57 protein-coding genes, 4 tRNA genes and 2 riboswitches (2 of these 63 running past the window's edge) are annotated in these 57,671 nt (G+C 44.2%); of the genes, 5 read left to right on the plus strand and 56 right to left on the minus strand.

Annotated elements, in window-relative coordinates; translation table 11 throughout:
- The 6 genes from pxpB (SALPA_RS12180) to pxpB (SALPA_RS12205) all read right to left on the minus strand — a co-directional run.
- Positions 1-450, minus strand: partial view of a 5-oxoprolinase subunit PxpB gene (pxpB, locus tag SALPA_RS12180; RefSeq protein WP_145094194.1) — the 5' portion only. The gene continues 297 nt to the left of window position 1, outside the view; the window shows 450 of its 747 coding nt (coding positions 1-450); the start codon lies at positions 448-450; its stop codon lies beyond the left edge, outside the window.
- A 182-nt stretch (positions 451-632) separates the two neighbouring features.
- Positions 633-1,157 carry a 2-oxoacid:acceptor oxidoreductase family protein gene (locus tag SALPA_RS12185; protein ID WP_145094198.1) on the minus strand — a complete coding sequence of 175 codons (525 nt, stop codon included), beginning with the start codon at positions 1,155-1,157 and terminating at the stop codon, positions 633-635.
- A gap of 1 nt (position 1,158) precedes the next feature.
- Positions 1,159-1,977: a 2-oxoacid:ferredoxin oxidoreductase subunit beta gene (locus SALPA_RS12190; protein ID WP_145094201.1), complete on the minus strand. Its 819-nt coding sequence runs from the start codon at positions 1,975-1,977 to the stop codon at positions 1,159-1,161.
- A 14-nt stretch (positions 1,978-1,991) separates the two neighbouring features.
- Positions 1,992-3,122 (minus strand): 2-oxoacid:acceptor oxidoreductase subunit alpha, encoded by a 1,131-nt coding sequence (locus SALPA_RS12195; RefSeq protein ID WP_145094203.1) that lies wholly within the window; start codon positions 3,120-3,122, stop codon positions 1,992-1,994.
- A 19-nt stretch (positions 3,123-3,141) separates the two neighbouring features.
- Positions 3,142-3,327 (minus strand): 4Fe-4S binding protein, encoded by a 186-nt coding sequence (locus tag SALPA_RS12200; protein WP_145094206.1) that lies wholly within the window; start codon positions 3,325-3,327, stop codon positions 3,142-3,144.
- Positions 3,328-3,472: 145 nt separating this feature from the next.
- Positions 3,473-4,213 (minus strand): 5-oxoprolinase subunit PxpB, encoded by a 741-nt coding sequence (pxpB, locus tag SALPA_RS12205; RefSeq protein WP_145094210.1) that lies wholly within the window; start codon positions 4,211-4,213, stop codon positions 3,473-3,475.
- A gap of 227 nt (positions 4,214-4,440) precedes the next feature.
- Here pxpB (SALPA_RS12205) and SALPA_RS12215 point away from each other — a divergent pair, with 227 nt between their 5' ends.
- On the plus strand, positions 4,441-5,337 hold the full coding sequence (locus tag SALPA_RS12215) for a LysR family transcriptional regulator (protein WP_145094213.1): 897 nt from the start codon (positions 4,441-4,443) through the stop codon (positions 5,335-5,337).
- A gap of 244 nt (positions 5,338-5,581) precedes the next feature.
- Here the strand turns inward: SALPA_RS12215 and SALPA_RS12220 are convergent, their stop codons facing one another.
- The 12 genes from SALPA_RS12220 to SALPA_RS12275 all read right to left on the minus strand — a co-directional run bounded on the left by SALPA_RS12220 (position 5,582) and on the right by SALPA_RS12275 (position 14,430).
- Positions 5,582-6,334, minus strand: coding sequence for a DUF364 domain-containing protein (locus SALPA_RS12220; protein ID WP_145094217.1), 753 nt, complete (start codon positions 6,332-6,334; stop codon positions 5,582-5,584).
- Positions 6,335-6,399: 65 nt separating this feature from the next.
- Positions 6,400-7,425, minus strand: coding sequence for an ATP-binding cassette domain-containing protein (locus tag SALPA_RS12225; protein WP_145094220.1), 1,026 nt, complete (start codon positions 7,423-7,425; stop codon positions 6,400-6,402).
- 4 nt (positions 7,426-7,429) lie between these two features.
- On the minus strand, positions 7,430-8,116 hold the full coding sequence (locus SALPA_RS12230; RefSeq protein WP_145094224.1) for a GTP-binding protein: 687 nt from the start codon (positions 8,114-8,116) through the stop codon (positions 7,430-7,432).
- A gap of 526 nt (positions 8,117-8,642) precedes the next feature.
- Positions 8,643-8,984, minus strand: coding sequence for a hypothetical protein (locus SALPA_RS12235; protein WP_145094227.1), 342 nt, complete (start codon positions 8,982-8,984; stop codon positions 8,643-8,645).
- Between the two features lie 1,031 nt (positions 8,985-10,015).
- A complete protein-coding gene (locus SALPA_RS12240) occupies positions 10,016-10,318 on the minus strand; it encodes a hypothetical protein (RefSeq protein ID WP_370516703.1) in 303 nt (100 codons plus the stop codon).
- A 203-nt stretch (positions 10,319-10,521) separates the two neighbouring features.
- Positions 10,522-10,827 carry a hypothetical protein gene (locus SALPA_RS12245; RefSeq protein WP_145094234.1) on the minus strand — a complete coding sequence of 102 codons (306 nt, stop codon included), beginning with the start codon at positions 10,825-10,827 and terminating at the stop codon, positions 10,522-10,524.
- A gap of 35 nt (positions 10,828-10,862) precedes the next feature.
- Complete coding sequence (locus tag SALPA_RS12250; RefSeq protein ID WP_145094237.1) at positions 10,863-11,471, minus strand: porin family protein; 609 nt, start codon at positions 11,469-11,471, stop codon at positions 10,863-10,865.
- A 120-nt stretch (positions 11,472-11,591) separates the two neighbouring features.
- On the minus strand, positions 11,592-11,762 hold the full coding sequence (locus SALPA_RS12255) for a hypothetical protein (protein WP_255451178.1): 171 nt from the start codon (positions 11,760-11,762) through the stop codon (positions 11,592-11,594).
- 69 nt (positions 11,763-11,831) lie between these two features.
- On the minus strand, positions 11,832-12,686 hold the full coding sequence (locus tag SALPA_RS12260) for a CAP domain-containing protein (protein WP_145094243.1): 855 nt from the start codon (positions 12,684-12,686) through the stop codon (positions 11,832-11,834).
- A gap of 241 nt (positions 12,687-12,927) precedes the next feature.
- Positions 12,928-13,002: transfer RNA gene (locus tag SALPA_RS12265), tRNA-Gly, on the minus strand.
- A gap of 356 nt (positions 13,003-13,358) precedes the next feature.
- Positions 13,359-13,550 carry a hypothetical protein gene (locus tag SALPA_RS12270; RefSeq protein WP_145094246.1) on the minus strand — a complete coding sequence of 64 codons (192 nt, stop codon included), beginning with the start codon at positions 13,548-13,550 and terminating at the stop codon, positions 13,359-13,361.
- Between the two features lie 229 nt (positions 13,551-13,779).
- Complete coding sequence (locus tag SALPA_RS12275) at positions 13,780-14,430, minus strand: phosphoribosyltransferase (protein WP_145094249.1); 651 nt, start codon at positions 14,428-14,430, stop codon at positions 13,780-13,782.
- Between the two features lie 211 nt (positions 14,431-14,641).
- Between SALPA_RS12275 and SALPA_RS12280 the strand changes: the two genes are divergently transcribed.
- From SALPA_RS12280 to SALPA_RS12290, 3 genes are read left to right on the plus strand one after another with little or no spacing between them, the layout of a single operon-like run.
- Positions 14,642-16,342, plus strand: coding sequence for a histidine kinase (locus SALPA_RS12280; RefSeq protein WP_186451053.1), 1,701 nt, complete (start codon positions 14,642-14,644; stop codon positions 16,340-16,342).
- Positions 16,339-17,067 carry a LytTR family DNA-binding domain-containing protein gene (locus SALPA_RS12285; RefSeq protein WP_145094255.1) on the plus strand — a complete coding sequence of 243 codons (729 nt, stop codon included), beginning with the start codon at positions 16,339-16,341 and terminating at the stop codon, positions 17,065-17,067. Before SALPA_RS12280 ends, SALPA_RS12285 begins: the two co-directional genes overlap by 4 nt.
- Before the next feature lie 24 nt (positions 17,068-17,091).
- Entirely contained in the window at positions 17,092-17,787 is a 696-nt protein-coding gene (locus SALPA_RS12290; protein WP_145094258.1) for a cache domain-containing protein, read from the plus strand.
- 33 nt (positions 17,788-17,820) lie between these two features.
- Here the strand turns inward: SALPA_RS12290 and SALPA_RS12295 are convergent, their stop codons facing one another.
- From SALPA_RS12295 to selA, 37 genes are all read right to left on the minus strand, one after another.
- Positions 17,821-19,071 (minus strand): OFA family MFS transporter, encoded by a 1,251-nt coding sequence (locus SALPA_RS12295; RefSeq protein ID WP_145094261.1) that lies wholly within the window; start codon positions 19,069-19,071, stop codon positions 17,821-17,823.
- A 326-nt stretch (positions 19,072-19,397) separates the two neighbouring features.
- Positions 19,398-19,473, minus strand: a tRNA-Val gene (locus SALPA_RS12300).
- A gap of 83 nt (positions 19,474-19,556) precedes the next feature.
- Positions 19,557-19,631: transfer RNA gene (locus SALPA_RS12305), tRNA-Glu, on the minus strand.
- Between the two features lie 164 nt (positions 19,632-19,795).
- Positions 19,796-19,871 (minus strand) — tRNA-Lys (locus SALPA_RS12310).
- 155 nt (positions 19,872-20,026) lie between these two features.
- Positions 20,027-21,310, minus strand: coding sequence for an adenylosuccinate synthase (locus SALPA_RS12315; RefSeq protein WP_145094264.1), 1,284 nt, complete (start codon positions 21,308-21,310; stop codon positions 20,027-20,029).
- A gap of 387 nt (positions 21,311-21,697) precedes the next feature.
- Entirely contained in the window at positions 21,698-23,416 is a 1,719-nt protein-coding gene (gene ptsP, locus SALPA_RS12320) for a phosphoenolpyruvate--protein phosphotransferase (RefSeq protein WP_145094267.1), read from the minus strand.
- 3 nt (positions 23,417-23,419) lie between these two features.
- Positions 23,420-23,653, minus strand: a complete 234-nt coding sequence (locus SALPA_RS12325) for an HPr family phosphocarrier protein (protein WP_145094268.1) — start codon at positions 23,651-23,653, stop codon at positions 23,420-23,422.
- Between the two features lie 279 nt (positions 23,654-23,932).
- Positions 23,933-24,559: a sigma-70 family RNA polymerase sigma factor gene (locus SALPA_RS12330; protein ID WP_145094271.1), complete on the minus strand. Its 627-nt coding sequence runs from the start codon at positions 24,557-24,559 to the stop codon at positions 23,933-23,935.
- Positions 24,560-24,816: 257 nt separating this feature from the next.
- Positions 24,817-24,902: riboswitch (cyclic di-GMP riboswitch) on the minus strand.
- A 356-nt stretch (positions 24,903-25,258) separates the two neighbouring features.
- The gene (gene dnaB, locus SALPA_RS12335; protein ID WP_145094274.1) at positions 25,259-26,593 is read right to left on the minus strand and encodes a replicative DNA helicase; all 1,335 of its coding nucleotides are present in this window, start codon (positions 26,591-26,593) and stop codon (positions 25,259-25,261) included.
- Positions 26,594-26,691: 98 nt separating this feature from the next.
- A complete protein-coding gene (gene lonC, locus SALPA_RS12340; RefSeq protein ID WP_145094276.1) occupies positions 26,692-28,635 on the minus strand; it encodes a Lon family ATP-dependent protease in 1,944 nt (647 codons plus the stop codon).
- Between the two features lie 25 nt (positions 28,636-28,660).
- Positions 28,661-29,107 (minus strand): 50S ribosomal protein L9, encoded by a 447-nt coding sequence (gene rplI / locus SALPA_RS12345; RefSeq protein WP_094606650.1) that lies wholly within the window; start codon positions 29,105-29,107, stop codon positions 28,661-28,663.
- Positions 29,067-31,073 carry a DHH family phosphoesterase gene (locus SALPA_RS12350; protein ID WP_145094279.1) on the minus strand — a complete coding sequence of 669 codons (2,007 nt, stop codon included), beginning with the start codon at positions 31,071-31,073 and terminating at the stop codon, positions 29,067-29,069. The genes rplI and SALPA_RS12350 overlap by 41 nt, the downstream gene beginning before the upstream one ends.
- Before the next feature lie 15 nt (positions 31,074-31,088).
- Positions 31,089-32,048, minus strand: a complete 960-nt coding sequence (locus tag SALPA_RS12355) for a YybS family protein (protein WP_145094282.1) — start codon at positions 32,046-32,048, stop codon at positions 31,089-31,091.
- Positions 32,049-32,051: 3 nt separating this feature from the next.
- Positions 32,052-32,360, minus strand: coding sequence for a MazG-like family protein (locus SALPA_RS12360; protein WP_145094285.1), 309 nt, complete (start codon positions 32,358-32,360; stop codon positions 32,052-32,054).
- 197 nt (positions 32,361-32,557) lie between these two features.
- A complete protein-coding gene (locus SALPA_RS12365; RefSeq protein ID WP_186451054.1) occupies positions 32,558-34,045 on the minus strand; it encodes a PAS domain-containing sensor histidine kinase in 1,488 nt (495 codons plus the stop codon).
- A 227-nt stretch (positions 34,046-34,272) separates the two neighbouring features.
- A complete protein-coding gene (gene rpsR, locus SALPA_RS12370) occupies positions 34,273-34,503 on the minus strand; it encodes a 30S ribosomal protein S18 (RefSeq protein WP_145101928.1) in 231 nt (76 codons plus the stop codon).
- A gap of 21 nt (positions 34,504-34,524) precedes the next feature.
- On the minus strand, positions 34,525-34,920 hold the full coding sequence (locus SALPA_RS12375) for a single-stranded DNA-binding protein (RefSeq protein WP_094606645.1): 396 nt from the start codon (positions 34,918-34,920) through the stop codon (positions 34,525-34,527).
- 27 nt (positions 34,921-34,947) lie between these two features.
- Positions 34,948-35,232 carry a 30S ribosomal protein S6 gene (rpsF, locus tag SALPA_RS12380; RefSeq protein WP_145094289.1) on the minus strand — a complete coding sequence of 95 codons (285 nt, stop codon included), beginning with the start codon at positions 35,230-35,232 and terminating at the stop codon, positions 34,948-34,950.
- Positions 35,233-35,376: 144 nt separating this feature from the next.
- Positions 35,377-36,603 (minus strand): MFS transporter, encoded by a 1,227-nt coding sequence (locus SALPA_RS12385; RefSeq protein WP_145094292.1) that lies wholly within the window; start codon positions 36,601-36,603, stop codon positions 35,377-35,379.
- A gap of 111 nt (positions 36,604-36,714) precedes the next feature.
- The gene (ychF, locus tag SALPA_RS12390; RefSeq protein ID WP_145094295.1) at positions 36,715-37,821 is read right to left on the minus strand and encodes a redox-regulated ATPase YchF; all 1,107 of its coding nucleotides are present in this window, start codon (positions 37,819-37,821) and stop codon (positions 36,715-36,717) included.
- Between the two features lie 98 nt (positions 37,822-37,919).
- Complete coding sequence (locus SALPA_RS12395; protein ID WP_145094298.1) at positions 37,920-38,123, minus strand: DUF951 domain-containing protein; 204 nt, start codon at positions 38,121-38,123, stop codon at positions 37,920-37,922.
- Between the two features lies 1 nt (position 38,124).
- The gene (locus SALPA_RS12400; protein ID WP_145094301.1) at positions 38,125-38,976 is read right to left on the minus strand and encodes a mechanosensitive ion channel family protein; all 852 of its coding nucleotides are present in this window, start codon (positions 38,974-38,976) and stop codon (positions 38,125-38,127) included.
- Positions 38,954-39,259 (minus strand): DUF3343 domain-containing protein, encoded by a 306-nt coding sequence (locus tag SALPA_RS12405; RefSeq protein WP_145094304.1) that lies wholly within the window; start codon positions 39,257-39,259, stop codon positions 38,954-38,956. Before SALPA_RS12405 ends, SALPA_RS12400 begins: the two co-directional genes overlap by 23 nt.
- 12 nt (positions 39,260-39,271) lie before the next feature.
- Complete coding sequence (yedF, locus tag SALPA_RS12410; protein ID WP_145094307.1) at positions 39,272-39,871, minus strand: sulfurtransferase-like selenium metabolism protein YedF; 600 nt, start codon at positions 39,869-39,871, stop codon at positions 39,272-39,274.
- Positions 39,861-40,889 carry a selenide, water dikinase SelD gene (gene selD, locus SALPA_RS12415; protein WP_145094309.1) on the minus strand — a complete coding sequence of 343 codons (1,029 nt, stop codon included), beginning with the start codon at positions 40,887-40,889 and terminating at the stop codon, positions 39,861-39,863. The genes yedF and selD overlap by 11 nt, the downstream gene beginning before the upstream one ends.
- Before the next feature lie 103 nt (positions 40,890-40,992).
- Positions 40,993-41,919, minus strand: coding sequence for a cation diffusion facilitator family transporter (locus SALPA_RS12420; RefSeq protein WP_145094313.1), 927 nt, complete (start codon positions 41,917-41,919; stop codon positions 40,993-40,995).
- 47 nt (positions 41,920-41,966) lie between these two features.
- A riboswitch (NiCo riboswitch) is annotated at positions 41,967-42,047 on the minus strand.
- 51 nt (positions 42,048-42,098) lie between these two features.
- A complete protein-coding gene (locus SALPA_RS12425) occupies positions 42,099-42,743 on the minus strand; it encodes a CBS and ACT domain-containing protein (protein WP_145094316.1) in 645 nt (214 codons plus the stop codon).
- A 54-nt stretch (positions 42,744-42,797) separates the two neighbouring features.
- Positions 42,798-43,502, minus strand: a complete 705-nt coding sequence (locus SALPA_RS12430; RefSeq protein WP_145101930.1) for an ABC transporter ATP-binding protein — start codon at positions 43,500-43,502, stop codon at positions 42,798-42,800.
- 9 nt (positions 43,503-43,511) lie between these two features.
- A complete protein-coding gene (locus tag SALPA_RS12435; protein ID WP_094606635.1) occupies positions 43,512-44,276 on the minus strand; it encodes an ABC transporter ATP-binding protein in 765 nt (254 codons plus the stop codon).
- A complete protein-coding gene (locus SALPA_RS12440) occupies positions 44,254-45,222 on the minus strand; it encodes a branched-chain amino acid ABC transporter permease (protein WP_186451056.1) in 969 nt (322 codons plus the stop codon). The genes SALPA_RS12435 and SALPA_RS12440 overlap by 23 nt, the downstream gene beginning before the upstream one ends.
- 10 nt (positions 45,223-45,232) lie before the next feature.
- Positions 45,233-46,129 carry a branched-chain amino acid ABC transporter permease gene (locus tag SALPA_RS12445; RefSeq protein WP_145094319.1) on the minus strand — a complete coding sequence of 299 codons (897 nt, stop codon included), beginning with the start codon at positions 46,127-46,129 and terminating at the stop codon, positions 45,233-45,235.
- Between the two features lie 111 nt (positions 46,130-46,240).
- Positions 46,241-47,419, minus strand: a complete 1,179-nt coding sequence (locus SALPA_RS12450; RefSeq protein ID WP_145094322.1) for an ABC transporter substrate-binding protein — start codon at positions 47,417-47,419, stop codon at positions 46,241-46,243.
- A 341-nt stretch (positions 47,420-47,760) separates the two neighbouring features.
- Positions 47,761-50,070 (minus strand): FAD-dependent oxidoreductase, encoded by a 2,310-nt coding sequence (locus SALPA_RS12455; RefSeq protein WP_145094325.1) that lies wholly within the window; start codon positions 50,068-50,070, stop codon positions 47,761-47,763.
- A gap of 12 nt (positions 50,071-50,082) precedes the next feature.
- Positions 50,083-51,720: a glutamate synthase-related protein gene (locus SALPA_RS12460; protein ID WP_145094328.1), complete on the minus strand. Its 1,638-nt coding sequence runs from the start codon at positions 51,718-51,720 to the stop codon at positions 50,083-50,085.
- On the minus strand, positions 51,708-52,814 hold the full coding sequence (locus SALPA_RS12465; protein ID WP_145094329.1) for a glutamate synthase: 1,107 nt from the start codon (positions 52,812-52,814) through the stop codon (positions 51,708-51,710). Before SALPA_RS12465 ends, SALPA_RS12460 begins: the two co-directional genes overlap by 13 nt.
- 487 nt (positions 52,815-53,301) lie before the next feature.
- Positions 53,302-55,182, minus strand: coding sequence for a selenocysteine-specific translation elongation factor (selB, locus tag SALPA_RS12470; RefSeq protein WP_145094332.1), 1,881 nt, complete (start codon positions 55,180-55,182; stop codon positions 53,302-53,304).
- A gap of 24 nt (positions 55,183-55,206) precedes the next feature.
- Entirely contained in the window at positions 55,207-56,586 is a 1,380-nt protein-coding gene (selA, locus tag SALPA_RS12475) for an L-seryl-tRNA(Sec) selenium transferase (protein WP_255451183.1), read from the minus strand.
- Positions 56,587-56,754: 168 nt separating this feature from the next.
- Between selA and yyaC the strand changes: the two genes are divergently transcribed.
- Entirely contained in the window at positions 56,755-57,393 is a 639-nt protein-coding gene (gene yyaC / locus SALPA_RS12480; RefSeq protein ID WP_145094335.1) for a spore protease YyaC, read from the plus strand.
- Positions 57,394-57,475: 82 nt separating this feature from the next.
- On the opposite strand, the gene SALPA_RS12485 is transcribed toward yyaC, so the two are convergent.
- A protein-coding gene (locus SALPA_RS12485; protein WP_145094337.1) for a polymer-forming cytoskeletal protein crosses the window boundary here: on the minus strand, positions 57,476-57,671 show its 3' portion. It continues 182 nt past the right edge of the window; only the last 196 of its 378 coding nucleotides appear in the window; its start codon lies beyond the right edge, outside the window; the stop codon is at positions 57,476-57,478.

A 57,671-nucleotide genomic window follows, 5' to 3' on the forward strand; every position in this document is an offset into this window, starting at 1 on the left:
CATGCCCCCAAGATAAGGAAATCCTGGTGTAAATCCAAGCATGTATACCAGATAGGGATTGGATGAATGGATATCCACAACTTCATTAACAGAAATTCCGTTGTACTCTGCTACAAACTCTAAGTCAGGGGCAAACTCACCCTGATAACAAACGGGAATATGGACGATAGTAGCGGTTTCCTTTTCCTCCCCCGATTGCAGCGCCTGGTTCTCAGATAGCAGCAATTCCTCAATTTTTGTAATCAATTCTGCTCGCGTCATGCTAAGCGGATCAAAATAAACAAGCAATGACCGATATGTTGGCACAATTTCAAAAATTGCCTTGTTGGCTTTGGCTATTAATCCTTTTGCCAGCTTATGAACCTTACTGTTGATTGTTTGGTTAACGTCCTTACCAAATTCAACAACCAACCCTTGCTCACCCGCATGGAATACCTCTATGCCATTCATCGTTCCACCAACTTCCTAGTATATATTGCGGCCCCAATTTGGATATTGTATTATACTACACAGCCATATCAGGAAACGCACAAGGATACTTATACAACCCTGTGCGTTTTCCATCATACAGCTTAAAACAACGTACAATAGTTATCAGGGAAAACCGTCTTTTTACTGCCCTGAACATGCTACTACTTTATAGATGCAATACCTAACTCTAATGCTTGTTTATTAGTCTGTTCTGTTCCTTTTGGTACGCGGGCCAGTACAGCTTGCTCCAATGCTTTTAGGCTTACAGCCTTGGTAAGCTTAGCTACGATTCCTAACGCAATAATATTGGCAAACAAATCGCGCCCAAGCTTTTCTTTGGCCATCTGTGTAATTGGTATCGAATACACCTTTTTAAATTGAGCAGGTACTTCTTTTACCAATGTACTGTCAACAACGAGAATGCTATCTTGGCTAAGATCGACACTATATTTAGCAAGCGCTTCCTGCGTCATAGCCAACAAAAAATCAGGGTTTTCCACTTTGGGATAATAAATCGTTTTATCACTGATAATAACTTCTGATTTACTTGAGCCGCCACGGGCCTCCGGCCCGTAAGACTGAGACTGCACCGCTTCCTTACCGTCGCCAATAGCTGCTTCCGCCAAAATAATACCGGCCAAAATCAGCCCCTGTCCGCCAGAACCACTTAACCGAAATTCCATCATATTACTTACCACTCCCCATTGCCCGCTGAATTACCTTCTGGTACTTAGTCACATATTCCTGACCTTCGCCCTGGTACAATACGCCAATTGGGAATTTTCCCTCAAGCTGGGTCTGATCCATCTTTGCCATTGCCTCTACCATAACAGCATGATCTCGCTGCCACTTCATCATTTTGGCCGGACCGCCCATCTTGTTTTGCCGTCCAAAAGAGATTGGGCACGCAGAAACTGCTTCAACAACAGCAAATCCCTGATGACTGATTGCCTTAGCAATGAGGTCAGTAAGCAGGATGGCATGGTATGTCGTTGCTCTGGCAATAAAAGTAGCTCCGGCTCCTTTGGCCAATTCATACATATCAAATGGCCTGTCAACATTGCCATAGGGAGCAGTGGTCGCCATACTCATATGTGGTGTCAACGGTGAGAACTGACCGCCTGTCATCCCATAAATGTTGTTATTATAAACAACAACAGTAAGATTGATATTACGGCGAGCAGCGTGAATGAAATGGTTGCCGCCAATGGCAGTAGCATCGCCATCTCCTGTAAGCACGATTACGTTGTGCTCAGGTTTAGTCAGTTTAACGCCGGTTGCAAAAGGAATGGCCCGTCCATGCGCAGTATGTACAGTATCAAAGTTTAGATATCCCGATGCACGGGACGAACAACCAATGCCAGATATAATTGCCGTCTTATCCTGATCAAGCTGCAGTTTATCAATGGCTCTGGCAACACAGGCCGTAACAATACCATTCCCACAACCGGGACACCAAATATGCGGCAATTTCGGTCGAAAATATTTCGCTAACAACTTTTCCATGATCTTCTTCCTCCTTAGCGGATTGCTTGGATAGCCGCAAGCATTTCGCTTGGCGTAATCGGCTCGTTATTCCATTTTGCCAGAGAAACAACTTGTGTTTTGCCGTTTACAATCTGGCGTACCTCATTAATATATTGACCATGATTCATTTCAGCTACGATGATGGCCTTGACTTTATCAGCCAAACGCAAAATTTGCTTTTCTGGCGCCGGCCAGATCGTAATCGGACGGAATAACCCTGCCCTAACTCCCTGCTTCCGGGCACTTTCGATTGCGGCATAAGCACTGCGCGCAGTGCCGCCAAAAGCAACTACGGCTATTTCAGCATCATCAAGATTGAATTCTTCGTATTTCACTATGTCGTCAATATTTTTCGTGATTTTTGAATGAAGCCGGTCAATAACCTCGTCAGTAACAGCGTTACTGCCTGTTGGAAAACCAGTGTAATCATGAACCAGACCGGTTGTGTGAAAACGGTAACCATCACCATAAGCCGGCATCGGCGGCACACCATCTTCATCTGGTTTATACGGTAAAAATTCACCAGGTGGAAGTGTTGGTTTCTTGCGATTAATAATCATTTGCTGGTTACTGTCCGGCATTACGAATTTCTCCCGCATATGACCAATTATCTCGTCTAATAGGAGAACAACAGGAGTGCGATATTTTTCAGCAAGATTAAAGGCATCGATTGTAAGCGTAAACGTTTCAGGTACACTTGACGGACTAAGCGCGATTACCCCTCTGTCACCATGCGATCCCCAGCGAGCCTGCATAACATCGCCCTGAGCAGGAGACGTTGGTTGACCTGTGCTTGGACCGGTGCGTTGAACATTTACAATGACACATGGCACTTCTGCTATGGATGCATAACCGATAAGTTCCTGTTTAAGCGAGAAGCCTGGACCACTAGTTGCAGTCAAAGACTTGGTTCCAGCGATAGAACCACCGATAACGGCAGCAATACCGGCAATCTCATCTTCCATTTGAATAAAGGTCCCACCGACCTGTGGAAGTTTTTTGGCAAGCAACTCAGCTATTTCCGTCGAAGGGGTAATGGGGTAGCCGGCAAAAAAACGTGCTCCCGCGATTATAGCCCCTTCGGCACAAGCTTGGTTGCCCTGCATTAATACTGCTTTAGGCATTGGATTGATCCCTCCAAAATTACTTTTTTCTAACAAAGATGGCATAGTCCGGACAGCGCAATTCACATTGGCCACAACTAACGCAATTCTCTTCACAAGTGATATTCACTTTACCTAGTTCATTTAATTCGAGAACCTGTTTTGGACAAAACTCTATACAAATGCCACAGCCTTTACAATGGGAAGTAATCGTTTTTAATTTCATTTATCCTCACCTCCTCTTTGTAATAAAATCAGAGTATTCATTTTTTAGATATGCAATACAATATTATGTATACAATATAATGTATTACGCGTCTGCAAAAACAAAAGCCTGCGATCACAATACTACTCCTACTAGTTCTTTATTCTCAGAATGTCGTGATCTCAGGACTATAGGAACCTGCTTCCACCTTGCTGAATATTTCGAAAAATTCGTCTACAGATATTGAATTGAATTGCAAGTAATCGCCTGCGGCAAACAAAAATGGATTAGGGTTTTCCGGATAGAATGCCCTTACCGGTGTGCGCCCGATCAACCGCCATTCACCAGAACTTTCAACCGTATAAAACCCGGTTTGTCTGCCAGCTATTCCCACTGAACCAGTTGGAATTTTACTTCTTACTCTTTTTAACCGCGGAACCACCAGTTTGTCATCCAGCCCCCCTAAATAAGGAAATCCTGGAGTAAATCCCAACATGTATACCAAGTACGTTCTTGAGGTATGAATGTTAATGACTTCTTCAAGCGATAATTTGGTCCGGCGAACTACATAATCAATATCCGGGCCAAAGACGCCTCCGTAACATACGGGAACATGAATCACCCTGCGTGTAATCTCTTGTATTTCTCCATTGCCTAGTTGGGTTAAAAATTGTCTAATACCGGAAATCAACTCATCACGAGTAATCTGTAATGGATCAAAGTAAACGATAACTGACCGATATGTTGGTACAACTTCTACGATTCCCTCTATTTCCCGACTGTTAAGAATCTCTACTAATTGCTGAACAAGTCTGTTAATTTCAACCGTGATCTCACCGCCAAAATCAATAACCATTCCTTGTTCACCTGCAACCAATATTTTTGCATTCTTAACATAATCGTCCATTAGTTATACCCCTTTGGTAAGAGAATTTCTAAATTTCCACTATCGGAACTTTGATAACATTCAGAATTTTAACCGCAATCAATGCCATTGAATTAATTTAAGTGCAGCTTTCCGGTATTTGAATTACGCTAGACATCTTTCGACATTTATAATATCATTAATAAAAATAGTTGTACAATTGAAAGATTAAATACGCCTATTCAATTTTATTGAAGGTCGTGATTGCAATGGAAATTCGTCAGTTGAAAACCTTTATTAATATCGTAAAATTAGGAAACTTCTCTCACGCCGCCCAATTTTCAGGCTATACGCAATCAACAGTAACCACTCATATTCAGTTACTTGAAAAAGAATTAAACACGCTTTTATTTGAACGATTTGGCCAACAAATTACACTTACCGATGATGGTCAACATCTATATGACTACGCAGAAAAAATCATTAAACTTGAAGCGGATGCAAAAAATGCTTTGAATAAATCCAATATCCCATGTGGACCGCTAATTATCGGCATACCTGAATCGTTATGTGTATTTAGAATGACTTCTTTGCTAAAAGAATATAGTTTTCTTTATCCAGATGTCGAATTAAAGATAAAATATGGCACTAGTAATGATTTTCGTATTTTATTGCGAAAAAAAGTAATGGACCTTGCCTTATTTCTTGAGCCTTCAATAACCGATCCTGACTTGACAAATACGCCTCTTTGGCCGGAACCAATTGTCTTTGTAACTTTTCCTAATCATGAGCTTACTAAACTTCCTGAGCTGCATCCCAAAATGTTAAATGATCAAACCCTGGTATTGGTTGAATCTGATAGCAATTATCGAATTCTTTTAGAAAAAACACTACAAAAAGAAAGTGTGCACCTAAAAACAGTTCTGGAGGTAGGACAAATTCAAGCAATCAAACAACTTATTATGCAAAACTTTGGCCTAACTTTATTGCCACTTATTTCAGTAGAAAAAGAGCTTGACGCAGGCGAACTGGTTTTATTGCCCTGGAAAGGACCTGACATTAACGTCACTGCCTTTTTAGTTCATCATAAAGACAGATGGGTCAATCACCCTATGAAAGCTTTCATTAAGCTGCTTCAGGAGCGGCTCATAAATAACCGTGCATAAAATTCCCAGGCAGGCTATTCTTGATATATCATAAGCCACGGCAAATTTGCATAAATATGGGGCTTGGCTAATCGCCAAGCCCCATATTTTTTAACAAATTTACAACAACTAACAGCAATGCACTTATAAATACCACTTTATCTTAGTACGCGAGTCAAGACTCCCGCCTCTACAGGCGGCGTTAATTCAGATGGAGTAGACTCTCCACCTGAATCCCCAATGTTTCAGCTATGCTGAAACGAGTTCACTTCGGTTTCATAGTTACTTTTTGTCCTGTTTTGTATATTTTCCTTCGTTCTAATCCTGATATAATACGCGCCGCACCAGCATTGTCCTTAACCACAAAGCTTGATAAGTCATTAACACCGAAAGAAAACAACTCTGGTGCTAAAGGAGTAAAAGGTCCAACAATTATGACATAAGCATTTTTGGCTAGTTCCAACATGCGTGGTAATGTTTTATAAACCAGGCTGGTACAACTGAGAATAACAAAATTACTTTCCGGCAAGATATATTCAGCAGCCGCTTCAGGATAATCGCCTTCCATCGGGTCACGTTCAATAATTGCAAGCTCGCATACCGGTTGGAGCAGTTGCTCAACATAAGGAAAATGGCCGAAAACGGCAACTTTTTTATTTTTTATCACATTTTGATAGGCAATAAAGGGATCACTAAGGCGGTCCTCACTATGCAGACTTTTAGAAAGGGCAATTCCGTTGCCGCTCGCCGTTGCCGGCGAATTATACCAGGCGTTTATCGCCGCCATACCAACAGAGGCTTCAACAAAATTCCAGGACTTAATGCATTCTGCCAGTCTTTTCAGCGGCATATTGAGTGATTTCTTCATCGTTTCAGGCAGGCTATCTCCCGGCACAATTTGGCTAAAGCCACATCCATTGCCGCTTCGTATGAGCACAGCATACGTGCCGCAAATAAACTCATCAACAAGGCACTCCTCCGGTATTCCTTCAATTAAGGCATCATATAATTTCCACATTTTTTCAATCCTTCTCCTTATCCCATATTAAGAAATTTTGATTCCTTATATCCGGCACCCAACCGCTATAAGACAAACTTCAGAGGATAAACTCTTTCACCATGCCTCAGCTGCTGTCGAATTCCCAGCATGATAGTATCCAGTTTTTCAATATCCTTCAGACTTTCTATTTCTTCGTCCGAGGTTTCCATGATTTTATGGATGCCACCGTTCTTTATTACAATACGCTTATCAGCACTCAAAGCAAGCAGTGGATCATGAGTAGAAATCAATACAATTTTTTCATTTTCCGTCAGCAAGCTAATTGCCTGTTTTCTGTCAATGCCAGCGTTTTCAATTTCATCAATCAGGACAATGGGCGAAGAACTCATATGGGCCGCATCGGCAATCATCAATGCACGGGATTGCCCGCCCGAGAGCTGTGTCACTTTTGTATCCATGGTGAATTTTTCACCAGCCAGTTCATTGGCACAGACAAAACATTGTTGTATCACCTGTTCGGCATTCCCGCAAAGGCGACTTTTCGCATGCATTGCCAGAAATTCTGCGACATTCAGATCCATAACGAAATTCATATTTTGCGATAACTGCGCCACCATTTTATTGCCCATATCAAATCGTTCTTCATCGCTCAGCGGGTGATCATTAATCAATATTTGGCGTCTGGTCGGTGTATCGCATTGAGCTAAACACTCAATGTCACCCAATAGACGGCTTTTCCCTGAACCCGTAGGACCTACAATACTAATAACCTCACCGACCGCCATCGTAAGCGTCACGTTCTCCGCTTCCCCTTGTTTATTTCTGCCGCCTATGATTGTAATATTTTGTACTTTCTCCCGCTCTTCCCGGTGATTTACCAGCGTTGCCATGAATTTTACTAATTCTTCAGTTAGGCTGAATACATCAAGTCCGAACTCCTCCAGTTGCTCTGTCAATATTTTTTCTAGCGCCTGGGATACCGTGAGATTTTTCTGCAGATCCTGCAAATTATAATTTATAAAAAAATCCTGCACAACCGGATAGTTCTTGATGATTTCGGCAATCGTCTTATCTTTGATGATCTCTCTGATTTTTACATTTTGCGCCATATTCTCACCTGAATTCCATCTTTTTCAGCATTCCCATTTGGTAAGTTTCACCAATCCGCGTTTCTCCTGTACAGTAGGCGCATACTGAAGCAGGCATTGAGAAACGCAAACGGCGATTTCTCACCGTAGTGATATCTGCAGCATTTTTAACATGTTTGCTCAGCATGAACGCCCCTTGACCGGTAATTCCGTTTACAAACAGAATACTGGCGCTGGGGTTGACTTGCCGGACATTGAACATAAACACTTCCCGTTCAGCCTGCGAGACGATATCCCCCTTGGTAATCAAAACAATATCCGCCAGTTTCAGCATGGGGCCAATTTTACGGGGAGTATTAATTCCAGAAAGATTATCAATAACACAAATAGCAAGAACTCCCTGAATATGTGGAGAACAGCGATTGCATAGACCGGCACTTTCGCTAATCAGTATATCCAGGCCGGCACCATACCCCCACTCAACAGCATCTTCAATATTGCTGACAAAAAAATGATCCGGACAGAATTTTCCGGAAAATCCCACTTGAACTTTTACGCCATATTCTTTATAACGAAGTTGATCAAAAGAAGTCAGGCAGTCAAATTTTATAACACCGACCTCTTGGTTACTTTCTCTAAGACAATCAATCAGTCTGAGAATTACTGAAGTTTTACCAGAAGAAGGCGCCCCTGATACCGTAATAAGTTTCATATCTCTCCCCCCCAAAAACTCAATTACCTGACTGGCACACCATTCCCAGCAGGATTAACACCATGTTATCAATATATATACTTACGTCAAGAAGAATATGAATCAAGGGAATAGCTCAACAATGCTTCATGCTTCCATCGGGAACATCGAATCACTATCTACGCGAAACATAGCTTTTCCCTAATTCCCTCCAACAAAAATCCCCGCCCGGTAGTTGCCAGAACACTTAGTAGTTTACTGCACTCAAGGATTTTCTTTCTTAAAAAACATAATACTATTAAACATAATATAAATCAATATATATAATGTTTTAAATTTGTTCCTGTTCGTTTATGATTACTAAACTAGATTTGCTGTATGATTCTGTTCCATGTCATTACCTGACATTTTCTTTTTTTCCTTTGAAGCCATCGTTTCCATCCTTACTCAGCAACTTGATACTAGTCGCGAGAAATAGGGACACAAACTTTGGTTTCACTGTCTTTTTTCCCGACATTGATGATTTGCACATCAACACCGATGTATCTTAGGTCCATCCCTTTTCTGGGTGTTGATAAGAAGGTAAAGAAACGATTCTGAAAAACTGCCCAACTCGATCATATTTTTGATTGCACCACCATGCATAGCTCATACCGATACGCTTCAGATAATAGATAGCCCTCATCATCTTCTTGCAATAGGAGATGAACATAATTCCCATCAAACAATATCCATAAATGACACACCATCTACTTTCTTTAACCCAATTCATTATTTCTAAAAAACGGCAGTAGTCTTCATCGTCAAAAAATATATCCTGGCGATTTATCCCTCGCATCATGATATGATAGAGTCCGCTGGCACTCTTTTTTCTTGCATATCCTACCATGTTTCTCCTACTTTGCTTCCTTTTATCATTTGCAATAGGAAGCAAAAAGAATGTCCCTTCGCTTCCTACATTATGTAACCATAATCCCGCAAATTAAAAGCCGCCCACCCGAAGGTAGACGGCTACAGCACAACAAATATAAGCGGACCGCACTTTAAATTAGTTGTAAGTTTTACCACGAGCAAACTATGTTAGCAAACCGTGCTGCAGTCATCATTGAAGCAAAAAAACAGTAAAATTATTATAATGATAATTATGAAACTGCTACTACCACGACCTCCACAGCCACCAAAACCAAGACCCATAAATAAACCTCCTTTACTCCTTTATAAAGATATACTATAATTTATGTTCTATCGACTGGCTTTGCGACTGAGTAAAATAAAAAATCCCCGGTTTCCCGAGAACTACACAATCTATGAATAAAATGCAAGTTCTGGGAAAAGCGCGAGTTCAGAAGCTGGAACTATTATATGTAAACCACTCGCCGTCTGCCACAAAACAAAAAGTCATCCCCAACCAAGCGACTGAGAGTGGGCTAAATTATGAGGCAAAACATAAAAGTACTCAGCAATATACCAATTACTGAGTACTTTTACAATAGCAGAGGAATATGAAAAAAATTATGTCCAATAGTAAACATGGCCTTCTATGAACATGTTTAGAATTATATATTCCAATCTTTAGAATTACTTTAGAAAAGGCTGGAAGATGATAATAGCCGCCCATCTGGACGAACCCGGCAAAACCAAAAAAGCCCACCCCCAACCGCCAGGCTGAGATTGGGCAAATTAACAAAACCGCCCCATCCCTAAGGATAGAGCGGTTAACCAGGCGGTTTAAACTTGGTCAATTTTTTCGATTTTCTCAGCTATACGTTTTAGTGACTTAGAGATGCTGTACAGTATAATCCGCCACCTACTACAACTACATGAAGTACATTAAAAAAACCGCCATCCCGTAAGGGAAATAACCGTGCATATGAATAGCATCCTCTGCTTAAGACTTAAACATAATTTACTTTATGCTTCTTAATCATTTGACGCGCTACCAATCACGATCCCCAGCAGAAGAGCGCCAATTTCACGTAATTCACGGTCATGCCGGTCCCTTTCACGCTCTTGCCGCTCACGCCATGCCCGACGACCTTCATTCGGGTGCCGCTTCATTTCTCTTTCATGCCGCTCATTTTCTTGCCGCATCCGCTCGTCATGCTGCCGCCGCCGATCATTGTCACGGTTGTCATGGCCATCATGACGGTCAAGCTGTACTATTTGTTGTGAAATACTGTTGTGTAAAGGTCCCGATGCTGCGGCAGCTACCGATGAGAACATACCAACTTGCATTAGGCCGAGCATTGAGTATATGATTACCTTTTTGGCTACAATTTTCATAGGAACACTTCCTTTTGTCTTTTTGTTTTGATTCCGAATCCATAATTTAATAATAAGCTCCATATTTTAGAATTTGTTTAGAATTTATTGGATAGAAATAAAAAAAACGCCCACCTGGACGAAACCCTGGTAGGCGGCAATAATTAAAATGAATATCTTATTCCTGCTTTTCCATGGTCATACTTAAAGTCATAACCAGCAACAACACCTAAATACTTACCATCCTTAGTAATCCTCCAGCTAACATCGGCAGTAACCTCATCCAGTTTGAATTTACCCTGGACAGCCTCGCTCCAATCCGGATACACATTAACACCACGAATAACCTTTTTATAGGCGAACACATTGTACTGATTTAAAGTGACCCTCTGCACACCGATTGCACACCAAGATACCCACCCAACCCCATCAATTTTATCACACCCCTTGCAGGAATAACCTGTAAACACAAAAAAGCCGCTCAATTAAGAACGGCTTTTTGATTCTAAAATTTATAGATTAGTCCAGCACCAATACCTTTTAGTGTTACATAATCCTCGTCGTGATAGCGGTAGTTAACATTTAACAATACGTTTTTGCTTAGCGTTTGGTTAACACCAATCTGCCAATCATCTGCATAACTGTCATGTAAATAGGTAGCATATGCGGTAGTTTTATCTCCTAGCGGAGTAGAAGCCCCTATGCCATAGATAAATTTGTTTGTTGATTCACTTGCAGATCCATAGCCTGCCACAGATGCGCTTGTGTCATAGTTGCGGTTTCCAGCAATTAAACGAACGTTATTATCAATCTTGTACTGTACAGTAAAATCAGTAAATCTGGTATCAATACTAACTTTTGTGCCGGAAATATTTTTAGTCCTGTCTCCCTTCATGGTTTCAATACCAACAATCACCTTGTCAGTTAAGGCAGTTTCAGCGTAAAATCCATTCGCGTTTGAATTTCCGATATCATAAGAGTCAATATCAACTTTAGGATTCCAGTACAAATAGCCCGCCGCCGATTCTCCTTTTTGTAAATCTGTCATTGGTGCTGCCATAGCAATACTGGATACGGCAAAGCACATAACAAGAGTAAGTATGAGTTTCTTCATGGTAAAACCTCCTAATTTTTTAATACATGTACCATTATATCGCTAATGCCTGTCGAATATTGTCAGTATTGAGACATTGACTTTCACACGAATATGCCCCCGGCCAGCGCCGAGGTTTTTTTATTCCTCAATATACCACTTACCATCAAGATCATTATGGAACAAATTAACTTCCTTATTCCGTATCCGGCACTTATACCTCATGCCATGACCGCCGCCGATCAGCGACAGAACCATACGAACGTCCAGCACTTTATCGATCTCGAATTTGCGGCCGTCTGGCCAGTGCATGATTAATGGTTTGCTACTGCCGGATAGGAAAAAACCGCACCCCGAAGGATGCGGCAAATCAAATTAGGTTTACTTGATAAAATCTTGAACCACATACACAGTACCTGCACTGTCGAAAGCAACACCAATGCCTACAGTGGTATAAGTTGAATTTAATATATTGGCGCGATGTCCTGAGCTATTCATTAAAGAAGTTTCCGCTGCCTGAACGCTTGTGTTTTCGGCAATGTTCTCGCCAGCAGCACTAAAAGAAATACCGGCCTGTTTTAAACGGTCGGAAAGAGTTTCTCCGTCCGGATTAGTATGCGAAAAAAAGTTTCGGGCTACCATATTTTGCGCATGACTTCGTGCGACGGCAGTCAACGAGGAACTCACCTGTAAGTCCGCTAAACCATTCGCCCGGCGGTCGGCGTTCAGCAATTCAACTGCTTTTTCCTCAGCAGCATTTACGTTGGTAGAGTTTGTATTACTGATCGTTCCCGTAGTTGCACTACCGGTATTTCCGGAAGTGCTGCCGCTATTGGCAGTGCCATTATTACTGTTTGAGGAATTGGCTGTATTAACAGACGTGATGATCCATTGAGAATTATCATTTTTTAATTTAAGAGTAACATTGTAAATCGTTTTTCCATGACGCACCGAGACAACTGCCTGGGTTGCCGACTTGCTGGTTAGAGCAAAGGAATCGGTTTTGACATTGAAGCCCAGCTTCTTAGCCGAAGCCTTAACTGTTTCCACCGGATCTTGCACGACTTTGTTAACTGTGCGGTTCGGAGCGTTTTGCATGAATGAAGTAGTCGATTTTTCGATGTTATTAGAGACTTGTTGCTGTTTTGCGTAAACTGATGCAGGTGTTACCATCATATACAACCCTAAGGTGGTACCAAATAATCCCAAAAACATATTACGGATTACTTTTTTCATTCAGTCGCCTCCTCTTTAAAATATCACAAGAATATGCATATGCATTTCTTGTACCTGTCTAATATATTGCTTGCACTTTTGATTTTCTTTAGAAACGATAAGGTAATATTTACATTCAAAATTACTGCCCATAAAATAATAAAACAGCCCATCCCTCGACCACTGTAATACGTTATTGCATCACAGATTGCCAACAAACGAAAAAAACCTCCAAGCAAATGCCTGGAAGGTTTGATTTTACTGGAGCGGGCAACGAGATTCGAACTCGCGACCCACGGCTTGGGAAGCCGGTACTCTACCACTGAGCTACGCCCGCATCATTATTGGAATTACAATTATCTTCAGAATACCCACTTATCTTTTGTGGTAATTTGAGCTAGTTTGGCCAGCTGTAGGTATCCCAACGCTTTGTATTATATCATAGAACTATAGGTGAATCAAGGGCTGGCAGTAATTAACTACCCATGTCCCAGGGCAATTGAACATTACCTACCCCGAATATACTATTTAGGAAAGACTCCCACCTCTTTAGGCGTATTACATTTGGAATTTGAGCACCGATAATTTCCTCCCGTGTTTTAGGCATGGCATCTAATCCAAATTTCCCTTCTCGTTATCTACAACAGAGACACCTTCTGCCATTCTTGTACCCCTTTTGTGATAAGTCTGTTTCTATTTACCAACACATCTTAATTGTCCTGTTTGCTGAGAAATTGTAGTAATATCTTTATTGCCGCATTGCTTACAAACTTCAGGTCTCTTTCCATCCTTTGTCTCTTGGATCAAGCCACATTTTGGACATTTGTACAAAGTATCAGCCATTACTATCCCTTCTTTTTTGTTTTTTTTCTGATTATTCATCAATTTTTATTTGTAATTCTCCTCCAAGAATGCTCTTGTATTCTGACTCTGGAAAAGCCGATTTAACTTTAGGATGCTTTACCCCATTTGCATCTGCGATTTCAAGACAACTGCGCTCGTCTTAAAGGAGCACAATAAGGCAAGGTCAGTGAGGATACTGACCTTGCCTTTTGGGATGCTTTGGGGATGACCCTTTTTCCTCTATAAAAAGGCTTGACATAGTCGCTTGCTCTTACAGTCGAACAATCGCATTTGGCGCAAACCGGTGGTACTCTAAAGCTTCGGCGTCTGTCATTTCTTCGAAATCTTTAAAGTAACTTCCGACTGCCTTAAAGACATCCCGCTCATCAATGCATACCACCTCGACTTGCGCTTCCCGCAGTTTACCAGTAACATCATTAGGTGCTACCGGCACAGCGACTAGTATACTGGCCGGGTTCCACTTTTGCAACCACTTAACTGCAGCGCGCATAGTATAGCCTGTAGCAATGCCATCATCAACAATTATAATATCCCGCCCTCTGACTTCATGATTTTTAATAATCAAGGATTCATAGGCCTTAACCCGCTGGTCAAATATTTCACGGGCTTTTGCCGTTAATTGGTCAAAGCTATCCTGCTTTACTCCAAGACCGCTGACATATTGATTGTCATGAATCAGACTGCCATCAGGCATAATTGCACCAATAGCTATTTCCGGGTTAAGCGGATGCCCGATTTTTTTTGCAATAAGAACCGCCATATTGGCTTGTAGTTTAGCGGCAATGGGAGCAGCCACCGCAAGGCCGCCGCGAGGAACCGCTAGTATATAAGGGCTTTTCAGGGCTAGCGTAGCTAATTTTTCTGCTAAAAGCTGACCAGCATGAGTACGATCATCAAACATAGCTCACCCTCCTTAAATTTCTACTTATATGTTTTGTGTCTGATATGATTTTAATGCAAAAAACCTTGCAGATCGCAAAGTTTTTTTATTCCAGATGAAAAGTATAACAACAAAACTAAATTTAGATAATATTTTGCAAATGCCCCATTGGAAAAAAAGGGGAAATCACCCTTTTGCCGAATACTTTTTTAGATTAACACGGAGGCAATATATGACGGTTTTTACTCTGTTAGAGATAATAAGTGCTTTATCTTTTATCGCTATGACAGCCTATCTTACAGCCCGCAGCCGCTTTATTATGCGTTGCGCGCGTTATCCGTTCCACCGGGCAAGCCAATTCTCCTTAATTGTGTTATTTGCCTTTCTATCGATAACAGGCAACTACAGCACCTTGCCCTGGGATGAGTCGCGCGTAACTACCCGCTTAATTGGTGTGATCTTAGCAGGCATTTCCGGCGGGCCTGTATCAGGGTTTGGAGTTGGTTTTATTTGTGCCAGCTACTTGGTAATGATAGAATACTCGTCCATTATACTGCCGCTTTTTATCATTGTAGCCGGATTTCTTTCCGGAATGTTACGCCTCCGATTCACCTTTCACCAGATTACGCCGCTGACTGGCGCCAGTGTGGCCCTGATTATTGAGCTTTGTCAAATAAGTCTGATTACATTGTTCCCCGATTCCACAGCTACGCTATTTTTAAACTTTGCATCAGCCGTTCTTACTATGGGTGTTAGCATTATCGGTGTATGGCTATTTTTATATATTATTAATTGGGTTGAAGCAGAACAGGATATTTATGGCGCCCGTGCTGCACAATTGTCCCTGGATATTGCCAGTCGTACGCTTCCGTTTCTCAGACTGGGCTTTAACAAACATTCAGCTACAATAACAGCAAGTATTATCTATGAATTAGCACAAGTAGATGCTGTTTCCATCACTGGCAGGTATAAACGACTAGCCTTTATCGGCCAGGGTGCCGATCACCACAAACCAAGTGAGCCAATTCTCTCTGCTGTCGTAAAAGAAACTATCACCAGCAAAACCATGAAAGTTGTTAACACTCCATCCGACCGGGGCTGTCCCGTTCCATATTGCCCGCTAAAGTCTAGCGTTGTGGTGCCGCTGTTCTCCAACGACAGGGTAATTGGAACCATTGAAATAGCCCGGGTTCACGAAAATACGGTGTCAGAACTGGACATCCACATTGCTGATGGAATTGCCAATTTACTGTCTGTTCAGATTCAACTGGCCGAAGTTGATAAGCAACGAAAAATGCGGGAAAAGGCCGAGCTAAAAGCCCTTCGCGCCCAGATCAACCCACATTTTCTCTTTAACACAATTAATATAATAATGTCCTTTTGTCGTACTGATCCAGACAAAGCCCGCAGCCTGCTGGGAAGCCTTGCAACCTTGATGCAGCGAGGCTATTCCAATCAAGACGAGCTGGTAACATTACAAAATGAGCTGGCGGCTATTATGGCCTACCTGGAAATTGCTATGTCCCGATTTGGCGACAGACTCGACATAGCCGTTAATATTGATGACGAAACATCCACTGCCCTAATTCCAGCTCTATCTTTACAGCCCTTAGTAGAAAATGCCTTAAATCATGGTCTGTTTCCTAAACTCGGGAGCTGCCTCCTGTCCATTGAAGCCTATATTGAAGAAACTACCCTGATTATTACTATTACCGACAATGGTGTAGGAATTCCCCCTGAAAAGCTAGCCAAAATCCAGGCTGGTGATTCTGACGGAGTCGGTTTAACCAATGTCCACCAACGCTTAACTAGTCTCTATGGAACCAAATACGGCCTGACAATAACCTCTAAGCCACCGTTTGGCACAGAAGTTCGACTACGCATTCCTTTCCGGCAAAGTGTATGCATTCAGAAAGAAAGTGGTGTAATATGAGAACAAAAACAGTTATTGTTGATGATGAGCAGCCTATTTGTGATGAAATTGAATACCTCCTGGGTCAGCATCAAGATATTGAAATATGCGGCAAGTTTACCAATTGTATTGATGCACTTATTTATATTCTAGAAAAGAAGCCAGCGTTAGTCTTCTTGGATGTCAGCATGCCTGGTATGTCAGGCCTCGAAATGGCCCAAAAGCTAAGCAGTATGAATAGACCACCCTATATTGTTTTTATCACAGCCTATCCGGAACATGCCGTCGCCGCCTTTGCCACACCGGCTGTTGGTTATATTACTAAGCCGGTTACAGCTGAAAAACTGGCTCAGACTTTAACCAAAGTACGACATTTGTCCTCCAGGGTCGCAACCGAGCAGATGTCGCAAATTACCAAAGTCTGCGTATTATCTGGCAGTAAAATTTTACCCATGAGCAAAAGCGATATTGTTTTTATTTATGTCAAGGATAAAGATGTTTATGTACGTACCCGCGCTAAAGAATTTTCTGCTATGCTTACTTTACAGGAATTTGATAATTTGTTAACAGAAGCCAATTTTCTGCGTATCCATCGACAATATATTATTAACGTAGATGAAATACTCGAAATCATACCCTGGTTTCACGGCTCCTATTTGCTGCGCATGAATGATGCTAATAAACAAGAAGTTCCGGTCAGCCGCAACCGGGTAAAGCAGCTTAAAATTATACTTGGTCTGAAGTAGAACTTTTCTGTAAGGAGGTTTGTTATGCAGCTTAGTCTCAAAACCAAGTTTACTGTCTTTTTCATTGGGCCAGCAATGCTGATATCTCTGGTTATTGGCATTATGACTATCCGCGACATGCATACTCAAATTGAAGCAGCGATCGCTGAAAAAGCCAAATCTGATTTGGCCACTGCCCAGGAAATTGCCGACTATATGCACCCCGGTTCCTGGCATGTGGTCAATGGTAAGTTATATAAAGGTACTTCTTTGATTAATGATAGTACTGAATTAGTAGACAGAATTGGTCGCTTAACAGATGACACAGTTACCATATTTTTAAGTAATACCCGTGTTGCTACCAATATCATGCGCGATGGCAGTCGGGCAACCGGTACTTTCGCGGCTGATTATGTTACTGAAACCGTGCTAACTGGAGGTAAAATATATATTGGCGAAGCTGAGGTTGTCGGCGTTAAATACCAAACTGGCTATGCCCCAATAAAAGACGATTCTGGTCGTATCATCGGTATGTTTTATATCGGCGTTTCCAAGAAACTGGCCGATCAACTCAAACAAAGCTTTATCGCCGTTGCCATACTGTCAGCACGTATTGCTTTGTTATTTGCACTTGCTGCTACCTGCTTTATTCCGATTGACACCTGGGCAACGGTACCAACCTCCCGTTCCTGGCCCCTAAATTCACTGGCGTCGCAACATAAAAAGATACCACACAGCTAAATGTGGTATCTTTTTTCATAGCAACAAATCTTCTTATGCCACTTTAGCATCTTCAATTTTAGCTTTGGACGGCGCAGCCAATAGAGGCAACACTAGAGCAATAGCTAAACCCACTGCCGTGATAATGAGCGCTTCACTGTAATTGCCGGAAGCCTGACGGATACGGGAAAACAACATAGGTCCCATAATACCGGCTGCTCCCCAGGCGGTTAACATCCAACCATAAATCCGGCCTACATATTTTGTGCCAAAGATGTCAGCCGCATAGGCTGGCATGGTAGAAAACCCGCCGCCATAACAGGCGTAAATGTAAGAACAAATTATGGTGAACATCATCATATCCTGCGTGCCCGACAAAAAGTAAAAGGCAATGGCCTGTGTGCTAAATAAAATGAAGAATACCGTACGACGGCCAATCTTGTCAGAAACAGATGCCCAGAACAACCGACCCAACCCATTAACTATGGCAAACAAACCCAGGATAACGCCAGCCTGCATGGCCTTTTCTCCAACACTCATAGTGCTTGGCATAAGTTCTTGCGCCATTGGTGAAGCCTGAGAAATAAGTGCAATGCCAGCCGTAATATTGAGGAATAGCATAGCCCATAAAAGATAGAAATACTTAGAACCGACAGCCTGACCCAAGGTCATGCCGTCAGATGCTTTTTTGCCGATCGGCGGCATCCAACCTGCCGGTACATAGTCAATTGGTGGTTCCACCATTAGCTGAGCAGCTCCGGTAACAGCAACTAAGAAAATACCGCCAAAAATGTAAAACGTCATGGCAGTACCCATGCTGGCAATCATCCCGGGTGAAAGCATAGTAAGCATAAGTGAACCCAGACCAAAACCCATAACAGCTAACCCAGTAATAAGGCCCCGTTTATCCGGAAACCATTTAACCAGGGTAGCAATTGGCGTAATATAACCAAAGCCGAGGCCTAGACCACAAACCAGACCATAACCAATATAAATTACTGTGAGCGACCCAATTTGGTCACCATAACCTGTAATAAGAGTGCCTAAACCAAAAAGAATGCCCCCGATAGTAGCAACAATACGTGCCCCTTTAGTATCCAAAATATAACCGCCTGCAGCACTAGATATGGCCAAAAAGCCAATCGCAATGGTAAAGGTCAAGGTAACCTCTGAATTGCTCCAGTTATGCGCTGCCATTAACGGCTTGGTAAACACACTCCAGCCGTATACCGTCCCCAGGCAAATCTGCATAACGATTCCCGCCAAGGCAATCAGCCAGCGGTTAGGGTAGTTTGTTCCCTTCATGAAAAACACTCCTCCCTTATTATATAGATCACGCATCAAGGCATAGAGGCAGAAATGCACTTGTTTAACTATTCAGATAAATTAACCAATACACTCTCCTGGCGCTAAAGGAGCACAGTTCCGCCTACCCGCAACATGAACTTATTACTATTATATATAGCAATTTCACCCACCTTCCACAAACAATTACTGAACTGTACAATATCGCTGCTGAAGAGTTGTTTTTGGATACTGGCCGATGATTATATTACTTAATATTCTGCTAATTTTAGGAAAAAGAAAAGGAAGAGTCTTTGAAATGCAATCCAGAGACTCTTCCTTTTCTTTGGTGGGCGATGACAGGATCGAACTGCCGACATCCTGCTTGTAAGGCAGGCGCTCTCCCAGCTGAGCTAATCGCCCGTACGTATTCGATATTCGATGTTAGACTTTCGATTTTCGAATTGAATTATCGAATGTCGTATGTCGAATATCGCACGTCGATATGGTGACCCGTGGGGGAATCGAACCCCCGTTATCGCCGTGAAAGGGCGGTGTCTTAACCGCTTGACCAACGGGCCAGTAAAATTAAATAGTACCTATGAACTGGATAAGAAGCAATCGATTCTTACCACGAAAGTTATTATATCGTAATTACGTACGTTTGGCAACACCCTTTTCGATAATTTGAAAAAAACTATAATAAAAAGGCATCCTAAACAATGTCTAAGATGCCAAAATTCACTGGTGATCCACCCGCGACTCGAACGCGGGACACCCTGATTAAAAGTCAGGTGCTCTACCAACTGAGCTAGTGGATCATCTTCACAAGATCAGATTATACAATATGGATATAGGCTTGTCAATACTGTTTTACTGAAAACGTTTACTTTAGCAAGCGTTACGGCAAAGCCTACCGCCTGCTAAAAGATTACCCAAAAACACCCCGCCGCGACGGGATGTTTTTGGTGTCCATTTAAAACATATCATCAAGAATCATTGTTTGCTCACGTCCAGGACCAACTGAAACGATACCAATCTTAATACCACTGACTTCACTCAGCCGTTCAATATAACGCCGCGCATTGGCCGGCAGCGCATCATAACTTCTCACAGAGCAGGTAGGCTCTTGCCAACCTGGTAGTTCCTCATAAATCGGTTCAACCTGAGCTAAGACCTTGAGACTGGCAGGAAACTCGTTTAAGAGCTCACCTTTATATTTGTAGCCAATACAAATCTTAAGAGTCTTCAAGCTGTCAAGGATATCCAGGCGGGTAATTGCCATATACTCAATGCCGCTGAGATAACCGGCATAACGTACTACGCAGGCATCCAGCCAGCCGCAGCGACGGGGGCGACCGGTTGTTGTACCATACTCGTGACCAATTTCTCTAATCGTTTGGCCTACTTCATCAGTAAGCTCAGTCGGGAAAGGACCTTCACCAACCCGTGTGGTATAGGCTTTAACTACGCCAATTACTTTATTGATTTGCGTTGGCCCTACACCAGCGCCAATGCAGGCGCCGCCAGCGATAGGGTGAGAGGAGGTTACATAAGGATAGGTGCCATGATCCAGATCCAATTGGGTGGCCTGTGCCCCTTCAAATAATACCTTTTTACCATTTTTAATGGCAGTATGCAGCACAGATGCCGTATCGGTCACATACGGTTTGAGTTGACGGGCATACTCTAAGTATTCCTGTTTGACTTGTTCAAAGTCAAAGCCCTCCACACCATACACAGCTTTTAAAAGATGATTTTTGGCTTCCAGGTTGAACTCCAGCTTAGAGCAGAATTCCTCTTCATCCATCAAATCAACTATCCGGATGCCTGAACGGGCGTTTTTATCCATATAACACGGACCAATGCCGCGTTTGGTTGTGCCAATTTTACGATCCCCACGGGACTCTTCTTCCACTTCGTCAAGCAGCCGGTGATAAGGCATAATGACATGAGCACGATTAGACACTTTTAATCCTGAGGTATCAATGCCTTTATCCTTCATATCTTGCAGTTCTTTAAGCATAACGGGCGGGTCAATTACGACACCGTTGCCGACTACGCAAGTCTTTCCTGAATATAATATGCCTGACGGCAATAAATGCAGTTTAAACTCAGTACCGTCAACAACTACAGTGTGACCGGCATTATTACCACCTTGATACCGAACCACAACGTCGGCTTGTTCAGCTAAGTAATCAACAATCTTGCCTTTTCCTTCGTCACCCCACTGGGTTCCAATGACAACTACAGAAGACATATCATCAATCCTTTCATACGCAACTGGATATAAACGGCTATCTGTGTCGCTATCCCTCAGACACATTAATTACTTGCGTACATTAAGTACGCGGCGCTGTAGTGTCTTCCTGTGCGCCTCGCAGCTAACCATTTCTATCCAGTTGCGGCTTTTTCGCTTATTCTATTCATTACAACCCCAAACCAGGCCATGGCATCTACATATCGGAGATAATGAGCATACTATAGTAGAAAATAACTCTATCTAGTTTTTCCCCTTTTTTCCCTTGTTTATCATAGCATTAGCAGATAATGGCTGTCAATAAAAATCGAATGATTATATCAATAATATAGATATCGTTCGGAAAAACAAGATTGACCTGCAGCCACTATCTGCAGGTCAATCTTGTTACTCTGCTTGTTGAACAAACTCAATGAGCAAACCCCGGATATCGTTCGCATCTTTTAATGTGAGTGCCTTAACCAGTACTTGCCTCATTTGCTCGTCATCAAAACGTCGGATTACTTCTTTTATTCGGGGAATAGCAGGCGCATTCATACTGAGTTTATCAAACCCCATTGCCGTTAAGAGCGGTGCCGCCAATAGATCTCCGGCCATTTCACCGCACATGCCTACCCATATTTTGTGCTCATGACCAGCTTTAACAACACTGTCAATCAGTCTGAGTACTGCCGGGTGAAAGTGACTATAGAGTGAACTAACCGCCGGATTCCCCCGATCAACAGCCAAAGTGTACTGCACCAGGTCGTTGGTACCAATACTGAAAAATTCACATTCAGTTGCCAATTCTCGTGCGATAACAGCAGCTGCCGGGGTCTCGATCATAATGCCTAATGGCACAGCAGCCCCAAAGGACTTGCCCTCTTTGGTAAGTTCAACCCGGGCCTGATTGACATACTGTCTGGCGGCAGCAATTTCCGCAGTGCTAATAATCATGGGTAGCATAATGGCTACGTTACCGTAAGCCGCCGCCCGCAGAATGGCTTTGAGCTGGGTAATAAACAGTTCCGGGCGCGTAAGGCTGATACGAATGGCCCTCAAGCCGAGAAACGGGTTTTCCTCTTTGTTGATATTTAGGTAGTGCAGCGGTTTGTCACCACCAATGTCCATCGTCCGGATAACACACAAATGCTGACCACACTGCTCGGCAACTGCTTTATAGGCGATAAATTGTTCCTCTTCATTTGGCGGAACATCACGCCCCAGGAACAAAAATTCACTGCGAAATAACCCAACCCCCTCCGCCCCCTGTTTGATCGCTGCAGTCATGTCGGCAGGAGAGCCGATATTGGCGGCTAGTTGAATTTTTGTGTTACTTTGCGTGACTGCCGCAAGAGTAGCTACTTGACTGTCCTGATATTTCCGGGCAGCCTCAGCGGCCGCTTTCTCTTGGTACTCGGCCAAATGCTCTGGCGTCGGGTTAAGAATAACTTGGCCGGTGTAGCCATCAACAATAGCAAGCATACCACTCGTAATTCGGCTTATTGCATCGCCCAGCCCGGTAATCACCGGTATTGAGCGCGACTTAGCAATAATAATAGTATGTGAAGTGGTACTTCCACGTCCCAGCACCATGCCACGTACTTGGCCCTCAGGCATACCAGCCGTCAGAGAGGGCTCTATTTCCTGTGCAGATAGCACTACAGGTTCAAAACCATATTGGATTTGTCCGGTTCCGGCTAAGAGCCGTGTTAAACGCCTACCAACATCGCGCACATCGGCAGCCCGTTCCCGCAAATAAGAATCAGCCATTGAATCAAACAGGACGGCAAATTCTTCTGCAGCTGCCAACACTGCCTGCGGCGCTGCTATACCTTGCTCGATTTTAGTAGCTATAGTAGCGGCAAGCTCCGGGTCATTAACCATAGTGTAATGGGCATCCATAATATCTGCCTGTTTCTGTTGGCCGGCCACTCGGGCAGCCTCTTTCAGCTGTACAAGATCAGCACTTGCCGTTTGGATAGCATTTGCCAGTCTGCTTGCTTCCAGCACCGGCGTACCTGCTTCATATTGTTTTAAATAATCAGTTTCATCACTTGACAATACTTTTACTGTGGCAATACCAATTCCTAGCACAACCCCAGTTCCATATAATATCTCTTCCATTGGTTAACCCTCACCAAATTTGCCTTCAACCAACGACCTTAGTGCGTCAAGACATTCGCCTTCGTCCGGTCCATCAGCAGTTAGCTCTATTTTGCTTCCCTGACCTAACCCCAGACCCATAATTGCCAGTATACTCTTGGCATCGACTGTTTTGCCGCCAAAGTGAATGGTTACCTTGCTGCTAAATCCAGCTGCCCTTTGGACAAATTGTGCGGCATTGTTAATAACCTTTTTCATTAATCAAAAGCCTCCTCGCAAATTTTACTGTCCCGTGTACAGTATCTTTTCATGGGCAATAACTGCCTGTTTGCTACTGTCCACAACCATTCACCCCGTTGCCCTACCTTATTCTAAAATTATTGTACTGCAATGCGGCGTTGTAAAGCAAACCATAAAAGATATAGTTTCTTACAGATATAGAAAGGCAGACACTTTTGACGAAAAAGTGCCTGCCCGTTTGCTACTGATTTAAACTATGTTCCTGGTACCGCATTGCCACCTAAGCAAGATTTGCCGCTACCCGAGCTTACTAAGCTGCCCGGTTTTCTTGCTATAGCTACCCCTGTCCTTTAACTTCAATGACATTTTGCTGCGAACTCTTTGGATCGCATTATCGATAACCTTTTCCTGTACGTTCAGCTTTTTAGCGATTTCGCGTTGCTTATAGCCTGCGATATATAGATCAATGACCTGCTTTTCCATGCAGGACAAACTGTGTTCCAGCTCATCCTCAATCCGTTCTACCATTTCTTCTTCAATAATAAGAACAGCTGGGTCTGTTTGCTTGGTATCAATAAATACCGCCTCCAGGCTTATACCGGGTGAATCTGGCCCCCCATGCAACGATATAGCTTCATTGAGAAAACAATGCTTTTTGCGATTATACATGGTTACAGCCGATTTAATTGTATTTTTAATAGTAAGCTCTGCTATCAACCGAAACGATTTTCCCCGTTGCTCATCAAAATGGCGCACGGCTTTATATAAGCCAATTAAGCCCCATTGATACATATCGTGATAATCCCCGCCAGGCAAGTAATAGGTTTTGAGATATCGCAAGATCACTTTATTATATTGTCTTGCGATTTTTTCAAACTCTTCATTGTTAACGCAACCATCACTATCAAAACATGACTCAAGCACTCCAGCAACTCCTTGTTCTCATTTTGTTTCTCCCATTAAAAGCTTTGCTCTTCGAACTTTGTTTCTCCCTTGTCCATTAAGCAAAATGGATGAAAACAATATTACGATCAGTTTCCTGCAGTTGCAGACATCACTTGAATTTGCAACATACTTTTTATTTTATCAGACACCTGCTCGTAATACAGTCTGAATTATGCTTAAAAATGGACAACAAAGTAGACAGACTAACGCCTGTCTCTAAAATCAACCATACGCTAGTTGGCGGCTTGGCAATCATAGGCTCTTCGCCCTTAGACCCATAGCTTTGTGTCTTTGCCTTTCGACAAATTTACCAAATATTTAACTTTATCCTATTATAGAACAATTGCTTTATCATTTACTGTCGAATTTATGTTCATTTATATATTTTTTGTTATTTTATTGTTAATTTTCTAGATTCTACTATCCCTATTGGGTTACTACTGCTCAATCACCACAGAGTCGTACATATTCATTTCACCTATGCTCTGTAGTTTATCCACAGGATAGAACGGATAAATCGCCAATGTCACAACACTTGCGGTAAACTAGGTAACGGCCAAAGAAAATATGGGGTTAACGCTTACCGGCGTTACGTTAAGAAACAAATGGTATAAAGAGCTGGAACCAATGGTAAGTGTGATGGTAAAAACATTAGACAGCCTCCTTACAGGGTATGTACTACCCAGGCAATCTAGACAAATCACTAAATTTGGTAAATTGCTTGTGAAAGAACAGTTGGACACTATCAACAGGGCCATTCCGGTGCTTAGCAATAATAACATCGGTAATGTTCTTGTTTTCGGTTTCCGGTTCATAGTAGTCTTCACGGTAAAGGAAGGCGACAATGTCAGCATCCTGCTCAAGTGAACCCGATTCCCGCAAATCACTGAGCATCGGTTTTTTTACCTGTCTGGATTCTACGCCCCGACTAAGCTGAGATAAGGCAACAACCGGCACCTTGAGCTCTCGGGCTAAGGCCTTTAGCGAACGGGATATCTCGGAAATTTCCTGTTGGCGATTTTCACTGCGTGAACTGCCGGTGCCACCTTGCATAAGCTGCAGGTAATCAATGATTATGAGCTTTAGATCATGTTCAATTTTGAGTCTGCGGGCTTTGGAACGCATCTCCATAATGGTAATGCCGGCAGTATCATCAATAAAGATCGGCGCAGCAGCCAAGCGGTCAGCAGCCCGCACCAATTTATCCCAGTCGTTATTTTCAAGTTCCCCAATCCTGAGGCGCTGGGCATCGATGGGAGCCTCAGAACAGAGCATCCGCTGTACCAGCTGCTCTTTGGACATTTCCAGACTAAAAAAGGCCACCGCTTGTTTTTCCTTAATGGCAATATTCTGGGCAATATTAAGAACAAAGGCTGTTTTACCCATACTGGGACGGGCAGCAATCAGGATAAGATCTGAAGGCTGCAAGCCAGATGTCAGCTTGTCCAGGTCTTTAAAGCCAGTCGCCAAGCCAGTAATACCGCCTTTGGAGGAGTACAGCTCAGAAACCCTGTCAAATACATCAAATATAATATTTTTTATCGACGCGAATTCCTGACCAACCTTGCGCTTGGAGACCTCCAGAATCATCTTCTCTGCCTTATCCATGATGACGGCCACTTCTTCATTGGCTTCGTAACCCATACCAGCTACATAAGTGGCAGTAGTAATAAGCTGCCTCAGCAGTGCTTTTTCTTCGACAATCCGGGCATGATACATGACATTTGCCGCTGTCGGCACACTGTTAGCTAGTGCGGAAACATAAGAAATCCCTCCGGCAACTTCCAGCTTTTCATCCCGGCGCAATATCTCGACAACGGTCACCAAATCCACTGCGTCATTTTTATTAAACAACTCCATCATGGAATTATAAATCAGTCGATGCGCCTCGCGGTAAAAATCCTCTGGTCTTATGATTTCAGATACCTTCGAAATAGCTTCGCGTTCAATCATCATAGCGCCCAGTACCGACTGCTCAGCTTCAACATTTTGGGGTGGAACGCGGTCAATCATGTAATTTCTCCTCACTTAATTAAAAAAGCCACGCTTATCCAGGCATAGTACTACATTGCTTACCTGTTTCAGCGCGACTTTTCCGATATAATAACGTTCTAGGCGCTAACAACCTCAATTTCATCAAACAAAACTGCCATGGCCTCTTCGACTGTGACAACAGGCCGAATAATAAGCCCTAAATGATCTTCCGGAATATCTGCCTTGTTTTCTTGCGGAATAATCATCGTCACAATACCGGCTTGTTTGGCACCATAGGCCTTTTCAAATACACCACCAACCGCCTTGACCCGGCCTTGAATAGAGATTTCTCCCGTAATGGCTACGTCCTGGCGGATAGGTTTACCGGTAATGGCGGAAATAATGGCCGAAACTATAGCAGTACCAGCTGATGGACCATCAATGCGGCCGCCGCCAATGATATTGACATGCAAGTCATAGCTAGCCAGGTCCTGGCCAGTAAGTTTCCTAACAACCGCAGCCGCATTAAATACCGAGTCTTTGGCCATACTACCGGCCGTATCGTTAAACCGGATACTACCTTTGCCTTTTTCTGTAGGAAATGCTACAGCCTCAATTTCCAACACAGAACCAAGATAACCACTGACTCCAAGACCAAATACCTTACCTACTTCTAATGTATCTGCTGCCTTGCGGTTTACATAAGGTGACAGGCGGCTAACCTGTACTACCCGGTAGACATCTGCTTTGGTAATACTAACAAGCTGTTGGTCTTGCCCTACCCGCATCAACGCCATACTATAGGCATCAGATAGAATATTGACAGCCTTCCGGCCTTCAATCGTATAGTCACTGATAAGTTGCGGCACTTCCGGCTCAGTAACCACAGCGAGCTTGACTGCTGCGTTGTACACAATTTCTTGAATATGCTTGGGGGTTAAAGGCTCAAAGTAGATCTCGGCACAACGTGAACGCACGGCTGGTGTAATATCACTGGCATCTCGTGTGGTAGCGCCGATAAGGATAAAGTCTGCAGGCGCACCTTCTTCAAACAGCTTTTTAATATATTTAGGAATACTACTATCTGATGGATCATAGTAAGCCGAATCAAAAAATACCCGTTTATCTTCAAGCACTTTTAACAGCTTGTTTTGCAGCATAGGATCCATTTCACCAATTTCATCAATAAACAAGATACCGCCATGGGCATCGGTAACCAGGCCTGGCTTTGGTTCAGGCACCCCGCTGTCTGCCAAATCGCGACGAGCCCCTTGGTAGATAGGATCATGAACTGAGCCTAACAATGGATTCGTGACATCGCGGGGGTCCCAGCGCAAGGTCGTGCCATCGACCTCCACGAAGGGTGCTTCTTGGGCAAAAGGTGTCCCTTTTGTCTTTTTGGCCTCTTCCAATACCAGTCGGGCCGCCGTAGTTTTGCCAACTCCGGGTGGCCCATAAAGAATAAGATGCTGAGGGTAGGGAGATGCCAGTTTGGCTCTTAGAGCCTCGACCGCCCGCTCCTGACCAATAATTTCATCAAGAGTAGTCGGACGCAACAGCTCCATAGCCGAACAGGTTAATTTGCGGGTCTCAAGCTTTTCCAATTGTGCGTATTTTTTGAGTGTCTGGGGATTTTCCACATTAGCAGGGCTTTCTTCCTTAATAACCTGGGTGCGGATTTCCTGTACATATTCTTGATGGCGCTCTTCCATTTTTTCTGCAATTTTCTTTTCGATACGGTCTTCTACCGTACGGCGGGCGCAGAGGTCTGCTAACTCGTCTTCAATTTCACTAAGTATCTCGGGAATATTCTGCAGGGCCGGCAGTTGATCAAGGGTAGGATCCTCAAATACCAGCTTTTGCAGCGCCAACACCCGCTCATCAAGGCGGGCAGAACGCATAAGGTCCAACGCACCCAGCTTTCCGGCTTTAAGCACGACTTTTTCTGCACCTAGAACACCGGTGTACAAACCGTACAGTGCGGCTACCTGGCGTTTAAGTTGATCTTCCTGATTGCTGCAACCGCTGGCAGCGCGGTCAGATTTACCGCTGCGTACTAGTTTGTTAAAAAAATCTTTCATGGTAGTACCTTTCTAATAGTAAAACTTACTCTGCTTTAAGGGTCACTTGAATCTGAGTACTAACTTCCGGATGCAGTTTAATGGGTACAGTAAAGGTTCCTAATGACTTGAGCGCATCTTTAAGCTCAATTTTGCGTTTGTCAAGCTCAAGCTTATGCTCTTTAACCAAAGCATCAGCAATATCCTTTGCCGTAACTGAGCCAAACAAGCGACCGCCTTCTCCCATCTTTACAGGAATACTGACAGTAATTTTAGTCATCTGCGCTGCCAGTAGCTTAGCCTCATCAAGTGCACGCTCTTTCTTGCGCTCCTCGGCAACCTTTTGCAAATTGGCATTATTCACGTTATTGGCAGTAGCCATAATGGCCAGTTTTTGCGGCAAAAGATAATTGCGGGCATAACCCTCTGATACTTCAATTATATCACCTTTTTTACCGAGTTTTTTCACTTCTTGCTGCAGAATTACTTTCATGTGTTGCACTCTCCTTTATATAACTATCAACAATCTCTATCAGCTTGGCTTTAGCCGTTTTAGCATCCATATTTTTCATTTTAGCACCAGCTACCGATTGATGACCACCGCCACCTAGCTGTTCCATAATGACTTGGACATTAAGATCGCCGGTAGACCTGGCACTGATACCAATGCCATCTTCGATATTAAACAAAACAAAGCTTACACGTACTCCCTCAATATTTAGCAGCATATCTGCTGTCTGAGCGGCAGTTACCTGAGCATTTCTTATATCAACCGGACAGACAGCAATCACTACCCCGTCATGTGGCATTTCGGTATTTTCAATAATAGTTGCCTGGCTCTTCATAGTCTCAAAATCAACTCGGAATAAATGCCGAACCAGCGTGGGGTCAGCCCCGGACCGTCGCAGGTAAGAAGCAGCTTCAAAGGTCCGAACTCCGGTCTGAACAGCAAAGTTTTTGGTGTCTACGACCAGACCGGCATACAGCGCCGATGCCTCCAGTCGGTTTAATTCGATTTTATCATCAAAATAACCTAACAGCTCTGTGACCAGCTCACTTGTCGAAGAAGCTGACGGTTCCAGGTAAATCAGCAGGGTATTGGCAATAATCGTCTCAGCCCGGCGGTGATGGTCAATAATAACCGTTCGCTCCGCTCTGGCTAAGACATCCGGCGCTGCCGCCAGCTCAGGGCGATGGGTATCAACAACAAACACCAGTGCTCTGGAATTAACTAAAAGCCCTGCCTGCATCGGCGATATGAATAGATCCCGGTATTCCTCATAGTCAAGCAGTAACTCCGACAATTTGTCAATAGCCATCCCTGGCTGACTAACAACAATTTTCACTTGTTTACCCATATGGCGAACCATTTTGGCTACACCTAGGGCTGCCCCCAGGCTGTCAAAGTCCTCACCCGTATGGCCCATAACCACAATACTATCCGATTGGTCAATAAGTTCCCTAATGGCCTGCGCTACAATTCTGGCTTTAACTCTAGTATTTTTTTCAACCGCCTTGGCTTTGCCCCCAAAGAACTGGACTTTCCCGCTAATATTGACAGCTGCCTGATCCCCGCCACGGCTTAAGGCCAAATCCAACCCAGCCTGCGCCCGCTGGCCCAGTTCTGCCATTGAGTTTTCCCCGGTTGCTGCGCCAATACTTAAGGTCACAGGGATTTTGTTGCCTGCCTGTATGCCGCGAATTCTGTCTAAAATCTCAAACTTATCACCAGTCATTAGGCGGTCAAGTGCATAGCGGGTTACAACAGCGATATACGTATCTTCCGTATACTTTTTCAGATGACCATCCAGCTCTGTCATCCACTCTGCCAGCATCCGGTTAACCTCGCCTAGGATAGCCGTACGCTGACTTTCTGTCAGCCCAGTTAATGCATCACTATAATTATCAATCTGAATATAGGCTAAGACTGTCTGAATGCGGTTACCTGCTTCCTTGTCAGCCTCAAATTCAGTAACATCTGACAGATATAGCGCCGTAAGAGCTGTTGGCTCAGCCACGCGGTAGATAATCTCATAATGACGCATGCCTACCGAAAACTTAATCTGTCCATCTTTACCTACAATTTTATCAAGTGGCAGTGTTGGCCAGATTTTTAGTAACGACTGACCGGGTTCTACCGGTTCTGTCACCCATTCTGTCAGCAATTTATTACGCCAGTGAATACTTCCTTGATCATCAATAATTACAATGGCTAGCGGCAACTTATTAAAAACCTGGGCGGCGGCGGTGTCCACACAACGTCCCATCGTTTCCAAGTAATTCTTTACTTCCCGTTGCCTGGCCGAATAGCGTTCCCGTCCATATAGATAAAGCATATATAATAGAACCGCACCCAATGCGGCCGCGTAGGGATTATAATAGCTGATAATCAGCACAAAAACAGTAGTTACGGCCAGGTAGATACGAGTATCAAACCAAAATGAGGGTCCCTGCGGCATTGTTTTTTCCTCCTGTCACTCCATTTTTGGAGTACGCAGTTGACGATAGTCGAAAATAAGATCAAAGGCACCACCAATAATCAGCGCCTGCATGAATATAGGGTTAGACAGTATCAAGAATAGTATAATACCGCGGACAATTCTTGACAAATTGTATTTATCGGTAAGAAAGTAAACCAGCGCCATCCCCTGCACAAATAAAAGCATGGTGGTAATTACCTGGAGGTTCATGCCGGTATTAGACAATAACTCAAGCTCCCTGGTTTTACCCCAATAGATAGCAACAAAGGACACTGCTAAAGCATAGACAGTGGCACGAGGCATCGACCAATGCCGAAAAGGGGGAAATGATTCGATACGCTGACCCAGTCTAGCCAGCACAGCTTTCGCTACTTGGAAGTTTAAGAAGGTGTCAACAAACGCTGCTAACACAAAGCCCGCAGGCAAAATAACTTTCATAAGCTCCAGCATGGGCTTCATGGTAGCCTCCATGCGAGCCAGTTCTTCTGCCGGCATGCCCATCCCCCGGTAAAAAGCCATAGCCTGCTCAAGACCTGTGGCCATGGCTTCGGTCTGCAGATTAAGGGGATTAAATCCCATTACAGCAGCTGTGACAGCAAGTACTGCAAGCTTGGAAATTAGGGATGCTGACGCCCCAAGGAGCAGTGTCTTGATAGGAGAAAAACCCTGCCTTAGACCATATCCCAAGGCAATACCGATTAAGCCAAAACCTACCACTACCGATACAGCCGTAAGCGGGTGCATGATAAGGGCAATAATAGCGCCTGAGGCAGCCACAGCCATAATACTCCATTTATAGCCATGCCGCACACCCAAAAGCACGATCGGCACAGGCCAAAGTAAATTGACGAAAGCACCAATTATTGGCAAATAGGTGCTGATGAGCGCAAACAGTATAGCAACTGCGGTAAGTACACCGCCTTCGACAACTGGTCTAACCGGACTTTTTTGCATAGGTCACCTCTTCTGGCGAAGATAGCGGCGATATTCGCTCATATCTCCAAACCAACGTTCTGTTTCTGTTTCCTGTTTTATATTGTGTCCAAGCCGAGTATTTACAATCTCCTCCATCTCGGGATACTCAATCCCCAGACGCCGCCCGAGAACAAAGGCTGAAATTATTAGTTGAGCCAGCGCGTCCCCAATAGCCTCTCGCTTATTATGAGCCATCGCCTGATATAGTTTTCCCACTTCAGTCAACAGATCTGCTTTGAGTCCCTCAATTAGCCTTAGCTTGTGCAAGATATCCGATTCCTGGGAGAACACGCGACCGCCTCCTTATTCCACCTTACTATATTCTAAAAGCAATTGCATATTTCCTGCTTTAACTTTAGATAAAGTAAGATGAGAGCTTCCGATGGGGCTTAAACCCAATTTGCAGCTAAATCTCATTTGGCCATCGGTGAAAATAGTAGGAAACCCCGGCTATAAAGCCGGGGCCAAAGTAATGTGTTATCATTAACTTACTGACTAAATCGAATATAGAAGGTTGTACCTTCAGCACCAGTAGCTACCTCAATTTTACCCTTATGGCGTTCAACAATACCATAGCATACCGTCAAACCCAAGCCTGTGCCATTATTCTTGCTGGTTAAAAACGGCGTACCCAGCTTGGCTAAAATTTGAGGTGGAATACCTATGCCCTGATCCTGTATTGCCAGTACAACCTGATCCTCTTCCTCGTATGTCCTAACCGTCACTACCCCTGGTTGTTCCATCGCTTCAAGGCCATTGCGAACTAAGTTGAGTAAAAGCTGCCTTATTTCCTTATCATCTAAAAGAAGGCAGCGTATCTTCCCCAGTTCCAATACAACAGTACTGCCTGATGCTACAGCAGCTGTTGCCAGCAAAGGCTCTATCGCTTTAATAATCGTATTTAGGTCTGTTTCAACATGACAAGACGGCTTGTTCTTGACTACTGCCAAAAACTCGGAGATAATCGAATTGGCACGATCTAGTTCAGTAATCATAAGCTCAAAATATTCCTGATAGGGCTTACATTCCTCTTTCTTGAGCAACATCTGCAGAAAACCCCGGACAGTAGTCATTGGATTCCGGACTTCGTGGCTAATGCCTGCCGCCATTTGGCCCACAAGATCCAGACCGTCCAGGCGCATCATCTCACTTTTCATAAGTTTGGCATCTGTGACATCAGTTGCCATCCCTAATATTTGAGTATCTCCGTCAACAACTATCTTTTCCGCTGAAAACAACGCAGACCGGATCTGCCCAGCTTTGGTCATAAGGGTTATCTCCATATTGCGGACATACCCCTCCTGCCAAAATTTATACTCAATATCTTCAAATACCGCCTGCGACCATAAACCAATTTCGACAGGAGTACGCCCGATAACCTCTTCTTTTTTCCAACCTGTTACTTTCACGAAACTGCTATTGGCATTAAGAATCCGCCCCTGCTGGTCACTAATGCTCATTAAGCTGGGCATAACATTGAAAGCGGCATAAAACTGTTCATTAGCACGACGCAGCTCAGCGGTATTTTTCGCAACTAAATGGGCTAACTGTTGCTGGTAAGTCTCTACTTCCCGTCGCAATTGGACATGCTTTGATACATCCGCTATTGTCACAAGTAAGGCAATAGCCACCCCATCGAGTTCCAGTCGTTTTAGCGTCCAGTCAATATACTGCCAACCATTCAGTGATTTCCACTCATTTATAGTATAACATCCGCCAGTTGTGATAATTTGCTTAGCAATATTCGTTAGCTTTTCTGCCTGAACAGCCCCGAATTTTTCGCACATAACCTCATAGATCGTGCGTCCAATCAGTCTTTCAGAATCCATTTCCATTATATTGCTAAACAGCTTATTGATCTGCACATATCTTTGTCGGGTATCAACTACAGCAATGCCTAGCGTCGCTTGATCAAGAGCGGCAGCAAGAATAGTCGCTTTAAGTTTGCACGAAACATCTTTATCCTCATACTGCACAGATTTATCCTCCATGTCTGACAGGTATCTGTACCATCCTTGGTATCTATTCATTCTATCTTTATCAGTATATTCTCAATACATCTTTTCCCTATATATTCCATGCAAATTGAAATATTCCTTTTTTACAAAATAAAAACAGTAGGACAAAAGTCTTATTTTGTACCCTACTGTAAAAAAAAAAGGGCAAAAATCCCTCATATAGGATTTTTGCCCTTTTCTATTTGTTATTCTGCAGTAAACGGCAGCAAGGCGATATTACGCGCCCGTTTTACAGCCAGTGTCAATTGACGTTGATGTTTAGCACAGTTGCCTGAAATGCGGCGCGGCAGAATTTTGCCCCGCTCGGTGGTATACCGGCGCAATTTAGGAACTTCTTTATAATCAATATCAGTTGCTTTATCAACACAGAAACTACAAACTTTTTTCTTCGGTTTGCGGCCTCTTTCGCGTTTCATAGCCATTTATTTACCCCCCTTTTAAAATGGGATTTCCTCATCAGGGAAGACATCTTTGCCGAATGAATTTACATCTATATTCCCGGCATCCCCACTGGGCGCCTGTTTGCGTTCCAGGAATTCGATGGACTGCGCTACGACTTCGGCGACGCGACGCTTCTGACCATCATTAGCTTCATAAGAACGAATCTGTAACCGGCCATCGACAAGTACCTTCTGGCCTTTTGTCAAGTTGTTACCACAAGTCTCGGCCAATTTTTCCCAGGCCACAATCGGAATAAAATCTGCGTTATTTTGTCCCTGGCCGCTACTGAAGCGGTTAACTGCCAGATTAAATGAAGCTACCGCTTTGCCGCTCTGAGTATATCTTACTTCAGGATCTTGTGCCAAGCGGCCGACAAGGATGACTTTATTCATATATCCTCACACCTCCTGGCTCAAGAATTAGTCTTCCAATTTAATAACCATGTGTTTCAGAACATCATCGGTAATTTTAAGCACACGCTCAAGTTCGAATACAGTTGCCGGCTCAGATGTAAAGTTAATTAGGGTGTAATACCCGTCTATGAAGTCTTTTACTTCATAGGCCAAACGTTTTTTACCCCAACGGTCAATCTTTTCCACGTTGCCGCCTGTGTTTTTAATAATGTTTTCAAACTTGGCGATAGTAGTATTAATTGCTTCTTCTTCACCAGGCTTAACAATAATCACGACTTCGTATTTTCTCACGAAATCACCTCCTCCTATGGACTATTGGCCCCCGACAGTGAGAGCAGGGAAGGTCTTGCATAACAAAACCAATGTCACATTATGTATGCGACTAAATTATTATATCATTAATTATCCGGTAAATGCAAGCAAAAACACTTGCATTCAATTAAGTTTTGATGCTTTTATAGTAACCTCAGTCAGATTAAGCGATTTCTGCCCTGGTTGAGGAATGGCAAAGGCAATAGCAATAGCAATGACAATGGAAAGAAGTGACCACAGCAGTGCCCCCTCAAGACCAATATAATCTCCTAAAGCACCGGTAATAGCTGCGCCCACACCGCCCAGACCAAAAGACAGACCTAACATCATTCCTGAGGCCATCGCGGCATTATCAGGAATGATTTCCTGTGCCCACACAACCGAGGTTGGAACAGTGCTCTGGATCAGTACACCACTGGCAGCTAATAATAAATAGCTTACTGGCGAAGGACTCATATTTACTAAAAATAAATACGTAACAGGCAAACTCAATACTAATGCACCAAGCACGGCATTCTTGCGCCCAACCTTATCTCCTACCCAGCCGCCAAGCAATGCACCGCCCGCTCCGCTCATCAGAAATATTGTCAGCATACTGGCAACCACCGCCGGCGGCTGTCCTGCCTTCGCAAGAGCCACTGGCAAAAAAGTAGGCAACGCAACTTGCATCCATGACCTAAGCGCATTAACGCAATTTAAAAGAATAAGCCCGCGTGATTTGTACCAGCACTCTCCTTGCTGGCCAACCTCAGTTTGACTATGTTTTGCTGCCGGACTAATATCTACTTTATGAAGACCGGCCAAATAGGACGCCCCAGTTACGATAAATCCTGGGATTATCAGCCATATCAAGCTGGCCGTACCGCCCGCATTCAAACAGTATAGAATAATAGCCGGAGCTAGGGCAAAGCCAGCATTACCGCCAAATATAAATACTGACATGGCAGTTCCCTTTGTCTCCTCTGTTACCACCTTCCCCATCAGACTGGCAGCCAACGGATGGAAAATAGAAGCCCCCAGACCTGCTAGGCCAACCAATAGGAATAACGCAAACTTGCTATTTGCTAGTCCTGCCAGGCAAATAAATACCGCGCTTACCGGTGTTGTAACAAGAATAAGCCAGGCATAACCATATTTGTCAATCAGATAGCCGCCTAGAGGCTGCAGCATACTGGATATAACTGAATAAGCCATAACCAGCATACCGCTCAAGGTCAGCGACATCTCTAGCTGTGTCATAACAAGCGGCAATAATGCCGGTAAAAAATTAGCATAAAAATCGCTAAAAAAGTGTCCGGCTCCTAATAACGATACATTAAATACAATGGAACTTCTAAACTTACTGCCCACTATGCTATCCTCCTATACATACTACACATTAATACCTTGCTATACTTTTTTTATGTGGAATATAGTAAAAGAAAAGAGCGGCTTTTTGAGCCCGCTCCGCTCTTTTCTATACTATACATTAAACCTGAAATAAGTGACATCGCCATCCTGCATAACATACTCCTTGCCCTCCAGGCGCACCAGGCCTTTTTCCTTGGCAGCAGCATGCGATCCGTTAACCATTAAGTCATCATAAGAGACAATCTCGGCCCGAATAAAGCCGCGTTCGATATCACTGTGGATTTTTCCAGCTGCTTGCGGCGCTTTGGTCCCACGCACAATCGTCCAGGCTCGTACCTCAGGCTCGCCGGCGGTAAAGAAGGTCATCAACCCCAGAAGTGTGAAGCTGGCACGAATAAGTTTATCCAGCCCTGATTCCTCCAGCCCCAGATCAGCTAAAAACTCTCTGGCTTCATCATCAGGCAGCTCGGCAATCTCAGACTCAACCTTGGCAGATACGACAATGACCTCAGCCCCCTCGCGGGCGGCATACTCGCGCACCTTAGCAACATGCGGATTGCTACCGGCATCGGCGGCTTCCTGCTCACTAACATTAGCCACAAATAAGGTGGGTTTTAATGTCAGCAGAAACAGTTCTCGTATCGCATCGGCCGTATCGTCATCGTTGACAACGCGTCGAGCGGGTTGTCCATCGCTAAGAGTCTGCTGTACCAGCTTTAAGATTTCTAATTCAGTCAGCGCTTTTTTGTCGCCGCCTTTTATCATTTTCTGCACCCGGTCGATGCGCTTTTCTACTGTTTCTAAGTCAGCTAGGCAAAGCTCTGTATTGATAATCTCGATATCTCTGATGGGATCAATGCTGCCAGCAACATGGGTAATATTATCATCGGTAAAGCAACGAACCACCTGCGCTACCGCATCCACTTGCCTGATGTGCGCTAAAAATTTATTGCCAAGGCCCTCGCCTTTAGCTGCGCCCTGCACCAAGCCTGCAATATCAACAAAACGCATAGCCGCAGGCATGGTCCGCTTAGGTTTATACATTTCTGTCAATTTCTCCAACCGCGCATCAGGAACATCGACAACTCCCACATTGGGTTCGATGGTACAAAACGGGTAATTAGCCGCCTCGGCCCCCGCTTTGGTAATAGCATTAAATAATGTGCTTTTGCCGACATTAGGCAGGCCGATGATACCTACTTCCAGATTAGTACTCATGTAATATTACTCCACCTTTAAAGCTGTTATTGTCTACAGCCCGATTGTTTAAGTTCTAAATATTAACTTATCTATTTTAAAATAATGCCGGCCAAAATTCAACCTTTTCCCTCCGAAATAACGGCCTTGACCCCTTTTTCAAACTTAGGTCGTGGAATCATAACCTGCCGACCACATTGCAAACATTTAAGCCCAAAATCAATACCTGTACGAGTTATCACCCAGCGGTCACCGCCACAAGGATGCGGCTTTTTCATTTTTACAACCTCGCCAACCTTATAGTTGTATTTTTGTTGATTCATATTAACCTCCTGCTTTGGATACTCTTATTTCAGGTAAACCCGCCTGATTAAACAGCTGCGGCGGTGGAATCTTTGCTTCGGTAAACTTTTCTCTTATTAATCGGCGCAACGCGGTTTCTACTTTGATCTGTTGCAACGGCACAGTTTTGGCAATTATACGAATGACGATCTCGCCTGGCTTGAGATCAACTACACCTAGTACACTGGGACCGTCAATTACCTCGGGTGCAGTCTGTCCGATAGTAACACAGACCGCATTTAAAAGACTAAACACTTGCTCCATGTCAGCCTCATAAGGAACAGGCACATTAACAATAGCCTGCATATGCCCCCTGGTATAATTACTTACCTTAGTAATCGAGCCGTTAGGAACAATATGAAGTATACCATTGGCATCCCGCAGTCTGGTAACCCTAAAGCCAATTTCCTCCACCGTACCGGCCATATCACTAATGACTATATAATCACCGACTCCATACTGATCTTCTAAAATGATAAAAAAACCAGTGACAAAATCCTTAATCAAACTCTGGGCGCCAACACCTAATGCCAAACCAATAATACCAGCCCCGGCAACAATGGAGGTAGTATCAATCTTGAATTCCTGCAGCAGCATCACAATCACAAAAAAATAGATAGTATACCGAATAACACTGTGTAAAAGCCCACTTAGAGTCCTGGCACGTTGCTCCTCCAGGTAAATTGTTTTACTTCCCGGCTTAGGAATGAAAAATTGCTCTATCAGTAGATTGGTAAAGCGCAACACAAGCGAGCCACCAATCGCAATGGCCGCCAAACGAATAATTTTTATAGTCATCCCCAGCCAAAAATCAGATGTCAGCAGCTGTTCCATGTGAACCTCCATACTCGGTAATCTTTTCGTAAAGATACGTCTGGCCTACCGCTATCCGGCGGAATAGTTTTGACCAACGCACCTTGCCTACCGCAAATAACTGCATAATGGCTGCTTGCTGAGATGTCTTAAATAGTAAACATTGCCCACAGCTAATATCAATTTCCCGCGGTGTTGGCAAGGCATAGAAGGCCATGCCGTTTTGTCCTAAAACCTTTTCTGCCTTTATGGACTGATGCACCGAATCAAAAGAAATCAGCCGCTCATACTCCGGATAAATAATAAGATCACCTGCTCATAAGGTCACAGTTTTGTTCTGAGTGATTGTCTCTATAATAGTGTACATGTTGGTTATCTCACCAACTGCCACTTTAGTCTTAAGCTGGTAATAATCAAGGCAGGTGCCACATGACAGAATGGTCACTCCCCGGCTGGCAAGGGTTGTCAGTTGATCCAGCACAGGTGAGCCTTGCACCGTGAGCTTGACCCCGGCATTAAGCAGCAAGATTGTCGCCGGCAGCGGCTTGACCTCTAATAAAGTTGTCATAAACGCCTTGATAAGTACAGCCCCCAGTTCAGGTGAACCATGTCCCAAGGTATCCTGGGTGATTAAGTAGACCTGATTGCCAGCGTCAGTAGTAGTGGCTTGGCTTTTATCAACCTCTAAAAGCTGGCCTGCTCCCTTAACAATGCTAATATAGTAGTGCCCGTCCTTGACTTCCACGGCGGCCCCCAGTCCATTGGCTGCAGCAAATTTGGTAACATTGGTCTTGGCTACCTCATTATCAACAATAATGGTAATCCGCCCGGAGCTAGTCTCCTCAATCGCCTTTTTCGTAGTAATAACCGGCCCAGGACAAGCCATGCCCCGGCAATCAACAATTCTATCTGACATAAATTTCTCCACTCCCCTTGCTAGTTACATATCCAATCCTACTGGCTGGTACTACTCCGGCTGAATGCAGCGCCAGCATCAGTTCGTCAGCCTCTGCTTCGGGTACTGCAAACAATAGCCCGCCTGATGTTTGCGGATCACTGCAAATATCTCTAATCGATTCCGGCACACTCTCTGCAAAAGTGACTGTTGTTAAATAACTCCTGTTAGCATATGCCCCGCCTGGCACTAATCCCATGGCCGCAGCCTCAGCGGCCTCCGGCAACAGTGGTAGTGCCCCGCTGTCAATAACGATCCTTACCTTACTGCCAGCCGCCATCTCATAGGCATGACCAATAAGACCAAAACCAGTAATATCTGTACATGAATGAATACTAAAACCTTCTGCCACCTTGGCAGCCACCGCATTGAGGGTTGCCATACTGGTTATAGCTGCAGCTACTCCGTGAAGAAATAGATCAGCCCGCGCGGCCGACGCTAAAATACCAGTTCCCAACGCTTTCGTTAGAATTAAGCAATCTCCAGGCTGAGCCCCCGCATTTGTCCAAACCTTATCCGGATGTACAATCCCGGTAACTGCCAATCCATATTTAGGCTCATTATCGTCAATGGTGTGACCGCCAATAATTACGGCTCCGGCCTCAGCTACTTTATCCTGTCCCCCTTGCAAAATTGCTAATAAAACTTCCCCCGGCAATTTACAGTTGGGAAATTCTACTAGATTTAGTGCCGTCAACGGCGTTGCCCCCATAGCATAAATATCACTCAGGCTGTTGGCGGCCGCTATTTGTCCAAACAGATAGGGATCGTCGACTATAGGTGTAAAAAAATCAACCGTCTGTACCAAAGCCGTTGTTGCGTTCAGTTTATATACTCCGGCATCATCCGATGTAGTAATGCCCACAAGCACATTAGAATTCTGCATCACTGGCAGCTTACTCAATACTCCGGCCAGGTCCCCTGGCCCCACCTTAGCCGCTCACCCACCACGCTGGGTATATTCTGTAAGTTTTACCACAAGTAATGCACCTCCTTTGCTACTATCTTTGCTATATATTATACCCTGAATAGCTTATACCCTGCTGAAAAAAAAATCTTTATGGTTTTCATATAGAGGCTATTTACTCAAACTTGCAGTTTTCGCTGCATTCTGACGGACAAGTGCTAAAACCATCAAGATAATCACACGGTTCCAGATGGATAACAACATCACACGGAGAAAATTGGCTCTTTATCTTTGCCTCAATCTCATCACACACAGCATGTGCGGTGGCAAGATTCATATCTTTTTGCAGCACCAGATGCATGTCAATCTGTCGATTGCTGCCTGACCGCCTGGTTCTCAGCTGATGAAAGGCCATAACTGCCGGATGAGTTTTAACAATGTCTCTGATTGCTGCTGCCTCTTCTTCTGGCAAACTAACATCAGTCAACTCATAAACGCTCTTCATGGTCATACTGAAGCCAGCCTTAAATACAACTAAAGCTACAACGATAGCAATAACCGGATCAAGCCAGTATAGCCCAGTCATTCTGATAATTCCAAGCCCGATAAACACGCCAGCACTTGTCCAGATATCGGCTCTCAGATGTAACGCGTCAGCCTCTAGGGCATGCGATCCGGTACTCTTAGCTACATCATAAAGTTTTCTGGATACCCAATAGTTTACAATCATCGATATTGCCATTATCAGCAATCCATACTCCAAATATTCCGGAATATGCGGCGAGTTTATCTTTTGTACTGATTCATATACAATCCAGAGTGCAGCCATTACAATGAGTACAGCTTCAAAGGCGGCTGACAGGTTTTCAATTTTACCATGACCATAGGCATGTTGACTATCTGGTGGCTGGCTGGACTTTTTTACAGCAACATAGGCTACCAAAGCAGCAATCAGGTCAACTGCCGAATGGGCAGCCTCAGAAATAATGCTGACAGCCCCAGTAAATATACCGACCAATAATTTAAGTACAACCAGCAGCGTATTAGACACTACCGATAGCCGCGCCGTTTGCTGCTTTAATTGACCGCTCTTCGCTTCCAAACTTCTTCCCTCCAATAAAACAAAGTAGGTTAAGCCAACGGGACCGCATAGGTCCCGCAGGCTTAACCTGCTGCTTAACTTGCCCGGCTACGTCGGCAATAGCCGACCGCCTGTTCCTATACTTATTATATTAGCACAGCAAAAGAAATGTGTAAAATTTTCACAGCTTTTCCATTCACTTAGCCAATATGAGCAGTATGGTGCACCGGATATCCCAGTGAGGCCAGCTTGTCGGTAAGTGTTTTTACATCTGTTATGTCGGCGCGAATAATTACTTCATACTTCCCATCTTCTGTCGGATAGCTGACAAAGCTGCCCATGCTGACACCTTGCTCTTTAAACACACCGGAAATATCATTAACAACGCCCAGCCGATCAGGCACAAGAATCGTAAGACGAGTTTTGCCCTGAGGCAACCCCATAGCGTCAACGAAAGCTTTAAATATATCGGTTTCCGTTAAAATACCAACAACCTGTTGATTGGCGTCAACAACAACTAACCCGCCAATTTTATTGTTATACATTACGAGCGCGGCTTCTTCCACTGCGGCGTCAACACTAATTGTCATTACCTTTTTTGTCATAATATCTTTAACCTGCATTTTGGACAAAAGGTAGTTTAGTTCAAATACTGACAAAGATGTTGCCGGCGAAGCAGATACTTCCCTCAGATCTCTGTCGGTAACAATACCAACCAGTTTACCATTATCTACCACCGGTAAGCGGCGAAATTTGTTGTTGCGCATAAGCTGTAAGGCATCAACAACAGTCATGGCTGAGGTAATGGTAGTAGGATTAGCTGTCATTCGTTTTGATACGATCATAGCATAACACTCCCCTACTTATGAAATTTGAGATAATCTATATTCCGCGGCAGATTAGCCGCCAAGATATGCTTTTCTAATTTCCTCACTTGCGGCCAACTCTTTGGCGTCGCCGGACAGTATAACCCGTCCAGTCTCAAGCACATAAGCCTTATTGGCAATGGATAACGCCATATGAGCGTTTTGCTCAACCAAAAGGATAGTTGTACCGTTCGCATTAATATCTTTAACAATAGAAAAAATCTCTTTCACTAACAGCGGTGCCAGGCCCATTGACGGCTCATCTAACAGTAGGATACGTGGACGGCTCATTAGCGCCCTCCCCATGGCCAGCATTTGCTGTTCACCACCGGAAAGCGTACCGGCAAGCTGACTACGACGTTCGGCTAACCGTGGAAAACGACCAAACACCAGATCCATATCAGCCTTGATTTCTTTAGTATCAGAACGTAGATAGGCACCAAGATCCAAGTTCTCCAGCACCGACATATGAGCAAACACCCGTCGGCCTTCAGGAACCTGGGAAATTCCCAATTTAACAATGTTCTGGGCTGCTGTGCCAGCAATATTTTGACCCTCAAACATAATGTGTCCTGTTTTGGGCTTCAAAAGCCCTGAGATGGTACGCAGTGTTGTGCTCTTGCCTGCACCATTGGCACCAATCAAGGTTACAATCTCTCCCTGATTTACCTCTACACTAATGCCCTTTAGAGCGTGAATAGCACCGTAATATACATTTATATCATCAACTTTTAACATTGCCATGAGCTAAACCTCCTCCCCGAGGTAGGCCTCGATAACCCGCGGATTATTTTTGATTTCCATCGGCGTACCTTGCGCAATTATGCTACCATAGTCAAGCACGTAAATCCGCTCACATACACCCATAACAAGACTCATATCATGCTCAATTAAGAGAATGGTTAGGTTAAACTCATTCTTAATCCAGCGAATCATTTCCATTAGCTGCTGCGTTTCCTGTGGATTCATCCCAGCAGCAGGCTCATCTAAGAGCAACAACTTGGGTTGAGCCGCCAAAGCCCGGGCAATCTCTAACCGTCGTTGCTCTCCATAGGGGAGATTTTTTGCAATTTCATCTTTTTTATCGGCCAGTTGGAATATTTCCAAAAACTTAATGGCCTTTTCTTCTATTTCAGCTTCTTCTTTATGGTACCGGCCAACGCGCAACATTGATTCCAGCAACCCATATTTAACATGAAAGTGATAGGCAATCTTAACATTATCAAGCACACTCAGATCAGCAAACAGACGAATGTTCTGGAATGTACGCGCTATACCCTTTTGGGTAATTTGATAAGGTTTAAGACCAACAATGCTTTTGCCATCAAACTCAATTTGCCCTTCTGTTGGTTCATATACGCCAGTTAACAGATTAAAAGCCGTTGTCTTACCCGCACCGTTAGGGCCGATTAGTCCAACCAACTCGCCAGGAGCAATTTCAACATCGAAATTAGAAACTGCCCTCAGGCCGCCAAAAACTATTGACAGCTTAGTTGCCTTGAGTAGAGCCATGTTTCTTACCTCCTGTCCAGCGGCTTAACATCTTCATGCTTAATTCTTTGTTACCAAACAAGCCCTGTGGCCGATACAACATTAAAATAATCAACATCAACGAATAAATAATCATCCGCCACTCCGGGTAGCTAGCCAGCGCTGCCGAAACAAAGGTCAGTAAAACTGCGGCAGTAATGCTCCCGCTTATGCTGCCAAGCCCCCCCAATACCACCATGGTCAAAATATCAAAAGACTTCATGAATGTAAAGGAGGCGGGATGGGCGATATAAAAGTAGTGAGAAAATAGAGAACCGGCTACACCGGCAAAGGCTGCTCCAATCGTGAATGCTAATACTTTGTATTTTGTCGTGTCAACCCCCATAGCTTCGGCGGCAATCTCATTTTCCCGGACGGAGATGCAGGCCCGGCCATGTGTCGAGTCAATGAAGTTCTTAATAACAAACACCGTAAACACCGTGAAGGCAAACATCCAGGTAAAATCAGTATAACGGGGGATTCCCATAAAGCCTGACGCACCACCGACATACTGAATGTTGAGAATAGTGATCCGAATAATCTCACCAAGACCCAAGGTTGCAATCGCAAGGTAATCACCATTTAACCGCAGTGTCGGCAAGCCAATCGCAAAGCCTAAAGCCCCGGCTCCAAGTGCTCCACCAGCAATAGCAATTATAAATGGCAATTGAAATTTAACTGTGAGCACCGCGCTAACATAGGCACCTATTGCCATAAATCCAGCATGGCCAATAGAAAATTGACCAGTAAAACCATTAATAAGGTTCAAACTTACTACTAATATAATATTAATCCCAATTAATACTATATTAAGTTGCCAAAAAGGACCAATGACATCAGTCAATATCAAACCCTGAATAGTGGCATACACTATTAAGCAGGCTACCAATGCCATTATGTCTGATTTAGTTTTTTGCAATAATTTCATGGCCTGTCACCTACACTTTCTCCCGGATATTTTTACCCAACAGGCCTGCCGGTTTCCACAATAAAATAATAATCAAAATGGCGAAGGCCGCCGCATCCCGGAAAGTCGAAGACCAAAAACCGCTGACTAAAGCTTCAATAATGCCCAGAATCGTGCCACCAAGCATGGCGCCCGGAAGACTGCCAATACCACCAAGTACTGCGGCAACAAAAGCCTTGAGACCTGGCATAATGCCCATCAGTGGGTCAATCGAATTATAATAAATTCCTACAAGTACACCTGCTGCGGCAGCCAATGCCGAGCCAATACCAAAAGTAAAGGAAATTACCTTATCCACGTCAATACCCATAAGCTGAGCGGCTTCGGTATCAAATGATACCGCACGCATGGCTTTGCCCATCTTGGTCTTATTTACGACATAGGTCAGAATGACCATTAGTAGCAGGGATACCACTAAAATAATAACTTGCTGACTATTTATCACCATACCGGCAATATTATATACCTCGGACTCAAAAAGCACGGGGAAGGTACGCGGTTGTGGTGATACCAGCAGCATTCCGCCGTATTCTAAAAAGAGTGATACACCAATTGCTGTAATTAATATGGCAATTTTAGGTGCATTTCGTAGTGGCCGATAGGCCACTCTTTCAATGACCATACCAATAACACCTGCTGCAGCCATCGAAAAAATCAGTGCGGGAATAAAAGAAAACTTAAACATTGTAGTGGCAAAAAAGCCTGCATACGCACCCACCATGTAGATATCACCGTGGGCAAAATTGATCAGCCTGATTATACCGTAAATCATCGTATAACCCAGCGCAATGAGCGCATAAATGCTGCCCAGAGAAATACCGTTAATTAACTGTTGTCCGATTTGTATCAGTAAACTTGAGGAATCCACTGCGCTCTCCACTCTCCATTTCTAAAATAGTATTATATGTTGAAGGGCCGGTTGGTCCGGATGGCCAGGGCAGAAACTGCCCCGGCCACAGAGGACGCACCATAGCCTTAGCTAGGGATTTACCTTTTCCCTAAAGGTTTGCTTGCCGTCTTTCATTTCAATAATTACAGCACTCTTAACCGGATCATGCGAAGCATTAAAACTAATTAAACCTGATACGGCTTGATAATCTTTGGTCTTAGCCAATTCGTCTTTAATTTTAACAGGGTCAGCGCTGTTCGCTCTTTTCATGGCATCAATAACCATCATAGTAGCATCATAGGATAATGCTGCAAAGGCATCTGGTGTCTGATTGTATTCTTGCTTATAGGCTTCAACAAAGTCCTTTACTGCTGCACTATTATCATCAGGTGAATAGTGGTTGCTGAAGAACGTATTATTTAAGGCTGTCGGGCTGCCGATTTCGGGTAATTTAGCTGAATCCCAGCCGTCGCCACCCAAAAACGGAACAGTTAGGCCAAGCTCGCGGGCTTGTTTTATGATCATACCCACTTCCTGATAATAGCCAGGTACAAATACCACGTCAGGATTTTGCGACTTAATTTTAGTCAAGGTAGCTTTGAAATCGGTATCTTTGGCCAAATAAGCTTCGTTAGCTACAATTATACCACCATTTTTTTCAAAGGTCTCTTTGAAAAATTGGCCTAAGCCTTTAGCATAGTCACTGGTGTTATCAATATATAATGCAGCCGTTTTAGCTTTAAGTGACTTTTGCGAGAAAGTAGCCATTACTGAGCCTTGGAATGGATCAATAAAGGCAGCCCGGAAATTAAAGTCACGAACCTTACCAGTGCTAGGATCAACGGTAACTTTGGGGTTAGAGGCTGTCGGGCTAATAGCCAGTACTTTGTTATCGGCATTCACCTGAGCCGCTGCAATAACACTTGAGGAGGCAATCGGTGCAATAACGGCTACTACTTTATCCTGAGTTACAAGCTTTTGCATGGCATTAGCTGCTTCTGCGGCCTCACTCTTATTATCAGCTACAACCAAGGTAAGTTGTTTGCCAAGAACACCGCCTTTGGCATTAATTTGTTTAATTGCCAGTTTTGCACCATTAGTCGCTGATTGGCCGAAGGTAGCATTATTACCAGTCATTTCCAAATTGGCTCCCAGTTTAATTACATCTGCCTGTTGGCCACCACTGCCACCGCAGCCTGCTACTAAACCTGCCACCATAAGGCTACTAACCACAACACTGAATAGCTTGGTGAATCTTGTCTTTAACATGGTTTTTCCCCTCCCAAATACATAACTCTACATAAAAATAACGCCGATTTAGTATGTACATTATCGCCCCCCATAATGTAGAGGACTTGCCTGACAGTACGCCACCAATCCTCCCGCCGTTAGTACTCCATGTCCACTAACAACACATAGGTGTATGCCATACAGTGTAATTATAGGGGGCTTGTCCATTGCTGTCAATACTTCCAGCATAGTACATCATTTTAAATGTCCACACCATACAGACATTTGCTATATTGTTCCATGTAAAAAGGGGTAAGGTTATAACCTTACCCCTTTGCTGGTAGTGTACCGTACTCAAAAGCTACTATTTCATTGTTTCGCTATCTGTAAAAAAGGGTAGGCTCGGCATTAGTTTCCATATTCCAGACACCGCAAGGACAGATACCGGCACAAATGCCGCAACCGATACATTTATCAGGATCTGAAGTATACTCGACACCATTCTCACCCAAAGTACGAGTAATAGCATTCTCCGGACAGGATTTGAGACACATATGGCAATCACGACATGTACCACAACTGATACAGCGGCTATAGTCGCTATTTGCCTCCGGGACATCGCAGCTATGGCATTTTTTAAAGTAGGCTGTGCTTATCCTGCTTGCCGGAATTTTTGCTTTCTCTACCGGAGTAAAATCGCTCTGGTTTAAATAAGCATTAGCAGCAAGCGCGGCCTGACGTCCAGCACCAATAGCATCAACCAACCTGCCTGGACGGATAGTGTCACCAGCAGTAAAGATACCAGTAGCAACACTATTGTCACTGGCTGGTTTTAAGCAACCACGTTCAAGCGCAATCCCTTCAGGTATAAAACTGAGGTCAGGCGTTTCACCAATGGCAATTATTACCGTGTCGCCTTTAATCAACTGCCCCTCTTGGGTAATAATGCCCTGTTCTGTGACCTCTTTAGTAAATACCGGCCAAAGGATTTCGGCCCCCAATGCCTTAACATGGGCAATCTCTTGTTCAAAAGCTGCCGGACGCTGAACATCAATGCAGGTAACCTGCTCTGCCCCAAGGCCATAAGCACCTACTGCTACATCCATTCCTGAATTGCCGCAGCCGATAACAATAACTCGTTTACCGATAGCCGGCTTTTGGCCTTGATTGATAGCCTTGAGAAAATCAAGACCTTCAACAATTCGCTCATGTCCCGGCCAGGGGATGACTTTGGTAACATGAGCACCGGTAGCAATTACAACTGCATCATGACTGTCTTTTATTGTGGCAAATTTTGCTTTATCAACGCTAACTCCTGTTTTGAAAGCAACACCCATCTCAGCGATCCGGGAAATTTCCCGGCTTAGCGTTTGTTGCGGCAGACGGGAACGGGGGATAACCTGTTCCATTTTACCGCCCATTTTTTCATCAGCTTCAAACACGGTTACCTCATGTCCCAGACGAGCTAACTGCCAAGCAGCGGTTAAGCCGGCAGCACCACCGCCGATAATAGCCACATGCTTGCCGGTTTTGGCTCCGGCTTTAGGCAGCTCAGCTTGACCGGAATATTGACCCAATTTACCAATTTGAGCTGAAATATCCACTGTTTTACGAGTGCAATCATCCATACACAGGTTGGGACAAACCGCGCCGCACACCGAGCCTGGAAAAGGTGTGTATTCAAGCACCAGCCTGTAGGCTTCATCAATCTTACCATCTCTCAGCAGGTTAAAGCGCTGCTGTGACGGGATAGAGGCAGTACAATTGAATTCGCAAGGTGCACTGTATTTTCCGTTTTCCCATACAGGTACACGCCGACGGTATTTGCCAGTGGTAATAGCACCAATTACTGCAAAGTCATCCTCACATACATCACCAAAAATACTGCCAGGCACCCACTTCTCCGTACGGAAGTCACGTATATTAGTATTAGCTTTTTTGGGCCGTTCTTCATAGGAAAGCGGTACTACCTTCTGCCACTGACTCCAATCAGTCAATTCATTCCGTAGCTCTGAGCGACCAACAGCGCCCAGAAAGTCCTCCATTTTGCCATCAAGATACGCAATATCCTCCGCATCCAGCGTTAGTATCTTGGTATCCTTAGCCGATATACCGCCGGCAGCACCCCGGAAATAGACAATGCCACCAACCATACCGGTACAAGCACGATCACCTAATACGGATTCAAATTGCTCACTATCATAGCCGCATACTACTGCAGTACCGCCACCCATAAATTCAAAGGCAAAACTGCCGACATTTTTTAATACCCAGAATTCTGGCGCTTCATAGTATGGGTCATGTTTCATCAGTGATCCGGAACGGGTTCCTGCCCGACCACCTACATAGATCGTGCCTGCAGCCGCACAATGAGCAGTTGTATCACCGCCATCACCTTTTATTACAATGCGGCCACCGGCATTAAGCCAGCCAACATCAGCGGAAACCGAACCTTCAACAATAATTTCTGTTCCGGGCAAGCACATGGAACCCACACGCTGACCGGCATTTTTTATATAAAATTTTAAAGGCTTTCCTTCCGGATGCCAAAGCGGACCACCAATATCATGCTGACCTGCTGCTTCAATGTGAAACTCGGTTTCTCCTTGTGCCAACGCCGCATTGATACGCTCTAAGAGGTCCTGCGTTGACATCCGATTATTACCGTCGATAGTATTTATTTTAAACATGCGCAGTTCCCCCTAGCATACATATTGAATGCCTAATTTATCGGCAATGGCTTTATCTGTAGTTACCAACGCGTCAGAACGGCCAACCGGTAATGAGCTGTTACCAACCGGTGCCATCAGTTTTTTGAGTTCGCTGTTCAAGGCTAACATATATTCGACAATATTCTGGGCCGCTTTATCAATATCAAGGCGCTTAACCAGCCGCGGGTTTTGCGTACAAATTCCCGCCGGGCAGTTGCCGGTATTGCAGGCGTTACAGCGTCCATGCTCATTACCGACACAGCCGCATAATTGAATTAGTAGTTTACCTAAAAATACGCCGTTAGCACCCAAACAAATGAGTTTGAAGGCATCGGCAGCTGCATTGCCGGTTAAACCGACACCACCACCGGCCCATAGAGGAATCTGACCCTGTCGTCCCTGTTTAACAGCGGCCAGGTAACACTCCCGAATTTTTGCTACAATCGGGTGACCGGTATGATCCAGTGATACTTCATTAGCTGCGCCGGTACCGCCTTGAATACCATCAATAAAGAATCCGCCACAGATTTTGTATGGATCACGTATTAGGTTATTGTATACTGAAACCGAAGTTGCCGAAGCCGCACATTTAATGGCAACAGGCACCCGGAATTTGAAAGCTGCGTTCATAGACATAAACATCTTTTGTACCGACTCTTCAATAGAGTACAAACCCTGATGATTAGGCGGTGATAAAAGGTCGGCCTTAGGTACACCCCGGATGGCCTGAACGGGTTTAGAAACTTTTGCCGCTGGCAGGAGACCACCATCGCCGGGTTTAGCTCCCTGCCCGATTTTAATCAAAATACCGGCCGGATCCACTTTCATGTGAGGCATGGCCTGAATGATCCGGTTCCAGCCAAAGTGCCCTGAGGCAATCTGCAGAATCATATATTTTAGATGTTCTGACTGCATTAGCTTAATCGGCATACCACCTTCGCCAGAACACATTCTCACAGGCATATTATGTTTTTCATTCAGGTAAGCTGTCGCCAAAGCAACCGCTTCCCAAGCCCTGGTTGATAACGCCCCGATGGACATATCACTAAAGATTACCGGATAGATCCAGTTTACCGGCGGTGTTTTCCCTGACAGCTTAAGTTCCTGCCCATCAGAGGTAAGCGGCAGCTCATTCGGCAGAAGTACCCGCCCAAAGGGTGCTAAGATATCAAAGGTATGCCGTTCTGAATCTAACGCAGGGTCAGTCATCTGCGAAATACGCCCAACAACAATTTTATCCAATGTCCGTTCGCTACCAAAAATACTATTACGGCCACCACGCTTAACTGGTGCACCACCACTGCGATTCAGACAATTGATCCGAGAGTCAAGGTTGCGGGCAGGCTTAATGGCATTATTGGGACAGACCTTCTCACACATACCGCAGCCAACACAGGCGTTAGCTACTACTGCTCTCTGTCTAATAACAGGCACTGCCATGTGACGTTGACTGGGTTCAGGCTGGTGTCCTGTGGAAACAGTAACTGACCGGCGTTCCATGGCCGCTTCAATAGCATTAAAGCTGCAAGCAGCAACACAACTGCCGCACATGGTACAGCGCTCGTGCGTATATTGTATTTTCCACGGCAAATCATTAACGCTAACATCTTGTATGTTTATTGCTTCCATCGTTCTACCTCCAGCTCTGGAGTAATAACCACAACTTCACGTTCATTTGGATAAATATCAAGTTCCTGATTGCGATTGGGTAATATCTGATTAAGACCGCAAACCTCAGACGAGATGGCAATGGTAGTACCATCTCCACCTACAACCACTGGTCGCAACTTTTTGGAATCACAGCAGGTCATCATGCGACCATTTGGCAGCATTGCAATAATAGTGTTTGGCCCGTTTATCTCTAAATGCCCCATTGATTGACGAATAGCTATCAATTCGCGCTGGTCGGCGCGTTGAACAATCTCATCAAACGGCAATGGAGTAATAACATGCTTGTAATATTTTATCGGCCACTTGAGCACATTAAGAACATAGTGTAACGTATAAAGAAAGTTTTGGGAATCAGATTCAAAGCCAATATAACCGCGATGCAGCGATTTTTGATATTCTTTGTTTTTGGTATAAAAAGTGTTTTCCCCATTAGCACATAGCGTATAGCCTTGCAAGAAGAAGGGATGGGCGGCATAGCGTACAATATCATAGTTAGTATTTTGCCGACACTGGACAACGACGTTTTTGGCCATCAAATCTCCATTATTATCCCAAAGCTTAAAATAGACGGCAATATCGCGAGGATCGCCAATCTCTTTCAAAGTTAATATATCCGGCCAAAATGAATATACATAACCTTGGTCTTCGGCCTCTAATAGCGTCCTGAGCGCTAAACGGGTATCTAATAATAGTTCCTCTTTGGCCTCCTGCGTAGCTGTACGATAATACTCCGGATAATCGTAGGCCCGGAAAATATAATAGGGCATGGCCTTAATATCAAGGCCCGGTTGGCGAACCCCCCGCGGAATCCACTCGTGAACAGGGACAAAGTTATTTGTTTCCATAAAATGCTCTACCATGGTTGCACCTTTTTGTGTGCAGGCTAATGACAATAACGGCTTATCCTTGCAATTGGCAAAAACCCCATCCAAATCTTGCATAACCATGGCAAATCCTGAGTTGTCATGTCCCTCTTGCTGGGGCAACATTAAATGCAACGCCAGTGACGGATGAAATGCTATTTTGCTCTTTATAGCTCCGATTCTACACATCCTACTCTCCCATCCTCTCCAATAATTGCTCAGAACTACTTTCTAAGTAAAGAAAACACGGCTTGCTTCGAACCCTAGGCGAATACACAAGCCGCTGTTTCCCTTATCCTGTTTTTTATAAAGTTACGCTTTTTGTTGAGATAAGATAAGACTTGGCTTGTACCAAGTCCTTTCCTTTAGGACGCTGGCAGAAGCCTTAATCGTTCTATCCAGGGAAAGTTAACCTTTCCAGCTGGATAAAAAAAGACCTGGCGAAGAACCCCTACCATTGGGACCTTCCGCCGGGTCTTTTATTCCCACGGTGTAGTGCTGTGCCACGCTGCACTTGTGTCGCTTGGTCCAGCCGCATTGCTGCGCGGAACCCTAGACACGCTCCCTCAAAAGAACATTTATACTTTATAAAAACACACTAATGTACACATGCTGCTTTTGAGTCTAATTATAAAAACTTATTAACACATTGTCAATATGCATATTTAAAGTAAGTTTATTCTGACAAATTCAGCATTCTGCTGCTTGGGCGGCGCAAATCGCCTTCCCTGTATGTATATTTATGCATATCCATATATTCCATTATCGGTAAGGCCATTTTGCGTGAAGTATTCAATAAATCTCGCAACTCTGCCACTGTTAATGTCTGTTTTCCTTGGAAGTGCTTATGAATAACTTGAACAATGTATTGCATTGTTTTGCTGTATACAAAATTATCACCGACCTTAATTAACGCACCAGCCCGGACTAGTAAATCATGAGTTGACCTGGCCTTGTCAGGTGTCAATGTCATTTTTTGCGCTAATAACACCATATCTATACTTGTTAAACCAATATCACTAAGAGCATTCTCGGCCCTATCCAATAGTTCTTGTCTCCAATCCCCATGTTGAGCTGCATGAACTTTTAGTGCAAGATCACCGCCATTACTGACAAGAACCCCTTTTTCCAACCATTGCGCCAGGAAAATTTCAAAACTTTTTTCATTGATACCTAATTTTTGTCGTACGATGTCTTTTGCCAGGCCGCTCCTGTCAGGTTGTGCTTTATGAAAGCTGCCAATAATTGTTGTCGCCATAGTAGTCAGCCAATCAAGCATCTCAGCGGCAATATAGGTTTTATCCAGACAATACAATCGCTTAGCTGCTATCAATTTGTCAACAGCCTGATCTACTGCTTTATCTGGCAAATAACCACTCTGCCGCCTAATATCTTCTCTAGTTAATACCTGTCGGCTTTCTGCCAGGCGATAATACAGTGCATTTAACTCATCAGCCTGGCCCTTAGCCTCAGCAAGTGCCGCCCGCACGGCAGTCAGGCGTCTGCTATTGCGCCCTGGAGCCACTAAAGTCACGCCGCCAAGTAAATGCTGCGGCGAATACAGTCTGATTATTCCTCTGTCTCCAGCCCCAGCTGCCAGCGGCTGTTCCAGTATAAGCCGCATATTATGATAATCTGTATCCTTAAATGAATAGATACGACCTAAAAATTCACCAGTTCCTAAATGCAGGCGAACACGCAGGCCGCTCTCTACCGGTTGCTGCCATTCAGCTACGATATCCCATATCGTACTTACTTCGCCCCGTTCAACTGCACTAATCGCCATACCACGCGCTACTTGTTCTATCTCAACCCCGGCTAAATTAATGGCCGCCCGCTGTCCTGCTGAAATTTTTTCCACTTTCTCACCATGCCACTCTAAGCCACGCACCCTAACAATAGCATCTGCCGGATATAGCCGGAAACTGTCGCCAACTTTGGCTCGGCCGCTTAGTACTGAACCGGTGACGACTACCCCATAGCCTTTAATGGAAAATACCCGGTCAATCCAGAGTCTAAACGGCGCATTACTATCCCTGACCGGTACCTTGTCAGCCAGGGATAGTAATGTAGTTTTTAGCTCAGCAATTCCTGCCCCTGTCACAGCTGATACCTTACAACAAGGCGCATCATTTAAAAAGGTATCGTCTACATAGTCGCGTATTTCACGCTCTATTAGTTCCAGCCATTCTTCATCCACTTTGTCAATTTTATTTATTACGATCAAACCATTCTTGATTCCGTATAGCTGGAGCATAGCTAAATGCTCTTTGGTCTGCGGCATAATTCCTTCATCAGCAGCAACCACCAGCATAGCCAAATCAATGCCGCCGGTTCCGGCCAGCATGTTTTTTAAAAATCGTTCATGACCAGGTACGTCAACAACCCCGGCAATAATCTTATCTCCCAAAGGCAGCGAAGCAAACCCCAAATCAATAGATATTCCCCGTAATTTTTCCTCCTTTAGACGGTCAGTGTCAACACCAGTCAAAGCTTTAATGATGGCCGACTTGCCATGATCAACATGTCCGGCTGTACCAATAATAACATGTTTCATTAGAATATCCTCCGTATGGTTCATTTAGAAACTAGTACTAAGAGCTGAAGCAATGACCGCTAAATCCTGCTCAAGCAAGCAGCGTACATCAAAGATCACCTTGTCCTCCTGGATGCGGGCCACGATAGGTATCTCTTGTTGCCTTAGATAGTTTTCCATATGAGCAGCACTCATATCTTGTCGACAGACAGTCACTCCATAGCCAGTTAATACTGCCGCAGGCAGTGCTCCGCCGCCAGCTGGCGAGTTGAGCGTTATTACCTCGGCTGTAATCCCGGTATTTTGTTCCAGAATTAATTCTTTAAGATAGTTGGCACGTTCCTTTAGTATGGCATTGTCGCTATGTAACATAGCCAGTACCGGTATATCCTGGACGGGATTACCCACGATATATTCCATAAGGGTTCCTTCCAACGCAGCCAGTGACAGTTTATCAATACGAATAGCCCGCAGCAATGGGTGTTTTTTCAGTGGGCCAATATACTGCCTTTTCCCAGCAATTATACCAGCCTGACCAGCTCCTAACAGCTTATCGCCGCTAAAGGTAACTAAGTCAAAACCCAGCTGCAACCGCTGGGCTGCAGTCGGTTCACGTTGCCCACCTGTAGTTAATGGTACTATTGTTCCACTACCTAGATCTTCAATCACCGGCAAACTATGTTTATGTGCCAATGCGGCCAGTTCCACTCCGCTGGGCTGTGAAGCAAAACCAATAATGCAATAGTTACTGGTATGCACTTTTAAAATAGCTGCCGTATTAGGTCCAATAGCCTGTTCATAATCAGATAGATGTGTTTTGTTAGTTGACCCTACCTCCACAAGCGTAGCACCACTTTGCCTAAGTACATCAGGAATACGGAAAGAACCCCCAATTTCCACAAGTTCCCCGCGACTGACAATAACCTCCTGGCCGCTAGTCAAAGCCGATAAAACTAACAGCACGGCGGCGGCGTTATTATTTACTACCAGCGCCTCTTCTGCCCCCGTCAATCGGCAAAGCTGTTCCTCCACATGGGTATACCGGCTTCCTCTTTCCCCTAATGCCACATTATATTCGAGAGTGCTGTACCCTTCCATAATTCCAGTCACACATTTTCTGGCCCGCTGACTTAATGGCGCCCGTCCCAAATTAGTGTGTAACACTACGCCTGTAGCGTTAATTACTCGCCGCAAACTGGGTTGATTATGTTTTTTCAATAAAACTTTGGCCTGACTTATGAGCGCTGCTTGACTAGCAGCACTATCATCACCTTTTCGCAGTGCATCCCGCGCACTAGTAACAGCCTGCCGCAGACAATTGATTACCAGTTCACGGGGATATTGCTTTATCTCTAGGTCAGTTGTGACAGCTGACAAAAGACTGTCTATGGCCGGCAGTGACCTTAGTTTGTCATTAATTTCCATATACTAGCAACCCTCCCTCTTTTTTGTTTGACACACTAGCACTTAAGTAAATTAAATATTTCACTTTATTATTCCTGTTAGTTGCTAAAAAATCCTGTTGTCATGTATAGACTGGTTCGTTTTTACACATAATGGTAACACAAATCATGTAACAGGAGCTTACCTACTATGTTAAATAACATTTTTAACTTTCCCGGAATTAATAAACTATCGCCGCTAAAATATCAACCTGTCCCTGAACCGGCACGAGAACTGAAATTTAATGTTAGTCATCCCAATGTCATTTATGACTTAGCCGTCTCTATCCGCAATATAGTTCAAACAGCGACAACCGATGGGTATGAGCTTGTTGTCTTATGCATTGGCACTGACCGGTCTACCGGCGATGCCCTCGGACCACTAACAGGTACTAAATTGAAAATGCTTAACCTATTCCCCCATATTTATGGTACCCTTGACGAACCTGTTCATGCCACCAATCTTGAAAGCAGGCTAGCCTCAATTAACACGTCATTTTCCCATCCCTTTGTCATTGCCGTTGATGCCTGTCTTGGGAAATTAGAAAATGTTGGTTGCGTGACTTTGGGGCATGGGGCGGTTAAACCCGGTGCAGCTGTTAATAAGGACCTACCTGCTGTTGGTAATGCCTATATCACCGGCATTGTCAATGTCGGCGGATTTGTCAATGTCGGCGGATTTATGGAACATATGGTATTGCAGAGTACGCGCCTAAACTTGGTCATGAAGATGGCAGACACCATTGCGCATAGTATCTCCTTTGGTTTAGGCCGTAATCACAATTCTTGACAATAGTAATTGCAAGCTCTTATATAATAGAAACCAGGATACCAATCATAGTATCCTGGTTTTTTACACTAACTCACTTACTTCAGTTGTTACTCTCATCTATTGTATCCTTGCTCATATGACAGGCACCACGAAATACTGCGCCTTCACCAATGGTTAGTGTGCCAGCTTTAATATCACCATACACTTTAGCACTAGATAAAAGTTCTAATTTATCCGAAGCCTCAATATTGCCCTTAACGATCCCGGCAATCAACGCACTACGAACCTTAACCTGA

The organism is Sporomusa sp. KB1 (genome assembly GCF_007830295.1).
Classification (GTDB): Bacteria; Bacillota; Negativicutes; order Sporomusales; family Sporomusaceae; genus Sporomusa.

What these genes read in the sequence shown, in the direction of transcription:
- SALPA_RS12395 (WP_145094298.1), bottom strand. Translation starts at nt 38,123, where the DNA reads ATGAATCAACAAAAATACAACTATAAGGTTGGCGAGGTTGTAAAAATG.
- SALPA_RS12280 (WP_186451053.1), top strand. Translation starts at nt 14,642, where the DNA reads ATGACGGTTTTTACTCTGTTAGAGATAATAAGTGCTTTATCTTTTATC.
- SALPA_RS12185 (WP_145094198.1), bottom strand. Translation starts at nt 1,157, where the DNA reads ATGATGGAATTTCGGTTAAGTGGTTCTGGCGGACAGGGGCTGATTTTG.
- SALPA_RS12400 (WP_145094301.1), bottom strand. Translation starts at nt 38,976, where the DNA reads ATGGAACAGCTGCTGACATCTGATTTTTGGCTGGGGATGACTATAAAA.
- SALPA_RS12425 (WP_145094316.1), bottom strand. Translation starts at nt 42,743, where the DNA reads ATGATCGTATCAAAACGAATGACAGCTAATCCTACTACCATTACCTCA.
- SALPA_RS12455 (WP_145094325.1), bottom strand. Translation starts at nt 50,070, where the DNA reads ATGTTTAAAATAAATACTATCGACGGTAATAATCGGATGTCAACGCAG.
- SALPA_RS12225 (WP_145094220.1), bottom strand. Translation starts at nt 7,425, where the DNA reads ATGGCGCAAAATGTAAAAATCAGAGAGATCATCAAAGATAAGACGATT.
- SALPA_RS12450 (WP_145094322.1), bottom strand. Translation starts at nt 47,419, where the DNA reads ATGTTAAAGACAAGATTCACCAAGCTATTCAGTGTTGTGGTTAGTAGC.
- SALPA_RS12240 (WP_370516703.1), bottom strand. Translation starts at nt 10,318, where the DNA reads ATGTTCTCATCGGTAGCTGCCGCAGCATCGGGACCTTTACACAACAGT.
- SALPA_RS12355 (WP_145094282.1), bottom strand. Translation starts at nt 32,048, where the DNA reads ATGCAAAAAAGTCCGGTTAGACCAGTTGTCGAAGGCGGTGTACTTACC.
- SALPA_RS12200 (WP_145094206.1), bottom strand. Translation starts at nt 3,327, where the DNA reads ATGAAATTAAAAACGATTACTTCCCATTGTAAAGGCTGTGGCATTTGT.
- SALPA_RS12435 (WP_094606635.1), bottom strand. Translation starts at nt 44,276, where the DNA reads ATGGCTCTACTCAAGGCAACTAAGCTGTCAATAGTTTTTGGCGGCCTG.
- ychF (WP_145094295.1), bottom strand. Translation starts at nt 37,821, where the DNA reads ATGAGTACTAATCTGGAAGTAGGTATCATCGGCCTGCCTAATGTCGGC.
- SALPA_RS12215 (WP_145094213.1), top strand. Translation starts at nt 4,441, where the DNA reads ATGGAAATTCGTCAGTTGAAAACCTTTATTAATATCGTAAAATTAGGA.
- pxpB (WP_145094210.1), bottom strand. Translation starts at nt 4,213, where the DNA reads ATGGACGATTATGTTAAGAATGCAAAAATATTGGTTGCAGGTGAACAA.
- dnaB (WP_145094274.1), bottom strand. Translation starts at nt 26,593, where the DNA reads ATGATTGACCGCGTTCCACCCCAAAATGTTGAAGCTGAGCAGTCGGTA.
- SALPA_RS12285 (WP_145094255.1), top strand. Translation starts at nt 16,339, where the DNA reads ATGAGAACAAAAACAGTTATTGTTGATGATGAGCAGCCTATTTGTGAT.
- SALPA_RS12350 (WP_145094279.1), bottom strand. Translation starts at nt 31,073, where the DNA reads ATGCCGCAGGGACCCTCATTTTGGTTTGATACTCGTATCTACCTGGCC.
- SALPA_RS12255 (WP_255451178.1), bottom strand. Translation starts at nt 11,762, where the DNA reads ATGCACTGGCCAGACGGCCGCAAATTCGAGATCGATAAAGTGCTGGAC.
- SALPA_RS12315 (WP_145094264.1), bottom strand. Translation starts at nt 21,310, where the DNA reads ATGTCTTCTGTAGTTGTCATTGGAACCCAGTGGGGTGACGAAGGAAAA.
- SALPA_RS12375 (WP_094606645.1), bottom strand. Translation starts at nt 34,920, where the DNA reads ATGAATAAAGTCATCCTTGTCGGCCGCTTGGCACAAGATCCTGAAGTA.
- selB (WP_145094332.1), bottom strand. Translation starts at nt 55,182, where the DNA reads ATGAAACATGTTATTATTGGTACAGCCGGACATGTTGATCATGGCAAG.
- SALPA_RS12460 (WP_145094328.1), bottom strand. Translation starts at nt 51,720, where the DNA reads ATGGAAGCAATAAACATACAAGATGTTAGCGTTAATGATTTGCCGTGG.
- selA (WP_255451183.1), bottom strand. Translation starts at nt 56,586, where the DNA reads ATGGAAATTAATGACAAACTAAGGTCACTGCCGGCCATAGACAGTCTT.
- SALPA_RS12325 (WP_145094268.1), bottom strand. Translation starts at nt 23,653, where the DNA reads ATGAAAAAGGTTATTAACAATGCCGCACAATTTGTCCAAAGGGCAGCT.
- rplI (WP_094606650.1), bottom strand. Translation starts at nt 29,107, where the DNA reads ATGAAAGTAATTCTGCAGCAAGAAGTGAAAAAACTCGGTAAAAAAGGT.
- yedF (WP_145094307.1), bottom strand. Translation starts at nt 39,871, where the DNA reads ATGTCAGATAGAATTGTTGATTGCCGGGGCATGGCTTGTCCTGGGCCG.
- SALPA_RS12465 (WP_145094329.1), bottom strand. Translation starts at nt 52,814, where the DNA reads ATGTGTAGAATCGGAGCTATAAAGAGCAAAATAGCATTTCATCCGTCA.
- SALPA_RS12235 (WP_145094227.1), bottom strand. Translation starts at nt 8,984, where the DNA reads ATGGTAGGATATGCAAGAAAAAAGAGTGCCAGCGGACTCTATCATATC.
- SALPA_RS12290 (WP_145094258.1), top strand. Translation starts at nt 17,092, where the DNA reads ATGCAGCTTAGTCTCAAAACCAAGTTTACTGTCTTTTTCATTGGGCCA.
- SALPA_RS12260 (WP_145094243.1), bottom strand. Translation starts at nt 12,686, where the DNA reads ATGAAAAAAGTAATCCGTAATATGTTTTTGGGATTATTTGGTACCACC.
- ptsP (WP_145094267.1), bottom strand. Translation starts at nt 23,416, where the DNA reads ATGGAAGAGATATTATATGGAACTGGGGTTGTGCTAGGAATTGGTATT.
- yyaC (WP_145094335.1), top strand. Translation starts at nt 56,755, where the DNA reads ATGTTAAATAACATTTTTAACTTTCCCGGAATTAATAAACTATCGCCG.
- SALPA_RS12230 (WP_145094224.1), bottom strand. Translation starts at nt 8,116, where the DNA reads ATGAAACTTATTACGGTATCAGGGGCGCCTTCTTCTGGTAAAACTTCA.
- rpsR (WP_145101928.1), bottom strand. Translation starts at nt 34,503, where the DNA reads ATGAAACGCGAAAGAGGCCGCAAACCGAAGAAAAAAGTTTGTAGTTTC.
- SALPA_RS12440 (WP_186451056.1), bottom strand. Translation starts at nt 45,222, where the DNA reads ATGAAATTATTGCAAAAAACTAAATCAGACATAATGGCATTGGTAGCC.
- SALPA_RS12190 (WP_145094201.1), bottom strand. Translation starts at nt 1,977, where the DNA reads ATGGAAAAGTTGTTAGCGAAATATTTTCGACCGAAATTGCCGCATATT.
- SALPA_RS12430 (WP_145101930.1), bottom strand. Translation starts at nt 43,502, where the DNA reads ATGTTAAAAGTTGATGATATAAATGTATATTACGGTGCTATTCACGCT.
- SALPA_RS12275 (WP_145094249.1), bottom strand. Translation starts at nt 14,430, where the DNA reads ATGTTTGATGATCGTACTCATGCTGGTCAGCTTTTAGCAGAAAAATTA.
- SALPA_RS12220 (WP_145094217.1), bottom strand. Translation starts at nt 6,334, where the DNA reads ATGTGGAAATTATATGATGCCTTAATTGAAGGAATACCGGAGGAGTGC.
- SALPA_RS12195 (WP_145094203.1), bottom strand. Translation starts at nt 3,122, where the DNA reads ATGCCTAAAGCAGTATTAATGCAGGGCAACCAAGCTTGTGCCGAAGGG.
- SALPA_RS12250 (WP_145094237.1), bottom strand. Translation starts at nt 11,471, where the DNA reads ATGAAGAAACTCATACTTACTCTTGTTATGTGCTTTGCCGTATCCAGT.
- SALPA_RS12295 (WP_145094261.1), bottom strand. Translation starts at nt 19,071, where the DNA reads ATGAAGGGAACAAACTACCCTAACCGCTGGCTGATTGCCTTGGCGGGA.
- lonC (WP_145094276.1), bottom strand. Translation starts at nt 28,635, where the DNA reads ATGAAAGATTTTTTTAACAAACTAGTACGCAGCGGTAAATCTGACCGC.